Here is a 57,201-nt window from a genome sequence, read left to right as displayed (position 1 = left end):
GGGAGGAGGCGGAGCAGGAGACGATCAGCCTGCCGGTCTTCGAGCAGGAGGACGGGACGAAGCTGGTCCCGGTCTTCACCTCGGAGGTGCGCCTGGCGCACGCCCTGCCGAACGCGCGGGGCTACCGCATCCTGCCCCTCGCGGCGCTGAGCAGCGGCTGGCCGTCGGACGAGCTCACGCTCGCGATAGACGCGGGATCGCCGGACACCCTCACCATCAAGGGCGAGGGCGTCCGTGCGCTGGCGGGCCTGTCGGGCTGACCGACGGCGGTCCGCCCACCCGCGCGTGCCACGCGGGCCGCGCCCCCCGGGAGCGCGGCCCGCGTCGTGCTGCCGGGGTCAGAGCGGCCGGTAGACGGTCAGGGCCTCGTTGGCCTTGTCGATGACCAGGTCGCGCGGCGCGGGCGCGACCTCGCCGTCGAAGGCCAGGCGGGTGCCGGGGTCGACGTCGCCGATCCGCAGCCGCCGCAGCAGGGCCGTGGTGGAGCCGGTGAGGGCGGCCGCGAGCAGGCGGGTGCGGGCGTAGGGGCTGCCGGGGACGATGCGGACGTCGAGCTGCCCGTCGGACAGGGCACGGCGGCGCAGCGGCGCCGGGCCGATGCTGCGGTAGGCGCCGTTGCCGGCGAAGAGCATCCACACCGAGTGCCGCCGCCCGTTGATCTCCAGGTCGATCGGGGCGGAGGTGCGCAGCACGTGCAGCGCGGCCAGCACCCCCGCGGGCCAGCTGCCCACGCGCCGCGACCAGCGTTCGCGGTAGCGGACCAGGTCGGGGTAGACGCCGATGCTGAAGGTGTTGAGGAAGACCGTGGACCGCGCGGACCCGTCCTCCTCGCCCGCGGCGTCGCCGGTCGGGGAGACCCGCGCGACGTCGACGGCGATCGCGGTGCCCTCCCGGGCCGCCCGTGCGGCGTCCTCGATGCTCTCGATCGACAGGTCGAACGCGAAGTGGTTGTACGTGCCGCCGGGGGAGACGAGCAACGGCACACCGTGCCGCAGCGCGACCGACGCGGCGAGGCTGACGCTGCCGTCCCCGCCGTGGATGCCGAGCGCGCCGCCGGCCTCCGCGGCCTGCTGGGCGGCCTTCTCCAGCATCTCGGCGAGGTCGTCGTCCTCGGAGCACTCCTCCACCACGGCCTCGGGCAGCGCGCCGCGCAGCCGTTCGGCCGGCGGGCCGAGCAGCGGCGGAGGGCCCGAGACCTCGTTGACCACCGCGTACAGCCCGCGGCCGTCGGGCAGGGCCGGGGCGTCGGCCCGGGGAGTGGGGGGCACCGCCAGCTGCCGCCCGGTGGGGACCAGGCCGCGTACGGCGAGGGCCGCGCCCGCGCCGAGGGCCATCCCGGCGGCGACGTCGCTGGGGTAGTGCACACCGGTGTAGATCCGGGAGAACGCCACCGACCAGGCGACCGGCAGCACCGCGGCGCCCCAGCGGGGCGATTCCAGGGCGACGCCCGCGGCGAACGCGGCGGCCGACGCGGCGTGGCCGGACGGGAAGGACGTGGTGCCGGGCTGCCGCGACAGCCGGCGTATCACCGGCACGGCGTCGAGGACCGGGCGGTTGCGGCGCACCGCGCCCTTGCCGGCGGTGTTGACCACCGCCGACGCCACGGCCAGCGACGCGGCGCCGCGCAGGGCGGCGCGCCGGCCGGTGCGGCCGCCGACGGCCGCGATGCCGGCCGCGACCCCGAACCACAGCAGCCCGTGGTTGGCGGCCCTGCTGAGCCGCGGCAGCACCGGCTCGGCGGCCGGCCACGAACGGGTCGCCACGTTCAGGAACAGCTCCTTGTCCCATGCGCTCAGGATCCGGCGCACAACGGCTACCTCCACGATCGATCGATTCCCGGGCGGTGCGGTCGGTGCGGGCGCGCGGCGCGCGGGGCCGGTGGACCGGCCCCGCGGCCCGCGTCGCGGTCGTGCGGCCCGTCAGGCCTCCGGGCGCATGCCCAGCGTCCGGACGACTTCCTGGACGTTGGCGTACCGCCGGTTGTCGCCGGGGAGTCCGTCCACCAGGTCGGTCAGGGGGTCCGGCGCGTGCCGGTCACGCAGGGCCCGCAGCAGGTCGCCGCGCCGGGCGGGGAACGGCTCCCGGGTCAGATGCCTGCCGAGCTCGAACCGCACCGCCGTGCCCTCGGGGGCTCCCGCCCAGGCCGGCCCGGTGCCGACCTCGGGGTCGTCGTCGGCGGCGGGTTCGGGGTCGTGCCACTCCTCGACCCGGGTGGAGTGCCCGGAGCGCAGCAGCTCGCGCAGCTCGTGCTTCATCTCGTCGTCACGGTGGACGCTCAGACGGTCGCTTCCTCGTTGCACGGTGGCTCCTTTCCTCAGGGGTCAGGTCTCTCCATCGTCTACCCGGACCAGGGATCCGATGCCTGTTGAATGCCCACAGAAGCGGATGAATCCCCGCACCGGGGGTACCAAACGGGCGAGGTGACAGGAGGCGAAAGGAAGGTGCGCGACCCATGAGCCGCTACCCCGGCGGGGTCGACCCCGCAGACCTGGACGAACGACAACTGGTGCAGGAACTGGAGTCGGTCCACCGGACCCGCCACGAGACGCTGCTCTACGGCTCCGGGGCGGCCCTCGACGCCCACAACTCGCGGATGGCGGCCCTGGAGGGCGAGTACCTGCGCCGTCATCCCCAGCGGATGGTCTCCGCCGGCCGTACGCGGGCCGGGGCGAGGGCCCGCACCCTGCGCATGCCGGTCCAGGCGCAGCCATAGCGGACCGGGGGAGGAAACCTCGCGAATCCGGGGCGCGCGGCCCTCCGACGGCCGCCGCACGCCTCTCGTTCCGCCCGCGGTCGCGTCCATTACCACGGGTAGCGGCGCGAGCCGCCGGAACGGCTCCGTGCCACGAATCCGAGCAGCCACAGCACCAGGACGACCAGGGCGGCCCACCACAGGACGTCGACCGCGAAAGCCGCGCCGAACAGGACGAGGGCCAGCAGCAGGACGACGAGCAGCGGGACCATGGGAACACCTCCTGGATTCCGGTTGCCCTGGATTCCCGGTGGCACGCAGCGGGATTCGCGCGCCCCGGCGGCGGGAGCGCAGAGCGCGTGCGAGGGTGGCGGCGGGGGCCGGGCCGTGGGCCCGGTCGCCGGATCCCGCCGGTCACCCGATCCCACCGGAGGTACGGATGCAGCGGACCTCACCGCCGGCCCCCGCCGGGCGCCTCGCGCGGGCCGGTCTGCGCCCCGACCCGGGGCTGCCGGTGCCGCCGTACTGGGCGGAGCGGCTGTCCGCAGGTCTGCCGGGCGGTGCCGTGCCGGAGCCGCCCGGGGGCGGCGAGGCGGTGCGCGCGGCCGCGGCGGCCCACTGGGAGCGGCGCGGGCTCGTTACGACCGCGGCCGACACCGTCGCCGCGCCGGGCGCGGAGCCCCTGCTGCTGGCGCTGCTCGCCGCGGTGGACGGCGACGTCGTGCTCGCCAGGCCCGCCGCCGCCTGGCAGGCGCCGCTGGTGCGGACCCTGGGCCTGCGCGCCACGACCGTGCAGACCCCCGCGGTGGGCGGCGGCGCACCCGACCCCTTCGCCCTGCTGGAAGCGGTACGCCGGGCCCGCGCGGAGGGCACCGACCCGCGCGTGCTGCTCATGTCGGCGGCCGACGACCCCAGCGGGACGGTGACGCCCCCGGAACTGCTGCACGAGGTGTGCGAGGCCGCCGAGCAGTGCGGGCTGCTGCTGGTCTCCGACGAGACGTACGCCGACACGGTGCACCATCCGCACGACACCGTGCTGCTCACCCCCGCCGAGATGCTGCCCGGCCGGACGATCGTCGTCGTGGACCTGTGCGCCGCCCTGGCCCCGCCGTCCTGGCCCGTGGCGATCGCCCGCTTCCCGGCCACCGCCGAGGGCGCGCGCCTGCGCGCCGCCGTGGCGGACCGCTGCGCCGGGCTGCGCGCGGTGCTTCCGGAGCCGGTGGCCGCCGCGGCCGCCCACGCGCTCGCCGAGGGCGCCGACGTCCGGGCCCATCTCGCCGCCGCCACCCGCCTGCACGCCGCCCTCGGCGCGGCCTCGCACGTGGCGGTCGCCCGAGCGGGCGCCCTGTGCCGCCCACCCGAAGCGGGCTTCCACCTCTATGCCGACCTCGGCCCCCTGCGGCACGCCCTGGCAGCCGCCGGCGTCACGGACGCGCCCACCCTGGAGGCCGCCCTGTCCGCCCGCCTCGGCCGCCCCGTCCCCGGCGGCCACCGCTTCGGCGACGACCCGTCCGCCCTCCACGTCCGCATCGACACCGGCCCCCTCCACGGCACCGACGACCCCCAGCGCCACGCCGCCCTCACCTCCCCGGCCCCCCTCGAACTCCCCCACGTCGCCGCCGCGTTGTCCGACCTCGAGTCCGCGATCGCCGGCCTGGCCAAGGGCGCCGCCTGGTGACGGTGACGGCGTGGAGATCGCTCCGCGCCGACGCCCTGCCGAGGTCGTCTGGCCGGGCACGAACGCGGGGCCGTCCGGGGCGAGTTCCGCGAAGCGGCTGTCCCTCGGGGGCGCAGTGTGAGTGCGGGCGGGTTCGGCACGGAGCCGCTGCGGGCGCGGTGAGGCCGGCGCAGGGCGCGCGTGGCTGCTGCGGCAGGGGCCATCAGCGCCGTCAAATGCTCGAGGGGCAACCAGGCTGGTCGTGGGACTGGCGCGAGTATCGGTGGGACCTTTTCATCACAGCTCTGACCAGCTTCGCTGGCCGTGAGGGACATCTCCAGGTCCCGCAGGGCCACCATGAGGGGGACTATCCACTCGGAGCGAAGGTCGCGCATACGCGGGGCGTCCATCGCAGTGGAAGGCTGTCCCCTCAGCGTCAGGCCGAACTTCTGGCACTGCCCGGATGGACATGGGGAGCCCAACCGTCGAGGTCGCCACGCCGACGGTCCCACGCAACTGGCGGCCTTCTGAGATCCCGCAGGCGGTCCGATACGGATGGCAGGCAACCAGCGGCCGCCGTGCTGCGCACCGTAGCGGGCGGCCGCGGTTGCTTGAGGATGGGGTGAAGCGGTTGTCTGTCGCGCCGAGTACGGCGGGACCGCATGGCTGCCCTCGGGGTCGTGCCAGGCCGACTATGTCACCTGCTGGCGGCAAGTTGCTCTTGAAGCCGCGCGTGCCGGAACTGATACACGGCCCCCGCTTGGCGGAGGACGCCCCGACGGTGCGCCTCGTCGAGAAAGGTCATGAGCCGCCAGGGCAGTCGGCCGGTGCCGCAAAGCCACAGTCGGGTGGTGAACAGCCAGCCCCAGGCACTCAGACTGATGGCAAAGCCGCCGAGGAGCAGCATCATGGCGGTAACGGACTGCAATTCCGCCGGATCCTGGAATAGGGCAGATGCTGGCGCTACGACGACGAGTAGGGTGACGCATACGACGATACCGGAGGTAATGGCTGTCCCCCGGTCGGCTCGGAAACTGGAATGTGGGCTCGACGAGCGTGTGGTATCGGAAGAAGCGACGAGCCAGTAGTGCAGTCCGGCCGCAGTACAGCTGACCAAAGCAAGGACGATGCCAAGTCGCAGACCGAAAGCGACTGCCTCTCTGAATAGTCTCTGGGGGGGATCTGCCGCCAACCACTCCAGAATGGGCTGCGGGAGGTTGGCCCCTACCTCCACGTTGGCGTGGGTAAAGGTGCCAATGGGAAGTCTAATCCAATCCACTCCGGCACCCGCGATCCCGACCTCTCCTGAGGTCGCAGCCCACGGTCGGGCGCCAGCGTCGGAAAAGTGCATTTCAATCGGCCCGTAGAATGTGCGGCAAACCGCTTCCGCAATATCACACCGAGGCACCTTGGTCTCGCTGAAGTACACGATGCTTCCCGGTCCGGGATCATCGATGACCGACCCCCGGATCGAACCGGGGGGTGCCACAAATTTACCGCCCTCTGGGAGCCAGCCGACCCGCCAGCCGTCAATGACGGCATACCGGGCACCTCCAGCCCCCTGGTGTATCACCGCACCCGTCGGGAACCGTTGAAGATCGGCCCGGATCGTGAGCGTGACGGCAACAGCGAGGCCGAACGTGCCACTCAGGCACAGGCTCGCCAGTGCGCTGACCGCCAATCCCCGTATCAGGGCTCTGCCCGGCGGGCGCTGCGGCCGTGCTGCCTGCCCAGACCACACAAGGCGCGCGACCGCGAGCCCGGCTAACCCGGCGATTCCAACACAGGTCCAGAAGGAAAGAGCCAAGCTTGCCGCCACAAACAGAGTCGCAACGGCCACCAGTACAGGTGCTACAACGCGCATTGCGCGCCCGGTGCCCCGTCGCGCAACCGTGGACGGATGGGGTCTGCCAGTGACGCCAAGCGCGGCCAACACGAGAGTGAAGGCCAGACCGGCTACCGTCGCAACCACCACGGCCCCTATAGGCGACGCCACCGCGGCGCTGCGAAGGCTGAACTCCCCCCAGAAATCACCATATCCATGCCCGTTAATCCAGCCGCTTTGAAGGTCGAGCGTACTCGTTGCCCCCGCAGCAATGCCCACCGGAAGCGCTAGCGCAGCGAGCGCAAGCGGCCGAGGTACCTGCACCGCAGGGCGCCTGAGAATCCGCGCTGTGGGTCCGAGGGACAGGAAGACATAGGCGATGCAAACGCCGGCTACGAAGCCGCCCGCCACTGACCACCACGCTGACGCCTCGTACCCCGCCAATGCGGCTCCTGCCACAGCGATTGGGCCCCCAAGGAGGAGGAGCGGGCCGAGAACGTGCAGAGGCTTCGGTAACATCCGGCGCATTTGCCACCAGGCGAGGTCCCGGGTTTGGTGCCGTTGGAGGTGGTGAGCGAGGAAGCTGAGCCACCTTCGGGCGTCGTCACCGGTTACGGATGGTGCGTTGTGGAAAGCGGCTGGGACAAACGCCTCAAGAAGGTGTTGTTCCAATGCGGCGGTGCTGTGGAAGCGCGGCGTCAGGAGTTCAGCAGGGTCGGAGCTGGTGTCCTCGTAGACGGTCCGGGCCATAGCTACCATGAGCGGGCTAGCGAGTACCTCACCCAGCGCACGGGCAGCGGGTGCGTCCGGGGTGGAACGGATTTCGTCAAGAATGGGTCGCCAGTGAGTAGTGCGCTGTCCATCAGGTGCCCGCATGGGGCGAGCAGTACGCTGCAGGTACTCGCTGGCGTCCTCGAAGGGGACGGGCTGCAGCTCGACCACGGCGGCCGCAGTAAAGACGTCTCCCTGGGCAACGACGCTGGCATACTCCTGGGTACGGCAGGTGAGCAGGGCTGGGGAATCGGCGTCAAGTTCGGCATTCAGCCGCAGTACCGCCTTGGCCTGCATGGGTGACGGGATTTCGTCGAGGCCATCGAGAACTGGTAGGACTCGGCCGGCGGACAGCAGTTCGCGCCCCCAGGTCGCCCCAGGGTAGGTGGCCGCAAGTGAGGCAGCCATCCATTCCTGCAGGCCTTGGCGGTCGGGCTGCCAGTTGGCCAGGGAGAACACCACAGGAATGGGGTCCTCGGGGCTCCGGCGCTCGAGCAGGTCCAGGGTGAAACGAAGCGTTAGGACGGTCTTACCGCTTCCCGGTGAGCCCAGGATGACGAGCCTCCGGGACGGCACCTGTGCGAAGACGTCGGTGATTTGCTCAAGCCGAGCCCTTAGATCGTCTGGGCCGCCGATATTTTCCTGGTGGTCCGAGAGCCAAGGGTCTGCAGACGCCCAGCCAACTTGCAGCGGCGCGGGGTCCTGCAGCCTTCGCAGCCGCCATTCCGCCTGCCATTGCTCTTGAACTGCGTCGGCCAACTGCGTTGCGAGCCGGTCGATCCTCTCCCGCGACGACGGCCTGGTCGAATCCGACGTTCCTTCGCGCCGGAGGCTCACGGCGAGGCCCACGACGGACAGCACCAGCCCCAGCACCGCGGTCAACGAACCCGTCTCGAAGAGATCCCCATTGTGCCTAGCCACCAGGACGACCGTGCCGGTGACGAACACCGCCGCCGCCCAGATGCCATGCCGCCAGTACCGGCTCACGCGGCCCCCGTCCCCTGAGTTCACCGACTCAGGCCATATGGTCAACCACCGGACACTCTCCTGCAAAGGCATAGGGACCGCATCGGCGGTGGCATGTTGCTGCGTCCACGCCGCCCGAACCTTCGGTTCCCTCCGCCCCGTCTGCCATGGTTGTCGGCTGCGGACGCGATCCGGCGACGGCCTGCTGTGCCCGTTGGCGTTCCGGGCGGATCAGCGCACCGCGGTGATCCGCCCCTCTGAGCCCACCAACTTTCCCTGGCCGAATAGGTCTGCGATGTCGCCCTCTAGGCTGGTGCGGATGTCCCGCCCTGCCCGCCGCCAGCCGATGTGCACGGCCTTGCGCGGCGCTTGCTCGGGGTCGGGGTAGCGGGCTTGGAGGTGCTCGCGGCCTGTGAGGTTCAGGATGCCGGCCCGGACGGAGATCCTGCCTGTGCGTGCCAGGCCGCGGACGACTTCGCGGACGTTGTCTCGGATGCGGTTTCCGGCAACGACATCACCCAGTTGATCCCGCTGCTGGAGAAGGTCCCCGCGCTGGCCAGCCTGGTCGGCAGGCCACGAAGACGGCCCGACATCCTCTACGCCGACCGCAGCTACGACCACGACAAGTACCGGCGCCTGCTCTGGGAACGCGGTATCAAACCGGTCATTGCTCGCCGCGGCGTCCCGCGCTGGTCCGGCCTCGGCATCCACCGCTGGGTCGTCGAACGCACCATCGCCTGGCTCCACGGCTTTCGCCGCCTGCGCATCCGATAAGAACGGCGCGACGACGTCCACGAGGCCTTCCTCGGCCTCGCCACCTGCCTGATCACCCACCGACACGTCGAACGCCTTTGTTAGGGACCTCTAGGCGGGGCCTGTGTCCCGACGATCTTTTACGAAACTAGATCGTTTCGTCACAATACTTCACGGAAGGTCTGTTTCCTGAAACGATGCGGGCCGGGACAGGTGGTGTGGGAACTACCAGGTCCGGCTGGGACACCATGGGCAGAGGGGTGCCTGTTGGAAGCACGGATTAGCGTGTCGGGCAGCGACGAAGTCGGCGAATTCATCAGGCTTCGGAACTGGCTGAGCGGGGAGCGGACGCTGACCGGTGCAGTCCGCGTGGTAGTGCGACCTCCTGGCGACGGCGAGCTGGGCGGGGCGTTCGACCTTTTGGCAGTGACCCTCGGATCGGGTGGGGTCGGAGTCTCACTGGCCCGATCCCTGACCGTATGGCTCCAAACCCGCCGTACAGACGTGACCATCACAGTCACGTCGCCGTCGGGCACCGTGAAGGTCGATGCACAGCGGATCAAGGATTCCGCCGTCGTGGAACTGCTGGAACGCGCTCTACAGGACCATGATGAGCGTTGAAGTACCTGACTATTCACGGTCGCGGGCTGTGCTCGTCGGTGTCTCGGTGTACTCGGACCCATGGTTCCCGCCGCTACCGGCCGTGACCAACAACCTTGCTGGTTTCCAAGAGGTTCTGACAGACCCCCAATTGTGCGGCTGGCCCCGCGACCGACTCACCGTACTACTTGACCCCGTCGACGTCCGGCTTATTCTGCCAGACCTGCGCCGCCTCGCGATGGAGACCGAGGACACTCTCCTGTTCTATTTCGCCGGACATGGGACGATATCGACAAGAGGCGACCTCTGCCTGATCCTGACCGACACCCGAGCAGAGCACGAGGACATCACCGGCCTGGATTTCAATTGGATTCGAGAGATCTTCCGCAATAGCGGCGCCAGCACAAAGATTGCAATCCTGGACTGCTGCTACTCCGGTCGAGTCATCGAAGCACTTGCCGCGGCGCCGGTCGCCGACGCCACGGACATTCGCGGCGCCTACATCATGACGGCCAGCGACGGCCCCGCGCACGTCGTTCCCCTCGCCGAGCAGAAGAACACCTACACCTCCTTCACCGCCGAGTTCCTCCAGCTGATACGACGGGGAATCGCCGGCGGCTCCCCCAGGCTGACGCTCGCGGAGATCTATCTCCACCTGCGGCAGAACCTCAGATCGGTCGGGCTGCCTGCCCCCAACCAGCGCGGCACGGACACCGCCGACCGGTTCGTCTTCACCCGCAACGCTGCTGCAAGCATTCGGCCGAACGGTCCCACCGCGTCGTCCGCCAACGACATGACAGCCGTTGCGGAGGCTGATGGCTCGCCGTCTCAGGGATCACCGATATCGACTCCGGATGAGCCCCGGCCACCCGGAAACGACGCGGTGGATCCCGGCACCGTCACGCCCGGGCCGTCCCCCGATCCTAAAAAACGGAAACGCTCCAGGAAACCCACGACATGGCCGCTCGTCGCGTCCGCCGCTGTAGCGATCACCGCCATCGGCGTGCTCGCCTCATTTTATCCGTGGTGGGCCGCAGGCAACAGCCCGAGTAATCCCACCAGAACAACCCCATCCCTTTCGTCCGGCCCTTCCACTTACGCGCCGTCTTCTCGGCCGACCAACCAACTACTCGCGGGCGAAATACTCTACGCCGGAGACGATATCTCCTCGAACAACGGCCGATACAGATTGCTGCTCCGTATAAGTGACGGCAATCTCATGCTGTTGGCGGACGGGGACGCCGTCTGGGAATCCGGCCCCCAGCACGCGGCCGTGCTTTGGAATCAGAATGACGGCAACCTCGTCCTGAAAAACAGCGCCGGCGACCCTGTCTGGGATTCGGCAACTGCCGGCGACACGGACTGCACCTTGACTGTCACCGACGATGGACACGTCGTGCTTCGCCGCGACGTCGACGGCGCCCTGCGTTGGAGCCGTCCCAAGTGATGCCCCGAGGGGCGAGCGAGGACCCTGACCGTACTGCCGTCGGCGCTACTTGCGCTACATCCGCGAGGCCGCCCAGTTGTGGCTGGAGGTCATAGCTTGCGAGTCGCTCCTTGGCCCTACCGAGGGCCACGTCTGACCCGGCTGGCGCTCATCGCCCTATTGGGGTGAGGCCGATGAGGGGCTGGTGCGGCCCGTGGGCGCTTCGCGGGGCGGAGCCGGCGCGGGCGCCCGGTGCCGGCCCCCGGGCGGCCGCCGGCCCGGGGCGCGACCTCCGCCGGGAGGCGGTCAGTGGCCGGGGTGTTCGGCCGGGGTGTCGTCGGGGGCGGCGGGGGTGGTCGTGAGGCCGCGCAGGCGGCGCCAGAGCTGGGGGGCCGTGGCGATGAGGAGGGTGAGCGCGACGGCGAGCAGGACGCCCTGCCACGGCTCGGGGAAGAGGGTGCCGCCGAGGATGCCGATGAGCTGGTAGGCCGCCGCCCAGGCCAGGCAGGCGGGGACGTCTCCGCGGGCGAAGCGGCGGACGGGCATCTCGGCGAGCAGGCAGGCGACCATCACCGGGATGCGTCCGGCGGGTATCAGGCGGGACAGGACGAGGACGGCGACGCCGTGGTCGTCGAGCCGGCGTTGCGCGTCGGCGAGGTGTGCGGGGTCGGCGCGTCGCTGGAGCTGCCGCAGCCAGCGCGAGCCGTTGCGGGAGCGTACGCCGCGGTGGCCGAGCAGGTAGAGGCCCATGTCGCCGAGGAAGGCGGCGCCCGCGGCGACGACGAAGACCAGCGCGAGGGAGAAGGGGGCGGTCTGGTGGAAGGCGACGACGGCGGCGCTGCTGACGAGCGCGCCGGTGGGCACGACCGGCACGAGCGAGCCGAGCACGACCAGCAGGAAGAGCGAGGGGTAGCCGACCACCTGGCCGGTGGACTGGGAGGAGGTCTGCTCCGCGAGCAAGGTGAGTCCGCTCACCTGGCGGCCTCCAGCAGCATGCTCTCGCCGTGCTCCAGGCGGTGCACCGCCACCGCCGGTGCCAGCTGCCCGGCGAGCCGGACGAACTCCTCGCCGGGGGAGTGGAATTCGTGCGGGCGGACGGCGTCCATGCCGATCGGCCAGTACGTCCCGTAGTGGATGGGGACGGCGGCGCGCGGGGCGAGCCGCGCCAGGGCCCGGGCGGCGCGCCCCGCGTCGAGGTGGCCGGTGCCGAGGAAAGGTCCCCAGCCGCCGACGGGCAGCAGGGCGGCGTCGCAGGGGCCGACCTCGTCCGCCATCCCGTCGAACAGCCCGGTGTCCCCGGCGAAGTAGGTCCGTTCCTCGCCCACCAGCACGTAGCCCAGCGCGGGGGAGCGGCGCGGCCCGTACGGCAGGCGCCGTCCGTCGTGCGCGGCGCTCACCACGCGTACCGTCAGCGCGTCCACCTTCACCTCGTCACCGGGGGCCACCTCGGTCAGCTCCAGTCGCCGGTCCGCGGCGAGCCGTCGCAGCCGGGGCACCGCGGCGGGGGCCCCGCGCGGCACCAGTACCCGGGTACCCCGGGAGAGCCGGGCCAGTGAGCCGGTGTGCAGGTGGTCGGCGTGCAGGTGGGAGATGACGGCGACGTCCGCCAGGGCCGCGCCCGGCGGCGGGACCGCGCCGCGCCGCCTGCGCAGGTGGGCCAGGCGCGGGGCGAACAGCGGATCGGTGAGCACGCGCACCCCCGAGTCCCGCACGGTCACCGTCGCGTGTCCCCACCAGGTGATCTCGACCGCCACTCGCGCCTCCTCGTCTCGCTCCGAGCCTATGCTCCGGCGCGCCCGCCGTGTGCCCCCGGTGCGCCGCGGGGCCCAGGGGGGACTGTGACAGTCTGGGGGTATTCGTGTTCGGGGACGCGCGGGGACGTGCGCAGACGTGAGGGGACGAGGAGAGGGTGGGCGTGCTGCGTCGGTGGCGGGCCGCCGGGGGCGCGATCGTCCGCGTGCTGGTCGTGTGGGCGGTGGTGACGGCGACGATGGCCGTGCTCGCCGGGATCCTGCCCGACTTCCGCATCCAGTCGCCCGGCGGCGACAGCCCCACCCGCATCGCGGTGACGGCGGCCGCGGCCGCCGGTGCCTTCGGTCTGCTGAGCGCGCTGGTCTGGCCGGTGCTGGTCCGGGCCGTGCTGCTGGTGCCCGCGCTGGTGCTGGGCCTGCTGGTGTTCTTCCTCAACGGCTCGCTGCTGCTGCTCGCGTTCCGCTTCACCCCCGACTGGCAGGGCGACATCGCGCCGGTCACGGCCGTGGTGATCGCCGCCGTGATGTCGGCGGCGTCGTCCGCGACGAGCACGACGCTCGCCATGCGCGACGACGCGGCGTACGGCCGGCGCCTGGCGCGCCTGGCCGGCCGGCGTCGCGGGGGCGCGGGCCACGACACCGCCGGCGCGGACGGCACGCGGGAGCCGGGCTTCGTCTTCGTCCAGCTGGACGGCGTCGGACACGACGTGCTGCGCGAGGCCGTGCGCCCGGTGACGCGCAAGGGGCGGCTGCGCCCCCCGGCGATGGAGACCGTCGCCGACTGGCTCGACGGCAGCCACCGCCTGGTGCCGTGGACCACCGACTGGAGCAGCCAGACCGGCGCCAGCCAGCTGGCCATCCTGCACGGCAGCAACGAGGACGTGCCGGCCTTCCGCTGGTACGAGAAGGAGACCGGGCAGGTCATGGTCTGCAACCGGCCCTCCTGCGCGGCCGAGCTGGAGCGCCGCGCGGTCGCCCGCACCGGGCGGCCGGGCCTGCTGGCGCCCGACGGCGCCAGCCGGGGCAACCTGTTCAGCGGCGGCGCCGAGCAGCTGGCGCTGGTGATGTCGGTGTCGACCCGCCGCCGGCGCTTCTCCGCCGACCGGCTCGCGATGGCACGGCTGCGGTCCCGGGCGGTCGGCGCCCCGGAGGGCGGCGATCCCGCGGCCGTCCTCGCCCGGGTCGGCGCCACCCGTTCCCGGACCGGCTACTTCGCGTACTTCTCCGACCCGGCCAACGCCGTGCGCACCGCCGCGTCCTTCTTCGCGGAGGTCGTCCGCGAGATCACCGAGTCCACCTCGGCGCGGCTGCGTCACGAGCGTCCCCGGGTGCGGCGCGGCGGCCTCTACCCCTTCCTGCGGGCCTTCGCCACCGTCGTCGAGCGCGACGTGGCGGTGGCGGCCGTCGTCGGCGACATGCTCGCCGGGCGCGGTGCCGTCTACGCCGACCTCGTCGCGTACGACGAGGTCGCGCACCACTCGGGGCCGCGCAGCCGGGACGCGATGCGGGTGCTGCGGCGTCTGGACCGCGCCATCCGCCTGATCGCCGACGCTTCCCGGTACGCGCCGCGCCCCTACCGGATCGTGCTGCTGTCCGACCACGGCCAGAGCGAGGGCGAGACCTTCGAGTCCGCGTACGGGCTGACCCTGAGGGACCTGGTCCGGGCGGGGTGCGGGCTGCCGGTGCGCCGCCGCGTGCGGGGCACGGCCAGCGGCGCCGAGGCGCGCGCGGCGGCCCGTGCGGCGCTGCACCGCCCGGAGCACGGGGGCCGCGCGGGCGAGGAGCAGGAGACGGCCGGGCCGTCCTCGGACCCGGTGGTGCTGGCCTCGGGGAACCTGGCGCTGATCTCCTTCCCCGACCTCCCGGGGCGGGTGGACCGGCAGGGCGTCGAGGCCCGCCACCCGGCCCTGCTGCCGACGCTGGCCGAGCACCCGGGGGTCGGCTTCGTGCTGGTCCTTGACCGGGAGCGCGGGCCACTGGTGCTGGGCGGGGACGGCGGCGAGCACGAGCTGGAGACGGGCCGGGTCACCGGCCGCGATCCGCTGGCGCCGTTCGGGCCGGGCGCGGCGGCCGCGGTGCTGCGCACCGCCCGCTTCCCGCACGCCGCCGACCTCATGGTCAACTCGGCGTACGACCCGGTCACCCGGACCGTGCACGCCTTCGAGGAGCAGGTGGGCTCGCACGGCGGCCTGGGCGGCGACCAGAGCCGCGCTTTCCTGCTGCACCCGTTCGACCTGGACGGTCCCGATCCGCTGGAACGCCTGGTGGGCGCCGGGGCCGTGCACGAGCTGCTGGGCGGCTGGCTCGGCCGCAAGCCCCTGGCGCAGGCGCCCCCGGTCGAGGACGGCAAGGACGAGCAACCGGTCGTCGGCTGACGCGCCGCGCACGGGACTGGTGTCCGGCGCGGGTCTCCTTCGGGTGGAGCACACGGCCGCCGGGGGCGCGCCGGCGGAGGCCCGCCACGTACGGGTGATTGACCTACGGGCGCCGCTGCTGGACGCTTGCCCGCGATCGATCGGACGGTGCGCGCGGGCGGGGGCCCGCGGGTGGGAGAGGCTGCGATGCCGTACTACGAGGACCTGAGCCCGTACGCCTACTTCACAGAAACGATTCCGCCGGACGTTTCAGCCCGCGCCGTCGGCTGGCTGGACCCCGCCCGCCCCTACCCGCAGGCGGAGCCCTCCGAGGAGTTCGCCGACCGCCTCTTCGACCTGTGCCGCGACCACCTGTGCGCCATCACCCACGGCTGGTACGGCTGCACCCTGTGCCGCCGCAGGCTGATCGGGGGCGGTCGCTTCAACCCGGTGAGCGTGTCCCGCGGCGGCGAGCGGATCCTCGTGGGGCACGGCGAGGTACGGGTGGAGGGCGGCGCCGGCACCTGGCTGATCGCGCCCGACCTGGTCGTCCACTACGTCCTGGCCCACCGCTACGCCCCGCCCGGGCCCTTCGTCGAGGCCGTGCTGGCCGGCCGCGTCGTCGCCGGCTGCCGGTAGGCCCCGCCCGTTCACGGGCTGATCGCGAGGACCACGTACGCCGCCAGCAGGGCCAGGTGCACCGCGCCCTGCAGCGGCGTGGCGCGTCCCGGTATCACCGTGAGGGTGCCCACGGCGACGGTGATCGCCAGCAGCACCATGTGCGTGGCGCCCAGCCCCAGCAGCAGCGGGCCGGACATCCACACCGAGGCCACCGCGACCGCCGGGATGGTCAGCCCGATGCTCGCCATCGCCGAGCCGAGCGCCAGGTTGAGGCTGGTCTGCACACGGTCGCGGGCGGCCGCGCGCACCGCGGCGATGGTCTCGGGCAGCAGCACCAGCAGGGCGATGACGACGCCGACGAAGGAGGACGGCAGGCCGGCGTACTGCACGCCCTGCTCGATCGTCGGCGACTCCACCTTGGCCAGCCCCACGACCGCGACCAGCGCCACCACCAGCAGCGCCAGGCTGAACATCGCGGCGCGGACGGTGGGCGGGACGGAGTCGTCCTCCGAGACGTCGATCACCTCGCCGCCCGGCTTCACCGGCAGGAAGTACGCGCGGTGCCGCACCGTCTGCGTCGCGACGAACAGGCCGTACAGCACCAGCGACGCCATCGCGGCGAAGGTGAGCTGGGCGGTGGAGAAGCGCGGGCCCGGGGTGCTGGTGGTGAACGTCGGCAGCACGAGGCTGAGGGTGGCGAGCGTCGCCACCGTCGCCAGGGAGGCGCCCGTGCCCTCCGGATTGAAGACCGCCACCCGCCGGCGCAGCGCCCCCACCAGCAGGCAGAGCCCCATGATGCCGTTGCACGTGATCATGACCGCGGCGAAGACGGTGTCGCGGGCCAGACCCGCGCTCTTCGGGCCGCCGTCGGCCGTCAGGGTGAGGATCAGGGCCACCTCGATGACGGTCACCGCCACCGCCAGCACGAGCGCGCCGTAGGGTTCGCCCACCCGGTGCGCCACCACCTCCGCGTGGTGGACGGCGGCGAGCACCGCGACGGCCAGGAAGACCGCGACGACCACGACCGCGGCCACCGGCAGCGCCCGTCCCCACGTCAGGGCCAGCAGGACCACCGAGAGCACCGGGACGAGGACCGTCCAGTGCAGGGCGGACACGGGGAAGCGAGCGGTCATGCCTCCGAGACTGACAGCTCGTCAGGGTCGGCGCGACGCGGGGAACCCGGACGTGCCGCCGCTCATCGCCCGGCCGGGGGAAACGCCTGTTCGGCCCAGATGGTCTTGCCGGCGGAGGTCTGCCGGGTACCCCAGGCCTGGCTCAACTGCGCCACCAGCAGCAGGCCGCGGCCGCCCTCGTCGTCGGACAGGGCACGCCGCAGATGCGGGGCGGTGCTGCTGCCGTCGGACACCTCGCAGATCAGCGTCCGGTCGCGGATGAGCCGCAACTGGATCGGCGGCGCGCCGTACCGGATGGCGTTGGTGACCAGCTCGCTCACCACCAGTTCGGTGACGAACACCGCGTCCTCCAGGCCCCAGGCGACCAGCCGCTCCGCCACCGCCTGCCGGGCGTCCGCGACGTGCGCGGGGTCGCCGGGCAGGTCCCACACCGCGACCTGGCCGTCGTCGAGCGCCCGGGTACGGACGAGCAGCAGCGCGACGTCGTCGACCGGACGGTCCGACGGGAGGGTCTTCAGGACGGTGTCGCAGGCCGCCTCCATCGTCGGGGCCGGGGCGGCCAGCGCGGCGCGCAGCCGTGCCAGGCCGGCGTCCAGGTCGAAGTCCCGGCTCTTGACCAGGCCGTCGGTGTAGAGCGCGAGCATGCTGCCCGCCGGCAGCTCCAGCTCGACCGCCTCGAACGGCAGCCCCCCGACGCCCAGCGGCGGGCCCGCGGACATCGGGACCATCTCGACCCCGCCGTCGGGGAAGCGCACGGCGGGCGGCGGGTGCCCGGCGCTGGCGAGGGAGCAGCGGCGCGCGATCGGGTCGTACACGGCGACCAGGCAGGTCGCGCCCAGCTCGCCGCTGGTCTCGGCGGGCGACACCTCCCGGCCGTGGCCGTCCTCGGGATCCAGGTGCGAGACGAGGTCGTCGAGGTGGGTCAGCAGCTCGTCCGGCGCCAGGTCCACGTCCGCGAGGGTGCGCACCGCCGTCCGCAGCCGGCCCATCGTCGCCGAGGCGTGGATGCCGTGGCCCACGACGTCGCCGACGACCAGGCCCACCCGCGTGCCGGACAGCGGGATGACGTCGAACCAGTCGCCGCCGACCCCCGCCCGGGCCCCGGCCGGCAGGTAGCGCGAGGCGACCTCCACCGCGGCCTGCTCGCGCAGCCGCAGCGGCAGCAGACTGCGCTGGAGGGTCAGTGCCGTGGCGTGCTCCCGCGTGAAGCGGCGGGCGTTGTCGACGCACACCGCGGCCCGCCCCGCGAGCTCCTCGGTCAGCGTCAGGTCGTCCTCGGTGAACAACTCCGGACGCGCCCAGCGGATGAAGACCGCCACCCCGAGGGTGATGCCGCGCGCCCGCAACGGCACCGCCAGCACCGAATGGATGCCGTACTCCTGGACCTTGGCGTCCCGCAGGCTGTTCTGCGCCAGCCACAGCGTGAAGTCCGGGTGCCCCAGCCGGCTGAGCACGGGCCGGCCGGTCGCCAGGGCCCGGGACGGCGGGGAGAACTCCGGGTAGACGTCGAGCTCGCCGAGGTCGACGGCCGCGTCCGGGGCGCGGCCCGACGCGGTGCGGTGGGCGACCCGGCGCAGCTCCACGCCGAGGCCGGGCGGTCCCGGCGGGGGCTCCTCGCCGTGCAGCACCGAGTCCAGCAGGTCCACGCTGGCGAAGTCGGCGAAGCGCGGCACGGCCAGCTCCGCCAGCTCGTCGGCGGTGTGCACCACGTCCAGGGTGGTGCCGAGCCGCGCGCCGGCCTCGTTCAGCAGGGCCAGCCGCCGGCGCCCCCGGAACTGCTCGGTACTGTCGAACGACGCGCTCGCCACGCCCCGGATCCGGCCCTGCGGGTCCCGCACCGGCCACATCTCCGTGCTCCACGCCCGCTCGCCGACCGCGGCCGCGGCGGCGGCCGGGCTCTCGTAGTGCGCCGGCCGGCCGGTCTCCGCGACCTGGCGCAGGTGGTCGTTGAACCCGCGGCGCCCCTCGTCGTCCAGGAGCGGTCCGGAGAAGGGCCGGCCGCGCAGCTCGGCCGCCGGGACGCCGTTCATGTCCGCCGCGGTGTCGTTGACCCGGTGGTAGCGCAGCCCGGTGTCGTACGTGGCCATGGCGACGGACGACTGCTGGAAGGCCCACAGCAGGAGCGCGGTGTCCGGGTCGGTGCAGGAGGCGGTCACGACACAGCCGCCGGGCCGGTCGTCGGCGTCCAGCGCGGGGGAGACCCGTACGTCGAGGTCGAGTTCCCGCCCGTCCCGCCGGTGCGCCCGCACCCGGCCGCGCCACTCCCGGTCGAGCGCGATCGCCTGCGCCTGCGCACCGAACACCTCGGCGACGGGCCGTCCCACCGCTTCCGCCGCCGCGTGTCCGAGCAGCCGTCGTGCCCCCGCGCTCCATCCCGTGACCACCCCCCGCGCGCTGACGGTGACCACGGCCGTGGCGGCCGGGTCCCCGGGGTCACTCGTGTTCATCGTCGGCGATCACACACCCGTCGCAGTCCCTACCTCCCCAGGGTGCGCGCTCCGCAGGACACCATCAAATCGGCCGGGGCCGTGCACGCGGCCCATGTGAAGGTGTCCTGCGGCCACTGTCGGTGGCGGCGGCGATACTGCCGCCATGCGCGCGAGCCGGCTGGTCTCCCTCCTCCTGCTCCTCCAGTCGCGGGGGCGGATGACCGCCGCGGAGCTGGCGGAGGAGCTGGAGGTGTCCGTACGGACGATCTACCGCGACGTGCAGTCGCTGCACGAGGCGGGCATCCCGCTGTACGGCGACGCCGGGCACGAGGGCGGCTACCGGCTGCTCGACGGCTACCGCACCCGGCTGACGGGCCTGACCGCCGACGAGACGCAGGCGTGGTTCCTGGCCGCCCTGCCCGATCCGGCCGCCCAGCTGGGGCTCGGGGAGGCCGCGGCGGCGGCCCGGCTGAAGTTCAGCGCCGCGCTGCCGCCGGCGCTGCGGGAGCGGGCGGAGCGTGTGCGGGGGCGGTTCCTGCTGGACGCGCCCGGCTGGTACAGCTCCGAGGAGCAGGTGCCGCACCTGCCCGTGGTGGCCGACGCCGTGTGGAACCGGCAGGTCGTACGGGTGCGGTACCGCCGCTGGCGCGAGCCCGCCGAGACCGACCGCAGGCTCGAACCGTACGGTCTGGTGCTCAAGGCGGGCCGCTGGTACGTGGTCGCCCACGACGGGAGCGACCCGCGCACCTACCGGGTCGACCAGATCCTCGAGGTGCGCGCCCTCGACGAGACGTTCGCGACCCCGCCCGGCTTCGACCTCGCCGCGTACTGGCGGGAGTACCTCGCCGGGTTCCACGCGCGGCTCCACCGGGACGAGGCCCTGATCCGGGTGTCACCGCGCGGCGCCGAGCGGCTGCCCGCGCTGCTGCCGCGCCCCGTGGCCCGGGCGGTGGCCGAGGACGGCGAGCGGGAGCCGGACGGCTGGGTCCGCGCCCGCGTGCCCATCGAGTCGGTCCCGCACGCGCACGGCGAGTTCCTCAGGCTCGGCGCGGACCTCGAAGTCCTTGCGCCGGCTCCGCTGCGGGAGATGCTGGCGGAGTCGGCGCGGGCGCTGGCCGCCCTCTACGGGCCGCCGCGATCCACACCGCCGCCCCCGCGGCCGCCAGCGCGCTGAGACCGGCGACCGCCGCGAAGCCGTTCAGGAGCCCGGCGCGGGCGGTGACCGCCGAGGTCCCGAGCATCACGGCCACGGTCGCGGCGAGCCCGTACGCGTTCGCCGCCCCGAAGGCCCGCCCCACGCGGCCCTCGTCGACCGCGGCCATCAACAGCGTCCGCGAGGCGATGCGCGCCTGCCCGAAGACGAAGGCCCCGGCTGGCACGAGCAGCAGCAGCCCCGTCACCCCGAACCGGGGCTGCAGCACGAACAGCACGGCGCAGAGCGCGAAGCCGGTGAGCGCGAGCCGCAGGTCCCCCAGCCGGGCACCCGTGCGCCGGTACGCGGCCGCCGCGAGCAGGAAGCCCGCACCGCCGAGCGCGTCCACCGCACCGACGACGGCGGCGCCCCGGTGCAGCTCCGCGATGACCAGCACCGGCATCAGGGCGTTGAAGACGGTCACCACCACGCTGCCCTGGGCGTACAGCAGGACCAGCGGGCCGAGCGGCGCCCGCGAGGTGACCGGCCGTACCGTGGCCGAGGCGGCGGTGCCCGAAGTGACGGGCCTGCCCGCCCCGCGGCCGGTCGCCAGGACGAGGACCGCGGAGGCCACGAAGGTCGCCGCGTTGAACACGAACAGCGGGGCGGGGCCGGCGAACTGCAGCGCGAGACCGCCCACCGCCGCCGACAGCAGCATCCCGCTCTGCAACGCCATCTCGTAGTGGGCGTTGAACCGCCGCAGCCGCCCCGCGGGCACCCGCTCCTTGATCAACGCCGCGCTCACCGGCACGAAGAGCGCGGCCGTCACGGCCAGCGCGAAGTTGCTGCCGTAGACGACCGCCCCCCGCGGCCAGCCCAGGACCGTACCCAGCGCGGGCACCAGGGCCACGGCGGCGCCGAGCAGGTCGCAGCCCGCCCACAGCGCCCGCCGGTCGAAGCGGTCGGCGACCCGGCCGAACAACGGGGACAGCACGGCCTGGGGGACGGCGACGGCGATGAAGAGCCAGCCCACGTCGAGGAGCGAGCCCTGGGCGCGCACCATCAGCAGGGCCGCGGCGATGAGCTGGATGTTGTTGCCCAGGGAGGTGATGAACACGGCGGGCAGCAGGAGACGTTGCGTTCGTTCGGTGGTGGTCACGGGGAACGATGGTCCGGCTCTCCGCTGACGTCTGCTGTCAGGGGGTGCGACGGGGCGGCCCCGGTTAATCGGTGGACGGGTCGCCGTCGTTCCCGACAGCATTCCGCCGATGACACGAACAGACACGCCCACCGCATGGGACGAGCGCTCCGCGCTGACGACCCTCCTCGACTACGCCCGCGACACCGCCCGCGCCAAGTGCGAGGGCGTCACGCCCGAGCACGCCCGCAGCGCCCCGCTCCCGGGTTCGCCGCTGATGACGCTCAGCGGACTGATCAACCACCTCCGCTGGGTCGAGTACTACTGGTTCGAGGTGGTGTTCCTCGGCGGCGAGGACGAGGGCCCGTGGACGGAGGACGACCCCGACCGCGAGATGCGGATCGCCGTGGACCTCCCCCTCGCCGACCTGCTGGCGGACTACGAGGCGCACACCGCCCGCTACCGCGAGCTCGTCGCCGGGCTCGACCTGGACGCCGTCGCCAAGCGCCCCATCCGCGACGGCCGCCACCCCAACCTGCGCTGGATCCTGCTGCACCTCGTCGAGGAGACCTCCCGCCACAACGGCCACCTCGACCTCCTGCGGGAACTGGTCGACGGCACCACGGGCGTGTAGCGGTGTCAGTCCTCCGCGATACGGTCCACAGCGAACACACAAGATCGACCACGAACGACCCAGGGGTGGGCAGCATGAGCGAGACCAAGGACACGAGGGAGAAGCGGCGGATACGCGTCGCCGCCACGGTGGGGGCCGCCGCCGTCGCGCTGACCGCGACGGCGGGCTGCAGCGCCGCGCGTGACACGGCGGACGCGGTGGGCAAGACGGACTCGATCGCCCAGATCCTCGCCCGTGTCACCAGCCACACGGAGAAGACCGGTTCGGCCAAGGTCGACATGTCGACCGACCTGGGTCAGGGCAGCCCCATCACCATGAAGGGGACCTACTCCTGGGGCAAGGGCGTCGCGTACGACGTCATGATGGACACCTCGGCGGCGCAGATGCAGCCGCTGCAGGACGACCCGGAGCTGCGGGCGCTGATGGTGGACGGCGCCTACTACTACAACGTCGACCCGCAGCCCGCCGGCCTGCTGAAGGGCAAGCACTGGCTGCGCGTCGACGTCTCCGCGGTCCTCGGCAAGGAGGGCGCGGCCGCGGTCGCGAAGGGCGGGGACCCGACAGCGGGGCTGCGCTACATCGAGCTGACCGAGGACGTCGAGGACCTCGGGGAGCAGACGATCCGCGGCCACGAGGCCCGTCACTACCGGGCGACCCTCGACAAGAGCCGACTGGGCAACCTGGGGAAGTCCCTCTCGCCCTCCGAGGAGAAGAGCATCTTCAACTCCGCCACCGGGCCGGTGGACGAGATCACGATCGATGTCTGGGTGGACGGCAAGGACCTGCCGGTCCGCATGGTCCAGGTCATGGGCAAGGCGAAGGTGACCATCGACTTCCTCAAGTTCGGCGGAACCAAGGCCGTCACCGCGCCCCCGGCTGCCGACACGGCCGATTTCAGCTCGCAGTTCCCCTCGCAGCAGCAGGGCTGAGGAACCCGACGACCGCCGAAGTCCCCGCCCACCGGCCCGGGTTGCGCCATCATGCAGGAGGATCCGGGGCGGGCTGCGGCCGCGCGGGCGGCGACGGGAGGCAGGGCATGGACGAGCGGTTCGCGGTGCTGGCGAGCGCGGGATCGTTCTTGGAGGAGGACGGCGACGACGTCCGGCTCCCGCACCGCTGGACGCCCGGCGGCGTCGGGGTGCGGTCGGCGTTCACCGGCGGCCACGTGCTGAACCTCGCGGTGGCGGCCTGCGTGCTCAACGACCTCTACCGCGAGGCCGCGGCCGGCGGGCTGGAACTGCGGGGCGTCCGGGTGCGCGCGGAGGGCGGGTTCGACACCGGCCGATGGCGTTCGACCGGCATCTCCTACACCGTCGAGATCGACAGCGACGCGCCCCGGGAACAGGTCGCGGCACTGATCGCGACCGTCGACGAGGTCGCCGAGATCCCGCGTGCCCTGCGCCAGGGCGCCTCAGTCAGCCGCTCGGCGGGCTGAGCGGCGCGGCGCGCCTCAGGGCCGCCGCGCCGCGGCGAGCCCGGCCAGTCGGGCGGCCGCCGCGTCCCAGGCCCGGCCGTCGGCGGCCGGCTCGTACGTCCGCAGCGGCTGGGTGGTCGCGACCAGCGCCCGCATCGCCGCCAGGCCGTCGGGACCGTCGCCGAACGAGCCGGCGGCGCGGGCCTGGACGAGGATGTTGCCCAGGGCCGTGGCCTCGGTGGGACCGGCGACGACCGGGAGCCCGGTGGCGTCGGCGGTGAACCGGCACAGCAGTTCGTTGCGGGAGCCGCCGCCGACCAGGTGGACGCGGTGGATCTCGCGGCCGGCGAGTTCGGCGGCCTCGCGGAGGGTGCGGCGGTGGGCGAGGGCGAGGCTCTCCAGGATGCAGCGGACGACCGCGCCGTGCGACGCCGGGGGCTTCTGGCCGGTCCCGGCGCAGAAGGCGCGGATCCGGGCGGGCATGTCACCGGGCGCCAGGAAGAGCGGGTCGTCCGGGTCGATGAGGGCGGCGAAGGGCTCCGCGGCGGCGGCCGCGGCGAGAAGTTCCTGCAGGGGCAGGCCCTCCTGCCGCTGCTCCCAGGTGCGGCGGCACTCCTCCAGCGGCCACATGCCCATGATGTTGCGCAGGTAGCGGATGGTGCCGTCGACGCCGCGCTCATTGGTGAAGTTGGCGAGCCGCGAGGCCTCCGTGAGCACCGGGGCGTCCAGCTCCAGGCCTGCCAGCGACCAGGTGCCGCACGAGATGTACGCGAAGTGCGGCCCGGTGGCCGGGACCGCGGCCACCGCCGAGGCGGTGTCGTGCGAGGCCACGGTGACGACGGCGGTGTCCGCCGGCAGCCCCGTGTACGCGGCCACGTGGGGCAGGAGCGTGCCGGCGTGGGTGCCCGGGCGGCGCAGCGGCGGCAGCAGGCGCGGCTCGATGCCGAGCCGGCCGGGGAGTTCCTCCGCCCAGGCCGCGGTGCGCGCGTCGAAGAGGCCGGTGGTGGAGGCGTTGGTCTCCTCGGCGCCGATGCCGCCGGTGAGCCAGTGGGTGAGCAGGTCGGGGATCATCAGCAGCGTCCTCGCGGCCGCGAACTGCGCGCCGTCACGGGCCGCCGCCAGCTGGAAGACCGTGTTGAAGGGCAGGTGCTGCAGCCCGGTCACCGCGTACAGCTCCTGCGGGCCGATGTCGTCCCTGACCCGGTCGGCGACGTGCTCCGTCCGGCTGTCGCGGTAGTGGTGGGGGATCCCCAGCAGGGCGCCGTCCGCGTCGAGCAGTCCGTAGTCCACCGCCCAGCTGTCGATGCCGACCGACGTGACGCCGTCCCCGGCCCGGGCCGCCAGGCGCAGACCGTCCAGGCTCTCCCGGAACAGGGCGAGGACGTCCCAGTGGAGTCCGGTGGGCAGCCGTACGGGGGTGTTGGCGAAGCGGTGCACCTCGTCGAGGACGAGGTGGTCCGGGCCCACCCGGCCGAGGATGACGCGGCCGCTGGTGGCGCCGAGGTCGATGGCGGCGAATGGCACGTGGGCCCCTCGTGTTCTGGTCGTTCGGGTCGGAGCGACGGGTGCGGTCGGTGCGGCGCGGCGCGCCGCGGGGGTCGGTGGGTCGTACGGGTGCGGGGGAGCCGGCCGGCCGGCTCCCCCGCGCGGTGCGGTCGGCGTCAGCGCAGGAACGCCGCGGCCACGCCGGCGTCGACCGGGACGTGCAGACCCGTGGTGTGCGTCAGTTCCCCGCCGGTCAGGGCGAAGACCGCGTTCGCGACGTGCTCGGGGAGCACCTCGCGCTTGAGGATGGTGCGCTGGGCGTAGAACTCGCCCAGCTTCTCCTCCGGCACCCCGTACGTCGCGGCGCGCCGGGCGCCCCAGCCGGAGGAGAAGATGCCCGAGCCGCGGACGACCCCGTCGGGGTTGACGCCGTTGACGCGGATGCCGTGCTCGCCGAGCTCGGCCGCCAGCAACCGGACCTGGTGCGCCTGGTCCGCCTTGGTGGCGGAGTAGGCGATGTTGTTGGGCCCGGCGAAGACCGCGTTCTTGGAGGCGATGTAGACGATGTCGCCGCCGAGCTTCTGCGCGATGAGCACCCGGGCCGCCTCGCGGGAGACGAGGAAGGAGCCGCGCGCCATGATGTCGTGCTGGAGGTCCCAGTCGCGTGCGGTGGTCTCCAGCAGCGGCTTGGAGACGGAGATGCCCGCGTTGTTGACCACCAGGTCCACCCCGCCGAAGGCCAGCAGGGCCTCGTCGAAGCCGGCCCGGATGGCCTCCTCGCTGGTCACGTCCACGGTGATCGCGACCGCCCGGTCGGGACCGCCGAGTTCCTCCGCGACGGCCCGCGCGCCCTCGGTGTTGACGTCGGCGACGACCACGCAGGCGCCCTCCGCCGCCAGGCGGTGCGCGATGGCCCTGCCGATGCCCGAACCGGCCCCGGTGACCAGGGCGATGCGGGTGGCCAGCGGCTTGGGCTTCGGCATCCGCTGGAGCTTGGCCTCCTCCAGCGCCCAGTACTCGATGCGGAACTTCTCCGCCTCGTCGATGGGGGCGTACGCGGAGACCGCCTCGGCGCCGCGCATCACGTTGATCGCGTTGACGTAGAACTCGCCCGCCACGCGCGCGGTCTGCTTGTCCTTGCCGTAGCTGAACATGCCGACGCCAGGGACGAGGACGATCGCCGGGTCGGCGCCGCGGATGGCGGGGGAGTCCTCGGTGGCGTGCCGGTCGTAGTACGCCTGGTAGTCGGCGCGGTAGGCGGCGTGCAACTCCTCCAGGCGGGCCACGGCGTCCTCGAGCGGCACGGTGGGGGGCAGGTCGAGGACGAGCGGGCGGACCTTGGTGCGCAGGAAGTGGTCGGGGCAGGAGGTGCCGAGCGCGGCCAGCCGGGGGTGCTCCGCGTGCGCGAGGAAGTCCAGGACGGGCGCGGAGTCGGTGAAGTGGCCGACCTGCGGGCGGTCCTGGGAGGCGATCGCCCGCAGGACCGGGGCGAGGGCGGCGGCCCGGGCCCGGCGCCCGGCCTCCGGCAGCGGCTCCCAGCCCGGCAGCGGGGCGCCGAACGGGTCCTGCTTGCCGTGGCGTTCCAGGAACTCCTCGGCGGTGCGGATGATCCACAGGGCGTTGCGCTCGCACTCCTCGGAGGTCTCGCCCCAGGCGGTGATGCCGTGACCGCCGAGGATCACGCCGACGGCCTGCGGGTTGGCCTCCTTGATGGCGGCGATGTCCAGGCCGAGCTGGAAGCCGGGGCGGCGCCACGGCACCCAGGCGACCTTGTCGCCGAAGCACTCCTGGGTGAGCTTCTCGCCGTCGGCGGCGCAGGCCAGCGCGATGCCCGAGTCGGGGTGCAGGTGGTCGACGTGGGCGGCGTCGACGAGGCCGTGCATGGCCGTGTCGATGGAGGGAGCCGCGCCGCCCTTGCCGTGCAGGCAGTAGTCGAACGCCGCGACCATCTCGTCCTCGCGCTCGGGGCCGGGGTAGACGGCGGTCAGGGCGCGCAGCCGGTCCAGGCGCAGGACGGCGAGGCCGGCCTCGGTGAGCGTGCCCAGGTCGCCGCCCGAGCCCTTGACCCACATCAGGTCCACGGCTCCGCCGGTGACGGGGTCGGTGGCGGTGGCCTTTGCGGAGGCGTTGCCGCCGGCGTAGTTGGTGTTGCGCGGGTCGGCGCCCAGGCGGTGGGCGCGCTCCAGCAGCGCGGCGACTTCCGGATGGGTGGCGGGTGCCATGGGGTGTCCTTCGGGAGGGGAGGAACGAGGAGGGGCGCGGAGGACGGGCGTCGGGCCGGAACGGCCTACGCTCCCCAGCCGGCCTGGGTGCCGCCGACGCGGTCGGCCACGATGTGCTCCTGCCAGCCGGAGGCGCGGTACGCGGCGACGGGGTCGGGGGCCAGGCCGCTCTCCTCGCGCACCTCGCGCAGCAGCGGGCGCACGTCGGTGTTGTACGCGTCCATGAGCACGGCGTTGGCGGCGAGGACGTCACCGGAGCGCTGTGCCTCGCCCAGGGCGTCGACGTCCACCAGGAGGGCCTTGGCGGTGGCCTCCTGGACGTTCATCACGGAGCGGATGACCGCGGGGATCTTGGCCTCGATGTTGTGGCACTGGTCGAGCATGAAGGCCACGCCGGTCGCCGCGTCGAAGCCGCCGTTCTTGGCGACCTCGTGCAGGATCCGGAAGAGCTGGAAGGGGTCGGCGGCGCCGACCATCAGGTCGTCGTCGGCGTAGAAGCGGGAGTTGAAGTCGAATCCGCCGAGCTTCCCCTGGCTGAGCAGGAAGGCGACGATGAACTCGATGTTGGTGCCCGGCGCGTGGTGGCCGGTGTCGACGACGACCTGCGCCTTGGGGCCGAGCTTGAGGCAGTGCGCGTAGGCGGTGCCCCAGTCCGGGACGTCGGTGGTGTAGAACGCCGGCTCGAAGAGCTTGTACTCCAGCAGCATCCGCTGGTCGTCGCCGAGCCGCTCGTAGACCTCGGTGAGGGCCTCGGCGAGACGCTCCTGGCGGCCCACGATGTCGTCCTGGCCGGGGTAGTTGGTGCCGTCGGAGAACCAGAGCTTGAGGTCGGCGGAGCCGGTGGCGTCCATGATGTCGACGCACTCCAGCAGGTGGTCCGTGGCCTTGCGGCGGACCCGGGGGTCGGGGTGGCACACGCTGCCGAGCTTGTAGTCGTCGTCCTGGAAGACGTTGGAGTTGATCGCGCCCAACTCCAGGCCGCGCTCCTTGGCGTGGGCGCCGAGCGCGGTGTAGTCGTCCACCCGGTCCCAGGGGATGTGCAGGGCCACCTTGGGGGCGACGCCGGTGAACTCGTGCACCTTCGCAGCGTCGTCGAGCTTCTCGTACGGGTCACGGGGCACCCCGGCCTGGGCGAAGACCTTGAAACGGGTGCCGGAATTGCCGTAACCCCAGGACGGCGTCTCGATCCGCTGGGCTGTGAGTGCGGCCTTGACGGCTGCGATGTCAGGCATGTCCACCTCGGATGGCTCGGTGAATCGGCTCAGTGAACCGGCTTCAGTGAATCGATTCATTCGCCTGTGAAGCTATCCACGTCCACCGGTGGCCGTCAAGAGGTCTACCGGCCTCGATCCCCGTTATTGAATCGTGTCATCCCCGCCGTAAAAGCGAGTTGTTGCTGTTCGTGCGGCATCGTCAGGCCTGTTACCTGCGGGTTTCGCGAGGGTGCAGGTCAGGAGCGGGAGGCGGCGGCTCTTGACGCCTTCGCAGGGCGGGGCTAGCTTCCCGGCAACTCCGTTGAAACATTTCATAGCAGGAGGGCGCAATGACGCACCCCGAACCGGAGACCACTCCGGTGCTCGCGCTCGAGGGGGTGAGCAAGTCCTTCGGTGCCGTTCGCGCTCTGCGCGGTGTATCGCTCCGGCTGCACGCCGGCGAGGCCCATGCCCTGGCGGGCGAGAACGGCGCCGGCAAGTCGACACTGATCAAGACCCTCGCGGGTGTGCACCGCCCGGACACCGGCACGGTGCTGCTCGACGGCCGGCCCGTGGAGTTCCACGGCCCGGGGGACGCCCGTGACGCGGGGGTCGCCGTCATCTACCAGGAGCCGACGCTCTTCCCCGACCTGTCGGTGGCCGAGAACATCTTCGTCGGCCGCCAGCCCCGCCGTTCGCTGGGCAGGGTCGACCACAAGGCCGTGCGCGAGGCCGCGGCCGATCTCTTCCGCCGCCTCGGCGTGGACCTCGACCCGGAACAGCCGGCGCGCGGACTGTCCATCGCCGACCAGCAGTTGGTGGAGATCGCCAAGGCGCTCTCCTTCGACGCCCGCGTCCTGATCATGGACGAGCCGACCGCCGCGCTCACCGGCAGTGAGGTCGCCCGCCTCTTCGGCGTCGTCAAGTCCCTGCGCGAGCAGGGCGCCGCGGTGCTCTTCATCTCCCACCGCCTCGAGGAGATCTTCGCCCTCTGCCAGCGGGTCACCACCCTGCGGGACGGAGCGTGGATCGCCAGCGAGCCCCTCGACGGGCTCTCCGAGGACGACCTGGTGCGCCGCATGGTCGGCCGCGACCTGGACGAGCTCTACCCCAAGCAGGACGCCGAGATCGGCGAGGTCGCCCTCAGCGTGCGCCGGCTCACCCGCGAAGGCGTCTTCACCGACGTCTCCTTCGAGGTGCGCCGCGGCGAGATCGTGGGCCTGGCGGGCCTCGTCGGCGCCGGGCGCAGCGAGGTCGCCCGGGCGATCTTCGGCGTGGACCGCAGGGACGCCGGCGAGGTCGTCGTCGACGGCAAGCCGCTGCGCGGCGGCGCACCGAGCCTGGCCATGGCCGCGGGGATCGCGCTGGTCCCCGAGGACCGCCGGGCCCAGGGCCTGGTGATGGACATGTCCATCGAGCGCAACATCGGCCTCACCGGCTTCGCCGCCACCACCAAGGGCGGTCTGATGAGCCGTGGCGCCGAGCGCAGCCGAGCGCTGGACTGGGCCGTCCGGCTCCAAGTCAAGTACGCCCGGCTGGGCGACGTCGTCGGCACCCTCTCGGGCGGCAACCAGCAGAAGGTCGTCCTCGCCAAGTGGCTCGCCACCGCGCCCGGGGTGCTGATCGTCGACGAGCCCACGCGCGGCATCGACGTCGGCACCAAGGCCGAGGTGCACCGGCTGCTGTCGCGGCTCGCGTCCGAGGGCGTGGCCGTACTGATGATCTCCTCCGACCTGCCGGAGATCCTCGGCATGGCGGACCGCGTCCTGGTGATGCACGAGGGACGACTGACGGCCGAGATCCCCCGGTCGGAGGCGACCGAGGAATCCGTGATGGCGGCGGCCACCGGCCGCGTGAGGAGGGCGGCGTGACCGTGACCGCCGACACCCCGCAGCAGATCGCCGCGGACGAACCGACCGCGTCCCGCCGCTTCCTGGACCGGGTGCTGAAACTGCGGGCGCTCGCCGTGCTCGCCGTGCTCGTGGTCATGCTGGCCGCGACCCAGATCTACAACAGCGAGTTCCTGTCCCAGCAGGGCGTCAAGGACCTCCTGCTGAACGCCACCATCCTGGTGCTGGTCGCCGTCGGCCAGGCCATGGTCGTCATCACCCGCAACGTCGACCTGTCGGTCGGCTCGGTGCTCGGCATCTCGGCCTTCGCAGCCGGCACCTACCTGCACGGCGGCGGCAACCCGCTGGTCGCCGTGCTCATCGCGGTCGCGCTCGGCGTGCTGTTCGGCCTGCTCAACGGCCTGCTGGTGAGCCTGGGTCAGGTCCCCGCGCTCGTGGTGACGCTGGGCACGCTCTACATCATCCGCGGCATCGACTCCATCTGGGTCGGCTCCCGTCAGATCACCGCGGGCGACCTGCCGGCGAGCTTCGTCGACTTCGGTCACGACGGCCTGTCGGTGATCCCCTACCTCGCGCTCCTGACGCTCGCGGTGCTGGTCGCGGCCGGGTACTACCTGCGCAGCTACCGCGGCGGCCGCGACCTGTACGCGCTGGGCTCCAGCCCGGAGGCCGCCCGGCTGGCCGGCGTGCCGGTCCGCAAGCGGATCCTGACCGCGTACGTGGTGTGCGGGGCGCTCGCCGGACTCGCCGGCGCGCTCTACCTCGCCCGGTTCGGCAACGTCGACTCCGGCACCGGCAACGGCTACGAACTGACCGTCGTCAGCGCCGTGGTGGTCGGCGGCGTCGCCTTCACCGGCGGCTCCGGCACCGTGTACGGCGCCGCGCTCGGCGCCCTGCTGCTGACCTCGATCAACAGCGTCCTGCCCTCCATCGGCGTCAGCTCGGTGTGGGTGCTGGCCATCGACGGCGTCCTGCTCCTGCTCGCCATCGCCGTCGACCGGATCGTGGCGCTGCGGGTGGCCGGCGTCCTCCGCAAGCGGGCCGCACAGATGAGGAGTGCCCACCATGCCTGAGACCACCAAGGCCCCCGCCCCGCTCGCCCGCCTCGGCGGCGCGGTGCGCTGGGACACCGCGGTCGGCGCGCTGCTCGTCGTCCTGCTGATCTGCTCCTTCTCCTTCGTGGACAACTTCGGCAACGCCCTGAACGTGTCCTTCCTGATCGGCAACACCCTGCCGATCGCGCTCATCGCGCTGCCGATGACCATGCTCGTGGTCTCCGGTGAGATCGACCTGTCCGTCGGCTCCACCGCCGGCCTGTCCGGGGCCGTGATGGGCGCGCTGTGGAACGGCGGCATGGCGATCGAGACGATCATCCCGCTCTGCCTGCTCCTCGGCGCCCTGTGCGGCCTGGTCAACGGCCTGCTCGTGACCCGGCTCGGCCTGCCCTCGCTCGCCGTCACCATCGGCACGCTGGCCGCCTACCGCGGCATCGCGCAGATCGTGCTCGGCGCCGACTCCGTCACCGACTTCCCGCAGCAGTACCTCGACTTCGGCGCCGGCCGGATCGACGGCACCTTCATCCCGTACGCCGCGATCCCCTTCGCCGTGCTGCTGCTGATCGCCGTCCTCGTGCTGCACGCGACCCCCGTCGGGCGTTCCCTGTTCGCCGTCGGCGCCTCGGAGGAGGCGGCCCGGTTCGCGGGTGTGCGCGTGCGGCGGCTGAAGCTGGCGATGTTCGTGACGACCGGCCTGGTCTCCTCCCTCACCGGAGTCTTCTGGGCCCTGCACTACGCCAGCGCGCGCTACGACAACGCCACCGGTCTGGAGCTGTCCGTCATCGCCGGCGTGCTGCTCGGCGGCATCGACTTCGACGGCGGCAAGGGCACCCTGGGCGGCGCGATCGCCGGGGTGTTCCTGCTGGGCGCGGGCCAGAACGTCATGAGCCTGCTCAACGTCTCGGCCCAGTCCCAGATCGTCGTCACCGGCGTGCTCCTGGTGATCTCCGTCCTCGCCCCGAGGATCGGCCGTCAGGTCGCGCAGGCCAGGGCGCGCAGGAGGTCGGCCGACCAGGCCCCGGCCGCGCTCGCCGCCTCGTGAACCCCCACCTCCCCCCGCACACGTCACACGGCACCACCAACCGCACCACCACCCGCACCCCGTCCCGTCCTCACTCCGGCACCCGCTCCGGAGGCGAAAGGATCACCATGTCCAGCAGAACCCTCACCCGTCGTGCCACCGTCGTCGTCGCCGTGACCGCGGCCGTCGCGCTCGGCGCCACGGCCTGCGGCGGCACCACCAAGAACTCCTCCAAGGACAGCGGCGGCGGAGCCAAGGCGACCGCGTCGGCCGACCCCAACGCGGCGACCAAGAAGGGCCTGACCGTCGCCTTCCTGCCCAAGCAGGTCAACAACCCGTACTTCACCATCGCCGACGGCGGCGGCAAGCAGGCCCTGGACACGCTGGGCTCCACCTACAAGGAGGTCGGCACCAGCAGCGGCACCGACACCGCCGGCCAGGTGAGCTACGTCAACACCCTGACCCAGCAGCAGGTCGACGCGATCGCCGTCTCCGCGCAGGACCCGGGCGCGCTGTGCACCTCGCTGAACCAGGCCCGCAAGAACGGCATCAAGGTCGTCACCTACGACTCGGACACCAAGCCGGAGTGCCGCGACCTGTTCGTGTCGCAGGCCAGCTCCGAGGACCTGGGCCGCACCGAGGTGCAGCTGCTGGCCGAGCAGATCGGCTACAAGGGCGAGATCGCGATCCTCTCGGCGGCGCAGACCGCCACGAACCAGAACACCTGGATCGACTTCATGAAGGACGAGCTCAAGGACCCCAAGTACAAGGACGTCAAGCTGGTCAAGGTCGCCTACGGCAACGACGACGCCCAGCAGTCCTTCCAGCAGACCCAGGGCCTGCTCCAGCAGTACCCCAACCTGAAGGGCATCATCTCCCCGACCACGGTGGGCATCAAGGCGGCCGCCCAGTACCTGGCGGGGTCCAAGTACAAGGGCAAGGTCAAGCTGACCGGCCTCGGCACGCCCAACGACATGCGCGCCTACGTCAAGAACGGCACCGTCGAGGCCTTCGAGCTGTGGGACCCGGCCAAGCTGGGCTCGCTCGCCTCGTACGCCGCGGTCGCCCTGTCCTCCGGCCAGATCTCCGGTGCGGAGGGCCAGACCTTCAAGGCCGGTGACATGGGCAGCTACACCATCGGCAAGGACGGCGTGGTGGTGCTCGGCAAGCCGACCGTGTTCACCAAGGACAACATCGACCAGTTCAAGTTCTGAGAGCCGGGGCGTGGCGGAGAAGGGCCGCACGGTGGGGATCAAGGACGTCGCCCGTGAGGCGGGGGTGTCCGTGGGCACGGTCTCCAATGTGATCAACCGGCCGGACGCGGTCCCCGAGGCCACCCGGGTCCGTGTGCAGCGCGCCATCGCCCGGCTGGGGTACGTACGCAGCGAGTCCGCCCGGCAGTTGCGGGCGGGCCGCAGCAGGATCATGGCCCTGCTCGTGCTCGACATGGGCAACCCGTTCTTCGTCGACGTGGCACGCGGCGCGGAACGGGCGGCCCGGGCGGCGGGGCTCGGCGTGATGGTCTGCAACAGCGCGGAGAACCCGCAGGAGGAGGCCGCGTACCTGTCGCTCTTCGCGGAGCAGCGGGTGCGCGGGGTGCTGGTGACGCCGGCCGACGCCGACGGCGGCAACCTCGCCGCGTTCCGGCGGCACCGCATCCCCTTCGTCCTCGTCGACCGGGTCGCGGCGGGCACCGCCGAGTGCTCGGTGTCGGTGGACGACGTGGCCGGCGGCCGGATGGCCGTCGGCCACCTGGCGGCCGCCGGGCACCGGAGGATCGCGTACGTCTCCGGCCCCGGGCACCTGCAGCAGGTCCGGGACCGGCGCGCGGGGGCGCTCGCCGCCCTGGCGGAGGCCGGACTGCCACCGGAGACCCTGCGCGAACTGCCCACCGAGCGGCTGGACGTCGCGGCCGGACGGGACGCCGGCCACCGGCTGCTCGGCCTCCCGGAGCGGCCGACCGCCGTGTTCTGCGCCAACGACCTGCTCGCCCTCGGGGTGCTGCAGGCGCTGTACGCGGCGGGGGTGGACGTCCCCGGCGAGATGGCCATCGTCGGCTACGACGACATCGAGTTCGCGGCCGCGGCGGCCGTGCCGCTCACCTCCGTGCGGCAGCCCGCCACGAACATGGGCGCGCTGGCCGCCGGGATGCTGCTGGAGGAGACCGGGCCGCAGGCCCGGGAGCACCAGCATCGCCGGGTCGTGCTCCAGCCGGAGCTGGTGGTCAGGGACTCCAGCCTGATCAGGCGCTGAGCCGGCCCGGCCGGGGGCCGGCCCGGGCCGGGTTGCGGTGCGGCGCTGGTTTCGGCTGCCCGGCCGCTGATCCGCGCGCAGATGCGCGGGGACGGGACCGGGCCCGGGCTCGGGAGCAGCGGCGCCGACGGGTCGTGCTCCAGCCCGGGTTGGGGTCCGCGACTTCAGCCTGATCAGGCGCTGAGCCCGTCCGGGCGGCCGGTGGCGGCGCGGGTCTCCGCGTCGCCGGGCCACCGGCCTGATCAGGTGCTGGGTCAACCCGGCCGGTCCGGGGCTCCGGTCGCGGTGCGGCCGGTGAGGTGCTGGTTTCGGCTGCCCGGCCGCTGATCCGCGCGCACGTGCGTACGGGGACGGGACCGGTCCCTGGCCCGGGAGCACCGGCGCTGGCGCGGGTCTCCGCGTCGCCGGGCCACCGGCCTGATCAGGCGTTGGGCCGGTCCGGGCGTCCGGCCGCGGTGCGGCCCATGGTCAGCGCGAGCTTGCGCAGCCGCCGCCAGTCCGTGCGCACGCCCGTGGCCGGCACCCCCGGGCGGCCGCGGGGCACCCGGACCCGCAGCGCGCCGGGGCGGATGCGGCAGCGCACGGGGGTGGGCAGCACGAGGGCCTCGCCGTCCACGCCCGCATCGATCTCGTCGGCGTCGGCCGTGGTCACCACCTCCCGCGCCGTCGCCACGGTGAGCCCGGCGGCGACCCGCGGGCCCATCAGCAGCCCCGCGGCCTGGGCCGCGTTGTCGACCTTGACGCCGAGCACCCCCAGCAGACCGGTGTCGAGACGGTCCCGCCGGCCGAGCCCGGCCGGGTCGTCGGTCCGGTACGGGTTGTTGCTCACCAGCACGGCCTGCGGCTCGTCGATGACGGTGTCCCCGGCCGTGGCCGTCAGCCGGGGCCCGGCGCGATGGGTGAGCAGGTCGGGCAGGAGCTCCAGGATGGTGCCGACCTTGTCGTCCCGGTACGCGGGACTCTGCACGACGGCCGCGTAGGCGCCGAACGACACGTTGTTGACGAAGGGCCGGTCGCCCACGTAGCCGAGGTCGACCCGCAGCTCCACGCCGTCCCTGAGCGCGTCCAGGCAGGCCGCGGGGTCGGCGCGGTCCAGACCCAGGTCCATGGCGAAGTGGTTGCGGGTGCCCGCGCAGATCACCAGGAACGGCAGTCCCCGTTCGGCGGCCACCCCGGCCACCAGCGCCTGCGTGCCGTCCCCGCCGGCCACGCCGAGCAGGTCGGCGCCCTCGTCGGCCGCCCGCCGGGCCAGCTCCGCGACGTCCTGCGGGTGGTCGGGGTCGAGCAGCACGACCCGGGCACCGAGCGCCTCCGCCTTCTCCTTCAGCCCGAAGGCTCCGACCTTGCCGCCGCCGGAGCGCGGGTTCATGATCAGGAACGGTCGCCGCGGCCGGGCCGCGATCCGCTCCCGCAGCCGTGCCTCATGGGCCCGGGTGGCGCGTACCGCGTTGCGCCCGGCGGCGACGGCCAGCGCCCACAGCGCCAGCGAGGTGACCACGACCCACAGCAGATTGGCCCGGTCGTAGAAGGCGAGGACGGCCAGCGGGGTCACCACGGTCAGCACCACGGCCAGCGCCCGCACCACACCGCGGCGGGTCAGCACCCACCACGCCCCCGCCGCCGTCACCGCGGTGCCGCCCAGCGCGGCTCCCACCAGCGCGATGCTGCGCAGCCCCGCGACCACCAGCGGCAGCGCCACGGCCGCCCCCGCCGCGGCCAGGGCCAGACGGGCGAGCCAGCGCTGTGCGACGTGCCTGCGGGAGAGGTGCTCCATGTTCCGACAGTGCCACCCCACGGCCCCGGCCCGCCATCCCGGCCGTTCCCCCGGGTGGCGATCCGGCCCCGTCCCCGGGTGCTACGGTCCCCGGACATCCGGCGGCGGACCTCACGTACCGTCACCGTTCCCCTCTCGAAGGAGTCCGGGCCCGTGACCGAAGGTGACGCCGCCGTTTGGGACTTCAACCGTAGCGACGGCTTCTGGAAGCCCACGCGTACACCGCCGGCGGACGAGAACCTGCTGTCGGCGGTGGAGACGCCGGCGATCTCGTTCGGCAAGCGGGCCCACAGCGTCCGGCTGTTCCTGGAGGCGGTGGAGCGGGTGGTGTCCGGGGACTCTCCCGGCTCGCCGGTGAACACCACGACGGCGTTCGTGCGCAGACGCGACGACGGCGCGTTCGAGCTCTGCGACAAGTACGGCCAGTTCGAGAACACCGTGGTATCCGCTCGGGAGCTGACCTCGATGCTCTCCGCGCCGGCGGCGCGGATCGAGGCCGGCTGACCTGCGGCCCGGGCCCGGCGCCGCGGCGTCAGGTCGTGCAGCGCAGCACGCCCGCGGCCTGCTTGGCGGTGAGCACGCGGCGCACGCTGTTCGCGACCAGCGTCCGCACCTTCGGGTCGTGGCGCATGGCGTAGCGGATGCCCTCGGCCATCGTGGGGATGCCCTTGGGGGAGACGGTGAGGGTGAGGTCGCCGCCGGCGCGGAGGAAGGACAGGGCGCGCTGGCCGAGGGCGACGGACTGGGCGGAGGCGGCCTTGCCGAGGTCGTCGGAGATGATGACGCCCTTGAAGCCCAGGTCGTGGCGGAGGGTCTGATCGACGATCAGCGAGGAGAACACGGCCTTGTGCTTGGGGTCGATGCGCTTGTACGTCGCCAGGGAGACCATCACCAGCCCCGCGCCCGCGGAGATGCCCGCGCGGAAGGGGGCGATGTTGCTGCCCGTGCGGGTCAGCGTCGTGTCCGTCACCGAGGCGGTCGTGTCCGTGTTGCCCTTGACGCTGCCGAGGCCCGGGAAGTGCTTGGGCGTGGTCAGCACCCCGGCCGTCTTCGAGCCCTGGACGTACGCCGTGACGTGCGGGGACACCACGCCGGACGTCGCGCCGAACTGGCGTCCGTAGCGGCCGATGGGGGCGTTCGCGGTGCCGATCGAGGTCGGGACGATGTCGGCGACGGGGGCCAGGTTGACGTTGACGCCCGCCTTCTTCAGCTCCTTCGCCCAGCCCTCCGCGCGCGAGCGCAGCGTGGCCGTGGACCAGGTGCCCTGCGTCTTCCCGCTGGGGATGGTGGAGAAGCCGGGGCCCTTGAGGACCTGCACCTGGCCGCCCTCCTGGTCCGTGGAGACCAGCAGGCCGACCCGCTGCCCGGCCACCGTCTGCCCGAGCGACTTCTGCAGCCCGTCCACCAGGGTCCGGGTCTTCGTCACGCCGGCCGTGCTGCGGCCCGCGAGGAACACGGACCCGACGGCGTACGACCGCATCGCGTCCTGGTCCGCTTTCGGCGGCGAGGGCAGCTGGGCCGCGCCCATGAAGAGCTGCCCGACGCGCTGGGTGTCGTTCATCGCGGCCAGGACCCGGTCGACGCAGGACGCCTTCGGGGTGGCGGTGGCCGCCGCGCGCCCTGTGGCGACCATGGACTCCGGGGCGGACGGCGCCCCCTCGCAGGCGGCCAGGGCCAGTGTCGTGGCCAGCAGGGCGAGGGACACGCGTCGGAGGGTGAGGGCGTACGAGGTCACACCTGCAGCGAATATCCTGATTGTCTGTCGTGTCAATCGGAGCGGGACGCCGGGGGAGGGGTCATGACGAGCCGTTACGTCGCCGTGGTGGGGCCCGCCGATGCCGGGGAGCCGGAGCGCGAGGTCGCCCGCAGGGTCGGCGAACTCCTTGCCCGGCGCGGCGCCGTCGTCGTCTGCGGCGGCCTCGGCGGGGTGATGGGCGCCGCGTCCGAGGGAGCCCGCGCGTACGGCGGGACCACCGTCGGACTCCTCCCGGGCCGGGACCGCCGGGCGGGTGACCCGTCCCTCTCGGTGGCGATCGCCACCGGCCTCGGCGAGCTCCGCAACGGCCTGGTCGTCGCCGCCGCCGACGCCGTGGTGGCGGTCGGCGGCAGCTGGGGCACCCTGAGCGAGGTGGCGCTCGCCCTGCGGACCGGCAAGCCCGTCGTCGTGGTCGACGGCTGGGACGTGCACGGGCCCCCGGCCGGGGAGACGTTCCTGCGGGCGGCCTCCGCGGAGGAGGCCGTCGAGGCGGTGGAGGGCGCGCTGGCGGAGTCCTCCTCCGGCGGCTGAGTAGCGGGGGAGCCCCGGCGCGGGTCGGACTGCGACGGCCTTCAGGTCGGTGTGGTGGGCCGGCTCCGCCGCGTCCAACTCGCGGCCGGTCCCGCTCGCCTTGAAGCCGCCGAAGGGTGCACGTGGAAGGTGCCGGTGGGGACCCGCCGGTGATGCGGACACCCTCGTCCTCGTCCTCGTCGTCGAAGGGGATCACGACCGGCCCGGCCCCGGCGGCCGTCGTGCCCGGCGCCCGGCGCCCGGCGGTCCCACGGGATCGTCGAGGGCCGTCCGTATCCGGGCCCGGCCACCCCCTCCGGCGCGCCGCGCCCTGCCGGGTACCCGGCCACGGGGCACCGGTGACGGGCGGCCCTTTGGGGCTGGTTCGTACCGTCACCGGGTGGTTCGCCGTGCACTGGCGGGGGTCGTCGCAGGTTGCCCGGACCGTGCCGTGTCGCCGTTGGGACATGTCCCAGCTGTGACAGCTGATACCCGGTGACACCTCCCCGGCATCGGCAGATTCTGTCGGACAGCGCGTGACCCGGAGCTGTACGAAAGGTGTTTGGCTGATGGCATGGTTCCGCCTCACGGCGGCGATATCGACAGTGCTGGTGGTGACGCTCGGAGGCACGATGACCGCCTCCGCAGGGACCACCCCGGACGGCCCGGCGCGATCCGCCGACCGTGACGGGACGTCCTCCACCACCGTCCGGCTGGTGACCGGTGACCGGGTGACGGTGACGTCGCTGCCCGGTGGGCGGAGCACCGCCTCGGTCCAGCCCGGACCTGGCCGCGAACGCATCCCCTTCCGCACGCTGGAAGCCGACGACAAGTCGTTGACCGTCGTGCCGTTCGACGCCGAGGCGCTGGTGTCCGCGGGCACCCTTGACCGCCGGCTGTTCAACGTGACGGCACTGATCGCCGCCGGATACGACGAGGCGCACACCTCCACGCTCCCGCTGATCGTCTCCTCACGGCCCGAGCCGTCACGGGACGGGGCCCGCGTGGCGTCGCAGGCGGCGAAGACCGCCGGGGCCACCGCCGACCGGCTGGTGGCGTTCCGCGCGGACAAGACGTCCGCGCGCACCCTGGAGAGCATCGACGCCCGCTCCCTCCGGGTGGACGGCGACGAACTCGGCGCCTTCTGGAAGACGCTGAACCCCGGTGGGACCTCGGACGCCGCCCGGGCCGCGGTGACCCCGCGGGTCTCGCTGGACGGCAAGGTCAAGGCGGTGCTGGACCGCAGCACCGCGCAGATCAACGCGCCCGTCGCGTGGAAGGCCGGGTACGAGGGCCAGGGTGTGAAGGTCGCGGTGCTGGACACCGGTGTCGACGCGAACCACCCCGACCTGGCGGGGCGCATCGCCGAGGCCGAGGACTTCTCCGGCAGCGGCAACACGGTCGACCACTTCGGGCACGGCACGCACGTCGCCTCCATCGTCGGCGGCACCGGCGCGGCGTCGTCGGGAACCCGGCGGGGTGTGGCGCCCAAGGCCGACCTGCTGGTCGGCAAGGTGCTCGGCGACGACGGCTCGGGCTCGGAGTCGCAGGTCATCGACGGTATGGAGTGGGCGGCGGGCGAGCACGCCAAGGTCGTCAACATGAGCCTCGGTGCGGACATCCAGACCGACGGCACCGACCCGATGAGCCAGGCCGTCAACACCCTGACCGCGTCGACGGACACGCTGTTCGTCATCGCCGCGGGCAACGCCGGCCCGGGGCCGTCCACCGTCGGATCGCCGGGCGCGGCCGACGCGGCGCTGACCGTCGGCGCCGTCGACCGGGACGACTCCCTCGCCTCCTTCTCCAGCCGCGGCCCGCGCTTCGGCGACGGCGCCGTCAAGCCCGACGTGACCGCCCCGGGCGTGGGTATCGTGGCCGCCCGTGCCGCGGGCACCACCATGGGCGACCCGGTCGACGCGAACTACGTCGCCGCCTCGGGCACGTCGATGGCGACTCCGCACGTCGCGGGCGCCGCGGCGCTGCTGGCGCAGCAGCACTCGGGCTGGGGCGCGCAGCAGATCAAGGACGCGCTGATCAGCACTTCGCGCACGGTGCCCGGCACCAAGGTGACCGAGCAGGGCGGCGGTCGCATCGACCTGGCCACCGCCACCGGCCCGATCACCGCGACCGGCACGGTCGCGCTGCCCCCGGTCGAGAACGGCGGAACGGCGGGACGGCAGCAGGCGGCCACCGTGCGCTACACCAACACCGGTGACAAGACGGTCGATCTGAAGCTGGCCGTCAAGCTGTCCACCGGAACCGGGCGCGCGCTGCCCGACGGGGTCGTCACCCTCGGCTCCGGCACCGTGAGCCTCGCTCCCGGCGCCACCGCCGACGTCCCGCTGAGCACCGACGCGGCCCACGCCGCGCGCGGGAAGTACTACGGCTACGTCACCGCCGCGGCGGCCGACGGCACCGTTGTCGCCCACACCACCGTCGGCCTCAACGTGCACGCCCCCAAGCACAAGTTGACCGTGGTCGCCCGCGACCGCGACGGCAAGGTCATCGAGGGCGCGGCGCCGACGATCTGGGGCGCCGACGGGTTCGTGCAGTACAGCGGCGTCGAGCCCGCCGTCGCCGAGGTCGAGGAGGGCACCTACCAGCTCAGCTTCGGGACGCTGGACAGGGCCGCCGACGGCCAGGAGCTCCGCGAGGTGGTCAACCCGGAGGTGAAGGTCACCAAGGACACCACGGTGACGCTCGACGCCTCCAAGGTCACCGAGGTGAAGATCCGCACGCCCCGGCCCGCCGAGCAGCGCGGCATCCTGAGCTACCAGACGTACCGGAAGATCGACGGCAACGGCCTGATCCAGGGCGTGATGTTCTTCGACATCGCCAAGCGGATCTACGTCAGCCCCACCGCGCGCGTCACCGACGGCGACTTCGAGTTCGCCTCGCGCTGGCAGCTGGTCGCCCCGCAACTGCGGGCGAAGGTCTCCGGCGGCTCGTCGGCCTTCACCCCGTACTACGTGCCCGCGTCCCCGGCCTTCGACGACAAGGGCGCCAAGCTGACCGCCGTCGACGCCGGCACCGGCACCGCGGCCGAGCTGAAGAAGGCCGGTGTGCGCGGCAAGCTGGCCGTGGTCCGCTGGGACTTCTCCGACGACCGGGAGCTCGCCAAGGCGGCCAAGGAGGCCGGGGCCAAGGCGCTGATGCTGGTCGTGGAGGAAGGCTTCTACCCCTGGACCCGGTGGAGCCCGACCGGTGACCGGATGGCCCTGCCCACCATGCGCGCCGGCACGGCGGAGGGCACCGCGATCCTCAAGAGCATCAAGAAGCGCACCACCACGGTGGAGTTCTCCGGCACGGTGCGCAGCCCGTACCTGTACGACGTGATGCAGGTGTCCAAGGGCTTCGTTCCGAAGAACCTGGTGCACACCGTCTCCGAGCGCGAGAGCGCCGTGGTCCGCAGCACCTACACCCGTACCGGCGCCTCGCAGTGGGCGAGTGAGCAGCGCTTCGGGTGGCGTCCGTACCAGGACACCGCCTGGAACCAGTACAGCCGTGAGGTGCCGACGGGCCAGGAGCGCGTGGAGTACGTGACCGGCGGGGACACCCTGTGGCGCCACACCGTGCACCACAACGTCGTCTTCGGCATGGACACCCCGCTGGGGGCCGGCATGCAGAACGTGCCGCGCACCTACCGGCCCGGTCAGAAGGCCACGGAGCGCTGGTTCGGGGCCGTGGTCCGGCCGTCGATTCCGCGCGGCGCGGCCTGGCCGTCGGTGCGCAACGGCAACACACTGTCCGTCTTCGTTCCGGAGTTCAACGACTCCGGCACCGGCCACTATTCGTTCTACGAGCGCAACGGCTTCGGTGGCGGCATCGGAACCGGCGCGGCCCGCGCCGGCGACGCAGTCCCGGTGGACGACACCGCCACCGCGGTGCTCTACCGCGACGGGAAGCGGATCGCCGAGTCCGACCAGGGCGCGTGGGGCGACATCGAGGTGCCGGCCGGCGACGCAAAGTACCGGCTGGACCTGGCGACCACCCGGGTATCGGACGACTGGCGCTTCGGCGCCGGCACCCGCACCTCGTGGTCCTTCCGCTCCGGTTCCGCCGCCGACACGACGCTGCTGCCCCTGCTGCAGGTCGACTACGCGGTGCCGGTCGACGCCCGCAACGCGGTGGGCCCCGCCCGCCGGTACCAGCTGGGCCTGAACGTGCGGATGCAGGACGGCATGGCCGCGCCGCGCGGGGTGACCCTGCGGGTCGAGACGTCCTACGACGACGGGCGGACGTGGACCCGGGCCGGCACGGCCCGCAAGGGTGGCGGCTTCACCGCCACCGTGGAGCGTCCGTCGCGGGTGCGCGGCGACGCCTACGTGACGCTGCGCGTGACCGCGACCGACGCGGCCGGCAACAGCGTCCGGCAGACGGTGGACCGCGCGTATCTGCACAGCGGCGCACGGGCTTCCGGAGGACGGTGACGGTGGGGCGTCACCGTTGACACAGCGGCGGGTGCAGGGGAGTGTGGGCCCCTGCACCCGCCGCGCCATTGGCACGAAACATTTCCCGGGTATAGTCCGGCCTTTAACGAAATGTACGGCTTGTGCCCACCCTGTGCGCATGCTGTGCGGACCCGTTCGGACCCGGAGGAACGCGGCATGCTCGAGGCGGCTGGCCTCACCGCGGTCGAGGAGACCGTCTACCGGCTTCTGGTGACCACCGCGACCGCCTCGGCGGACGACGTCGCGGTGCAGACGGGCCTCCCGCCCGGGCAGACGGAGGGCGTCCTCGCCTCCCTCGCCACCAAGGGGCTCGCCAGCCCCACCGACAACCGCCCCCGGCACTACGCCGCCACCCCGCCCGACGTGGCCCTGCTGCCGCGTCTGCAACGCCAGGCCGACGCCCTCGACAAGGCCCGCACGGCGGTCACCGACCTGCTGGACAGCTACCGCAGCACGGCGCGCCGCCAGGACGCCGGCCAGCTCATCGAGGTCATCACCGGCAGCCAGGCGCTGCGCCAGCACCTGCGGCAGATGCAGGAGAACGCGCGCCACGAGATGCTCTGGTTCTGCAAGGCGCAGTACGTCGCCATGCCCTCGGGGAGCAACCGCGCCGAGTACGACGCCCTCGCCCGCGGTGTGCGGTACCGCGTCCTGTACGAGCGGGCGTTCTTCGACGACGACGGGGCCATTGACAACGTTGTTGAGGGCGTCCAGGCCGGGGAGATAGCCCGCTCCGTGCCTCATCTGCCGCTGCGGCTCGCGGTCGCCGACCGCACCATCGCCATCTGCCCCCTGGTCCCCGGCGGCCCGCACGGCAGCCCGAACGAGCCGACCGCGGCGCTGCTGCGCGACAGCAGCCTCCTGGAGGCGCTGACCGCGCTGTTCGAACGCTACTGGGAGGACGCGGTACCGCTGCACGTCAGCGCGTCCGGCGCGATGAGCGGCGCCGACGACGCGGACGGCTCCGACCCGCTGAGCGAGACCGACCGCCGGCTGCTGTCGCTGCTCGTCGCGGGCGTCGCGGACAAGGCCATCGCCAGCCAGATGGGCCTGAGCCGGCGCACCGTCCAGCGCCACATCCAGCACATGATGACACTGGCCGGCGCCGCGACCCGCATGCAGCTCGCATGGCAGGCGGCCCGCCGCGGCTGGCTCTGACCAGGGGTGCGGGAGGGGCCGCGGGCGTAGGGTGAGAAGTGGCGCGAGTGCCCAAGGCCCCGGAGCGTTGGTGCCATGTCCCGACGTCACACCGCTCCCTCCAGCAGCAGCGCCGAGGAGCTGTTGAACACACTCGGACAGCTCACCGGCCGCATCCTGGAGCGGATCAAGATGCAGCAGGCTCGGGTGGAGCTGGCGGCCGCTCTCCAGCGGCACACCCTCCGCGCCGCGCTCCCGGCCGTCCCAGGGCTGCGCGTGGCGGGCCGGTACGCCCCCGCGCGTGACGGGCTCGACATCGGCGGCGACTGGTACGACGTGTTCCCCATGCCGGACGGCAGCGTCGGCTGCGCGATCGGCGACGTGCAGGGCCACGACGTCGAGGCCGCCGCCTACATGGGCCAGGTGCGCACCTGCCTGCGCGCCGTCGCCGTCGCGACCACGGAGCCGGCGGAGGTGCTCGCCCGCACCAACGACCTGCTGATCTCCATGGGCTCCGGGCTCTTCGTGACGTGCAGCTTCCTCCGCTTCGACCCCGCGACCTGCGAACTGGTCGACGCCCGCGCCGGGCACGTCCCGGCGGTGTGGGCCACCGACGACGGCCGCTGCGAGGTCGTGCTCGACGAGGGCGGCCTGCCGCTGGGCATCCTCGACGGCGAGAAGTACCCGTCGACCCGCCGCGTCCTGGCCGGCACCGGTGCCTTCGTGCTGGTCACCGACGGCGTGGTGGAGGGACCCGGCCATCCCCTCGACGAGGGGCTGGCCCGCGTGGCGGATCTGGCCGCCGCCGGCTGCACCGCCGACCCCGACGAACTGGCCGCCCGGGTGATCGCCGTGGCCGACCTCACCGGGCACAGCGACGACGCCGCCGTGCTCGTCCTCGGACACGGCGGCCCCTGCGGGACGGCACCGCGATGACCGCCGACGGCCACGGCGAGGGGCTCCGGCGGCACCGGGCCACGGCCCTGTGGATCCTGGTGATGGCCGCCGCCTACTACGGCGGGGCCCGCATCGGCCTGGAGCAGCAACTGGTGCGCGGTCAGGTCACCCCGATGTGGCCACCGACCGGGATCGCCCTGGTCGGCCTGCTGCTCGGCGGGATCCGGCTGTGGCCGGGCATCGCGATCGGCGCGTTCGCCGTGAACATCGCGATCGGGCCGTCGTTCCTGCCCGTGCTGGGGATCGTGGCGGGCAACACCCTGGCTCCGGTGTGCGCCTGCCTGCTGCTGCGCAGGGTCGGGTTCCGCGTCGAACTCGACCGGCTGCAGGACGCGCTCGCCCTGGTGTTCCTCGGCGCGCTCGGCGGGATGCTGATCAGCGCGACGATCGGCAGCGGCGTGCTGGTGGCCTCCGGTGCCGTGCCGGCCGGCGCCTTCTGGTCCACCTGGTCGGTCTGGTGGACCGGCGACGCGATGGGCGTGCTGGTGATCGCGCCGCTGCTGCTCGTCCTGCGCACCGTCCGGGCGCCGCGCGGGGTCCCGCCGTACCGCTGGGCGGAGGCGGCGGCGCTCGTGGCGGGCACCGCGCTCGTCACGTTGGTGGCCACCCACAGCACGCCGGGGCTGCTCTTCCTCGTCTCCCCGCTGCTGATCTGGGCCGCGTTCCGCTTCCAGCTGACCGGCGCCGCGCCCTGCGCCCTGATCACCTCGCTCATCGCGATCGAGGCCGCGGCGGACGGGTCCGGCCCGTTCGCCGGACTCGACCTGTTCGCCAAGATGGTGACCCTCCAGGCCTTCAACGGGTCCGCCGCACTGACCGCCCTGCTGCTGTCGGCGACCGTCACCGAACGGGAGCACACCCGCCGCGAGATCGAGCAGGTCTGCCGCAGGCTCGGCGAGGCGCTGACCCGGCTCGCGCCCGACGAGAAGATCGAGCACTGGGCGGCCGTGCCGCCCGGCGAGCGCGGACACGAGTAGCGACGCCGTTCCGCGCGTCCTCCCGCCGGGGTGGCGCTACTTTGAGAGGGGGCCCCAAGAGGGCCGCCACAGCGGACGGAGGTGCCGGTGGGGACTGACGGCGGCAAGGACGCCGAGGGCCTGCCACGGCTGCAGCTGGACGAGTTGCTGGACGAGCTGCAATCGCGCATCGACGCGGTGCGGGGGACGCGGGACCGTGTGCACAGCCTGCTGGAGGCGGTGCTGTCGGTCGGCCGGGAGCTGGACCTGCCGCAGGTGCTGCGGCGGATCGTGGAGGCCGCGGTCCTGCTGGTGGACGCCGAGTACGGGGCGCTGGGCGTGATCGGCGACGACGCGCGGCTGGCCCAGTTCCTGACGGTGGGCGTCAGCGACGAGCAGACCAAGGCGATCGGGCCGCTGCCCTCGGGCCACGGCATCCTGGGCGAGCTGATCCGCCACCCGCAGCCGCTGCGCCTGGAGGAGATCGCGCAGCACCCGGCCTCCCACGGCTTCCCGGCGAACCACCCGCCGATGCACTCCTTCCTGGGGGTGCCGATCCGGATCCGCGACGAGGTGTTCGGCAACCTGTACCTGACGGAGAAACGGGGCGGCAAGGAGTTCGACGGCGAGGACGAGACGGTGCTGTCCACCCTGGCGGTGGCGGCCGGGGTGGCGATCGACAACGCCCGGCTGTACGAGGAGGCCAGGTCGCGGCAGCGGTGGCTGGAGGCGAACGCGGAGATCACCGGCGGTCTGCTGTCGGGCATGGAGGAGAACGCGGTGCTGGAGCTCATCGTGGAGCACGCCCGGAGCATCCTCGGAGCGGACCTGGGCGTGCTGGCCCTGCCGGCCGCGAGCGGCGACGGGATCACGATGGCGCTCGCCACCGGCATCGACGCCGACGCCCACCGGGGGCTGACGCTGCCCCGCGAGGGGTCGTTCACCGGGGCGGCCATGGCCGCGAACGAGCCGCTGACCAGCGTCGACATCCAGCGCGATCCACGGGTGGTGGCGGGCCCGCCGCGGTTCGGCGGTCTGGGACCCGCGGTGGCCGTGCCGATGGCGACCCCGCAGGGGGTGCGCGGGGCGCTGCTGCTGGCCCGGGCCGAGGGGGAGCCGCCCTTCACCGAGGCGGAGACCGCGCCGCTGCTGGGCTTCGCCGGCTCGGCGGCCCTGGCGATGGAGCTGGCCGAGCGCCGGCGGGCGGACGAGCAGCTGATCCTGCTGGAGGACCACGACAGGATCGCCCGCGACCTGCACGACCTGGCGATCCAGCGGCTGTTCGCGACCGGGATGACGCTGCAGAGCGCGGTGCGGTTCGTGGACCACCCGCAGGCGAGCGAGCGGCTGCTGCGGGCGGTGGACGACCTGGACGAGACGATCAAGATCATCCGCTCGACGATCTTCGGACTGCGCAGCCACGACATCGGCCCCGGCCGCCAGGGGCTGCGGGTGCGGACGGCGAAGGCCGTGGAGGAGGCGGTGCCCGCCCTGGGCTTCACCCCGTCGCTGCGCATGGAGGGGCTGATCGACACCGATGTGCCCGCCGCGGTCGCCGAGCACGTGGTGGCGGTGCTCGCCGAGGCCCTGTCGAACGTGGCCCGCCACGCCAGGGCCGGTGCCGCGGAGGTCTCCCTGGTCGTCGGCTCGGGCACGCTGACCCTCACGGTCAGCGACGACGGCGTGGGCGTCCCCGAGGACGGGCGCCGCAGCGGACTGGCCAACCTCGAGCGGCGCGCGAAGGAGCTGGGCGGCACGATGACGCTCGAGACGCCTGACCCTGGCGGCACCCGCCTGGTGTGGCGGGTGCCGTCCGACGGTGGCCGTACGCGCTGATCAGCCCCGCTCCGCGGCCTCGTGGGCCGGCACCCGCGACGCACCGGCCCCGAACGCCGTGGCGCCGAACCGGATGAGCATCTGCACCAGGCCCGGACCGCAGTCCGTGGTCCGCATCGCCGCGCGCAGGTCAGGCCACTCCATCGCCTCGTGCAGCAGCGTCGCGTGGACGGTGTGCGCCGTGGCCAGGAGCACCACGTGCTCCATCGCCTGCCCCGCCCGCAGCCAGTCCGCGCACGAGTCGTCGGGCGTGCACAGCGCCGCGACCAGGGGCCGCCGTTCGGGATCGACGGAGGCGGCCGCTCCGGCCCCCTCGTCCTCGTGGACCCGGCCCCCGGAACCCACGGCGCGGCCCGTGCCCGTCGTGCCGCGCTGCTCCGCCTCCGCGGTCAGCCGCAGCAGCCGCAGGGCCTCCTCGGTGCGCGGCAGGGTCAGTGACGCGCCCTCCGCGTGCGCGGCGTCGATCAGCTCCAGCACGACCGCCCCGGTCGGGCAGTGCGCGAAGTACGGCGTACGGCAGCTGTGCCGGCGCCAGATCGCGTCGTACAGGTCCCGGTACGGGCGGTCGCCGACGCGGAGCGGGCCGATCGGGCGCACGGCGGCGAGCAGGTCGGTGTCGCCGGGTACGGGCAGCAACTGCACGGTCGGCTCCCAGCCGAAGTGGGCCAGCGCGACCCGCAGGTTGAACACCGCGGCGCCGACGGACACGTGCAGGGCGCGCGCCGCCGCCTCCGACTCCGGCACCCCCGGCTCGGGGACCGCGCGGACCTGGAACGTGCCGGTCTCCGGATCGAGGCGGTACCGCCAGGGCCGGCTCCCGCGGAACGAAGGGGCCGCCACGGCGGCGGAGATCAGCTTCTCCAGGGTCGCCCCGTTGAGTGTGGTGGGATTCATGGCGCGCTCCCTCCGGACGACGGCGTCTCCCACCCTGCACGTCGCGACCCCCCATGGGGAGGGCCGACCGGCCCTACCGCCTGGGCCCGCCGGGGCATCCCCGCGGGGCCCCGCGTCCCCGGCCGACCGCACAGCCGGCCGCACACGAGAGCGCGGCCGCCAGGAGAACGGGGGCGCCCGCGCGGTGGGGGCCGCCGCTCACGGGCGCGCGGAGTCCCGGCGGCTCAGGGGGCGGAACCCTGTGGGCCGCGGGACGGCTGGTGCTGGGTGGCGAGCACGGCCCGCGGCGGTCACGTCTGCCCCGCCTCGGTACGCGCCAACGCCGTGAGGCGGCGGCCACGGGCGCTGCCCAGCAGGACCGGTGCTTGGCGACGGTGGCCACTCGGTGCGGGGAAACGGCGGTGCCCACGCCGAGCGGTCGCTGCTCACGGGCGCGCGGAGTCCCGGCGGCTCAGGGGGCGGAACCCTGTGGGCCGCCGGGCGGCTGGTGCTGGGTGGCGAGCACGGCGGCCTGGATGCGGCGCTCGACGCCGAGCTTGCCCAGCATCCGGGAGATGTGGTTCTTGACCGTCTTCTCGGACAGGAACAGCCGCTGCCCGATCTGCCGGTTCGTCAGTCCCTCGCCGATCAGCTCCAGGATCTCCCGCTCGCGCGGGGTCAGCCCGGCCAGTGCCTCGTCCTGCGGCTCCGGCGGCTGCTCCTGCTCGCGCAGGCTGTTCATCAGGCGGGCGGTGGTCGCGGGGTCGAGCATCGACTGGCCCGACGCCACCGTGCGGACGGCGGAGACCAGGTCGGAGCCCTTGATCTGCTTCAGCACGTAGCCGGCGGCACCGGCCATGATCGCGTCCAGCAGGGCGTCGTCGTCGTCGAAGGACGTCAGCATCAGGCAGGCCAGCCCCGGCATGCGCGAGCGCAGCTCCCGGCAGACGCCGATGCCGTCGCCGTCCGGCAGGCGCACGTCGAGGATCGCCACGTCCGGCCGCAGTGCCGGGGCGCGCGCCAGGGCGTGGTCGACCGTGCCGGCCTCCCCGGCGACCTCGATGTCCGGCTCGGCGTCGAGCAGATCATGCAAGCCGCGCCGTACCACCTCGTGGTCGTCGACCAGGAACACCCTGATCGGCGCCCGCTCCGTGAACTCCCGTGCCTCACTCATCCCGGCCCCCAGGGCGTCTCTTCCCGATCCCGCGGCCTCGCGCCGCCCGGCCCGCGCACCCGCCGCGCCGGCGTTCCTCCGTCCACAGGGATCAAGAAGACACGCCCGCGCGCTCCGCCGCCACCGCTGCCGCCCGATCCCCCGGTCACTCCCGGATCATCCCCCGGGCGGCCCCGCGACGACAGGGCCGAACGGGCCACGCGACCGTCAGCGCACCGTGCTGCCGCTGCCCTGCGGACCGTACAGGTCGAGGAGCCGGGTGCGGGCCCCCTGCAGCCGGTGCGCGACGATCTGCGCGACCCGGCGCGCGACGGCGCGACCGAACACCGCGTCGGCCTCGCACAGCGCCCGTATGACCGTGGCGTCGAACTCGTCGGCCCGCACCGGGCTCTGGGCCCGCGCGCCGAGGTGCCAGGAGTAGGGCGGGAAGAGCCACGACCAGCCGAGCAGGTCACCCGGGCCGAGGGTCTCGACCACGGCGGGCTGCCGGCCGGGCACGTGCAGGTCGAGGGCGACCGAGCCGGTGCGGATGATCCAGAAGCGGTCGGCCCTGTGCCCCTCCTCGAAGATCCGGGCCCGGGCCGGGAAGGACACGTCGCGCGCGAGTTCCAGCAGTCGTCCGCGGGTCTCCGGGGGCAGTGCGTCGAGCAGGCCCGTCGTGGTGGTGGTCATCGCCGTCCTCCCTCTCGTCCGGTACGACGTCACCTCCAGGGTCCTCCGCCACCCGGGAGCGCGAGGAGGGGCCGACCGGCCCCAACACGGGGTCGTCGGGGAGGATGGGCCCATGCCGTCCGCCGTCTCCACGCCCGCCCCGCCGCCCGTGAGGTCCGCCGCGAAGCGCGGTTGGCGCGGACTGCTGCCGGGCCTCGCCACCCTCGCCGGCTACCGCAGGGCATGGCTGCGCGGCGACCTGCTCGCCGGCGTCACAGTGGCGGCGTACCTGGTGCCGCAGGTCATGGCGTACGCCGAACTGGCCGGGCTGCCGCCGGTGGCCGGGCTGTGGGCCGCCCTCGCCCCGCTCGCGCTGTACGCCCTGCTGGGGTCGTCCCGGCAGCTGTCGGTCGGCCCGGAGTCCACCACCGCGCTGATGACGGCGACCGCGGTCGCGCCCCTGGCCGCGGGGGACCCCGGCCGCTACGCCGTGCTCGCCGCGGCGCTCGCCGTCGTGGTCGGCCTGCTGGCCGTGGTGGCGTGGGCGGTACGGGCGGGCTTCGTCGCCGACCTGCTGTCGCGCCCGGTGCTCGTCGGCTACCTGGCCGGGGTGGCCTGCATCATGATCGTCGACCAGCTGCCCAAGCTGACCGGGGTGCCGGTCACGGGAGAGGAGTTCTTCCCCCAGCTGGTCTCCTTCGTGACGCACCTGCCGCAGGCGCACGCGGGGACGGTGGCCTTCGCCGCGTCCGCGCTGCTCTTCCTCTTCCTCGTCCAGCGGTACGCCCCCCGCGCGCCCGGTCCGCTGCTCGCCGTGGTCGCCGGCACGGTCGTCGTCGGCGTCTTCGGGCTGGAGGGGCACGGCATCGCGGTCATCGGCGAGGTCCCCTCCGGACTGCCCCGGCCGGCCCTGCCCACCCCCGGCGACCTGGCCCACCTGCTGCTGCCCGCGGTGGGCGTGCTGCTGGTGGGCTACACCGACTTCGTGCTCACCGCACGGGCCTTCGCCGGCCAGGACGCCGACCGGCTCGACAGCAACCAGGAGTTGCTCGCCCTGGGCGCCGCCAACCTCGGGTCGGGCATCCTGCACGGCTTCCCGGTCAGCAGCAGCGCCAGCCGTACCGCGCTCGGCGTCTCCGCCGGCAGCCGGACCCAGCTGTACTCCCTGGTGACGCTGGTGGCGGTGGTCTGCGTCCTGCTGTTCCTCAACCCGGCGCTGTCCGCGATGCCCTCCACCGTCCTCGGCGCCATCGTGGTCTTCGCCGCCTGCCGGCTGATCGACCTCGCCGGTTTCCGCCGCCTGGCGTCGTTCCGCCGCCGCGAGCTGCTGCTGGCCCTCGCGTGCCTGGTGGGCGTGCTCGCCCTGGACATCCTGTACGGCGTCATGGTCGCCGTCGCCCTGTCGGTGGCGGAGATGCTGGTCCGGGTGGCCCGCCCGCACGACGCCGTCGAAGGCCTGGTGCCGGGCCTGGCCGGCATGCACGACGTGGACGACTACCCGGAGGCCCGCACGATCCCCGGTCTGCTCGTCTACCGCTACGATTCGCCGCTCTTCTTCGCCAACGCCGAGGACTTCCGCCGCCGGGCCCTCGCCTCCGTCGACCGGCAGCACGACCCGGTGCGGTGGTTCGTCCTCAACACCGAGGCCAACGTCGAGGTCGACATCACCGCCCTGGACGCCCTGGACGCCCTGCGCCGCGAACTCGCCGCCCGCGGCATCGTCCTCGCGCTCGCCCGCGTCAAGAAGGACCTGCTGGACGACCTGGACGCGTACGGCCTGACCGGGTCGGTGGGCCGGGAGCGCGTCTTCCCCACCCTGCCGACGGCGGTCGAGGCCTACCGCGCCTGGGCGGAAGGCGGCGCCGACGGGGGCGGGAACGGGGCCGCCGGGAGCGGGGACGGGGCGCACTGACGGGAGCGGGCCACACGGCGCCGCCGTGAGGAGCACCCTGTGGGAAGGCCGCCACGGCACGGCGCCGCGGCCGCCGCCGAGGGGGACGCTCATGACCAGGCGGAAGCGGCAGGAAGCCCCGGGAAACCCGGACGTCCTCGCGCCGGAAGAGGTGTCGGAGTCCGAACGGCTGCTGTTCGGCGGGCCGCTGCGGTACGACATGGGCTGGAACAAGCACGACGGCTCCTTCCTGGAACTGGGGCTGCGGGCGATGCTCCGGCGGCTCCCGCAGCTCGTCGCGACCACCGTGCGTCTGGCCCACCGGGCCGATCCGCGGGCCCTGCGCGTCGTGGCGCTGGCCGAGGCGGGCCGCGGCGTCGCCCAGGCGGTGGGCCTGGTCGCCGTCAACTGGGTGCTCGCCCGGCTGCTCGTGCCCGGCGGGACCGCCGAGCGGCTCACGGGCGCCGCCCCGGCGCTGGTGCTCGTGGCCGCGGCCGCACTGACCGGCGCGGTGCTGCGCTCGGCCTCCACGGCCGGCACCGGCAAGCTGGAGCCGACCGTGGAACGGGCGGCCACCGAGATGTACCTGGAGCGCGTCGCCCGCGTGGAGCTCGCGGCCGTGGAGGACGACGAGTTCCACAAGCTGCTCGACTCGGCGTCCTGGGGCGCCGCGTCGGCCCGGCGGATGATCAACTTTTGCTCGTCGGTGGTCAACGCGCTGATCTCGCTGGTCGCGGCGGCCGGCGTGCTCACCGTCCTGCACCCCGGGCTGCTCCCGCTGCTGGCGGTGATGACCCTGCCCAGCGCCTGGAGCGCGCTCACCATCGCCCGCCGCCGGTACATCTCCTTCCACAACTGGGTGCAGCACGCCCGCGCCGGGCAGCTGCTGGGACGCCTGCTGATCGAGACGCAGGCGGCGCCCGAGGTCCGCGTCCACGACCTCGGGCCGTTCCTGCTGGGGCACTTCAGGGCGATGGCCGAGAACGGCGAGCGGGAGCAGACCCGGCTCGCGCGGCTCGCGGCGCGCACCGGACTGGTCGCCTCGGCGTGGACCGGGGTGGCGACGGCGGCCACGTACGGCGCACTGGGCGCGCTGCTGTGGAGCGGGGCGATGGGGCTGTCCGTGGCCGGCACGGCGGTGATCGCCATCCGCACCGGGTCCTCCGCCCTGGACCGGCTCGTCGTCCAACTCGGCTACCTGCACGAGGAGGCGCTGTTCGTCGCCGACCTGGAGCGGCTGTGCGCCGAGGCGGACCGCCGGGTGATCCCGCGCGGCGGGCTCGACCTGCCGGAGCGGGTCGAGGCCGTCCGCTTCGAGAAGGTGACCTTCAGCTACCCGGTCACCGCCGCCGCGGCGCCCGGCACCCCGCTCGTGCGGCCGCCGGCCTTGTGCGAGGTCGACGTCACCATCCCCATCGGCCAGGTCGTCGCCCTCGTCGGACGCAACGGCAGCGGCAAGACCACCCTGGCCAAGCTGCTGTGCGGGCTCTACACGCCGGACTCCGGACGGATCCGCTGGGACGGCGTCGACGCGGCCGACGCCGACCGGCGGCAGATCACCGACCGGATCGCCCTGGTCTCGCAGGACGCCTACCGCTGGCCGTTCACCGCGCGGGTCAACGTCGGGATCGGCCGCCCCGACGCCCTCCTGACGGACGAGCGCCTGGACGCCGCCGCCCGTTACTCCGGCGCCGACGAGGTCGTCGCGGGCCTGCCCCGCGGCTGGGACACCCTGCTGGGCCGCGGGTACAAGGGCGGTCACGAGATATCCGGCGGCCAGTGGCAGCGGCTCCAGCTCAGCCGGGCGCAGTACCGCGACGCCCGGATCCTCATCGTCGACGAGCCGACCAGCGCCCTGGACGCCCAGGCCGAGCAGCGGGTCTTCGACCTCATCCGGGAGCTCGCCGCCGACGGGCAGACCGTCGTCCTGATCACGCACCGCCTGCACAGCGTCCGCCACGCCGACGTGATCTACGTCCTGGACGGGGGACGCGTCGTCGAGCACGGCGCCTTCGCCGACCTGATGCGGCCGGGCGCGGGCACGGGCGACTTCCGCGAGATGTACCTGCTCCAGTCCCGGCAGTACCAGCACCCCGAGCACAACTGACCCACGGGACCGGCCCGTCGGGGGCCCGGCCGGTGGCGCGTCGCGGGGCCGGGGCGACTACCAGGTGTAGGGGGACACCGGCGGCTCGCAGAGTTCGAAGACGAGCTCGCCCGCATCGGCGCGCTCCGTCCGGGCCACCCGCACGCGCGCGCCGCTGCGCACCTGCATCGGCAAGGCACCGACGATCCGGCCCCGTACCGAGAACCCCTCGGAGAGGTCGACGAGGGAGGCGTCCCGCATCGAGCGGACGATCACCCCCGTGCCGTCGCTGCGCACCTCGTCGAGCTCCGTGGAGGCGCAGGTGGGGCAGAGGAGGCGCTGGAAGGCGGTGTTGCCGCACCAACGGCAGCGCTGGACCAGCAGCCCGCCGTCAACCGATTCGTCGTGCGCGTCGAGAGTCCGGTCATTCATGGCGCACACGATATGGCACTGAGTGCACTTTGAAAAGGCACTGAGTGCCTTACGTGGGGGAGCCCTCCTCCGTCAGACCCGCCTCGATCTCCCGGACGACCCGCCACATGGGCGTCCGCCGCTTGGTGATCACGATCACCACGTCGTCCTCCGCCTCCGGGGTGCCCTGCCGGGCGGCGCCGTCCCCGTTCCAGGCGGCGCGGACGAACTCCATCGCGTGGTCCACGGCCGCGCCGGCGTCGCCCTCCGCGCCGGAACGCAGCCATGTGCGCAGGCCGTTGTTGTGGGCGGCGACCACGGCCGCTGCGATCACGTCGGCCCGGAGCTTGCCGTCGGGGCGGTCCGCGTAGCGGGCCCCGAGGTAGTCGGCGATCGCGCGCTCGTAGCGCCACACGACCGAGAGTTCGTACGCCCGCAGCCCGGGCACCTGCTTGGTGAGGCGGTAGCGCTGCACGGAGAAGGTCGGGTTCTCGGCGTACATGGTGAGCACCAGGCGCGCCGCGTCGCAGACCCGCGTCACGGGGTCGTCCGTGTCGGCGCTGGCCTCCAGGAAACGGGTCATGTCGGCGAGCGCGCCCTCGTGGTCGGGGAAGACCACGTCCTCCTTGGAGGGGAAGTAGCGGAAGAACGACCGGCGCCCGACGCCGGCGAGGGCGACGATGTCGTCGATCGTCGTCGCCTCGTAGCCGCGTTCGAGGAAGAGTTGGAAGGCCGCTGCGACGAGGGCGTCCCGCATCGGGGGCTTCGTGGTCATGGAGGCGAACCTAACACCGGGGGTCAGTCGATCGATGGCACTGAGTGTGCATAATTGAGGGTACTCGATGCCATGGAAGCTGACGCGGACTGGAGTAACGGACGTGAGTGACAATTTCGACCTCTTCCGGACGTCGGAGGAGCACGACATGCTCCGGGACGCGGTGCGTTCGCTGGCCGAGGCGAAGATCGCGCCGTTCGCGGCCGAGGTGGACGAGCTCGGGCGGTTCCCCCAGGAGGCGCGGGACGCGCTGGAGGCGAACGACCTGCACGCGGTGCACGTGCCGGAGGCCTTCGGTGGCGCGGGTGCGGACGCCCTGTCGACGGTGATCGTCATCGAGGAGGTGGCGCGGGTGTGCGCCTCCTCCTCCCTGATCCCGGCGGTGAACAAGCTGGGCTCGCTGCCGGTGCAGCTGTCGGGCTCGCAGGAGCTGAAGGCCAAGTACCTCGGGGCGCTGGCGCGTGGCGAGGGGATGTTCTCGTACTGCCTGTCGGAGCCGGAGGCCGGCTCCGACGCGGCGGGGATGAAGACGCGCGCGGTGCGCGACGGGGACTTCTGGGTGCTCAACGGCGTCAAGCGGTGGATCACCAACGCGGGCGTGAGCGAGTTCTACACCGTCATGGCCGTGACCGACCCGGAGAAGCGCTCCAAGGGCATATCGGCCTTCGTGGTGGAGAAGGGCGACGAGGGCGTGTCCTTCGGAGCCCCGGAGAAGAAGCTGGGCATCAAGGGGTCGCCCACCCGCGAGGTGTACTTCGACAACGTGCGGATCCCCGCGGACCGGATGATCGGCGCGGAGGGCACGGGCTTCGCCACGGCGATGCGCACCCTGGACCACACGCGGGTGACGATCGCCGCGCAGGCCATCGGCATCGCGCAGGGCGCGCTCGACTACGCCAAGGGCTACGTCAAGGAGCGCAAGCAGTTCGGCAAGGCGATCGCCGAGTTCCAGGGCATCCAGTTCATGCTGGCGGACATGGCGATGAAGCTGGAGGCGGCGCGGCAGCTCACCTACGCGGCGGCGGCGAAGTCGGAGCGTTCGGACGCGGACCTGACGTTCTTCGGTGCGGCGGCCAAGTGCTACGCGTCGGACGCGGCGATGGAGATCACCACGGACGCGGTGCAGCTGCTCGGTGGTTACGGGTACACGCGGGACTACCCGGTGGAGCGGATGATGCGCGACGCCAAGATCACCCAGATCTACGAGGGCACCAACCAGGTCCAGCGCATCGTCATGGCCCGCAACCTGCCGTAATCAGCAAACCGAGAGTGTGGAGGGACATCAAGTGAGCTTGAGGATCGTTGTCGCAGTGAAGTACGTGCCCGATGCGACGGGTGATCGTCACTTTGCGGGGGATCTGACCACGGATCGGGATGCGGTGGATGGTCTGCTGTCGGAGTTGGACGAGTATGCGGTGGAGCAGGCGCTGCAGATCGCGGAGGCGGCGGGTGACGCCGAGGTGACCGTGGTGACGGTGGGTCCGGAGGATGCGAAGGACGCGTTGCGCAAGGCGTTGTCGATGGGTGCGGACAGGGCGGTCCATGTCGAGGACGACGGGTTGCATGGCAGTGATGTGATGGGGAC

Annotated in this window: 46 protein-coding genes and 2 pseudogenes (1 of these 48 only partly in view); 29 read left to right on the top strand and 19 right to left on the bottom strand. The window is 73.1% G+C overall.

The window, feature by feature from the left end:
- Positions 1-260: the 3' portion of an SseB family protein gene (locus ACFV3E_RS14910; protein WP_500365045.1), read on the top strand. 154 nt of this gene lie to the left of the window's left edge; 260 of the gene's 414 nt are visible here — the last part of the coding sequence; its start codon lies off the left edge, out of view; the stop codon is at positions 258-260.
- A 78-nt stretch (positions 261-338) separates the two neighbouring features.
- On the opposite strand, the gene ACFV3E_RS14905 is transcribed toward ACFV3E_RS14910, so the two are convergent.
- Positions 339-1,808: a bifunctional phosphatase PAP2/diacylglycerol kinase family protein gene (locus tag ACFV3E_RS14905; RefSeq protein ID WP_500535175.1), complete on the bottom strand. Its 1,470-nt coding sequence runs from the start codon at positions 1,806-1,808 to the stop codon at positions 339-341.
- 111 nt (positions 1,809-1,919) lie between these two features.
- Positions 1,920-2,300, bottom strand: coding sequence for a DUF2795 domain-containing protein (locus ACFV3E_RS14900; protein ID WP_499514844.1), 381 nt, complete (start codon positions 2,298-2,300; stop codon positions 1,920-1,922).
- 152 nt (positions 2,301-2,452) lie between these two features.
- Here ACFV3E_RS14900 and ACFV3E_RS14895 point away from each other — a divergent pair, with 152 nt between their 5' ends.
- Complete coding sequence (locus ACFV3E_RS14895; RefSeq protein ID WP_500535063.1) at positions 2,453-2,713, top strand: DUF6158 family protein; 261 nt, start codon at positions 2,453-2,455, stop codon at positions 2,711-2,713.
- Positions 2,714-2,802: 89 nt separating this feature from the next.
- On the opposite strand, the gene ACFV3E_RS14890 is transcribed toward ACFV3E_RS14895, so the two are convergent.
- A complete protein-coding gene (locus ACFV3E_RS14890; RefSeq protein ID WP_500535062.1) occupies positions 2,803-2,964 on the bottom strand; it encodes a hydrophobic protein in 162 nt (53 codons plus the stop codon).
- A gap of 167 nt (positions 2,965-3,131) precedes the next feature.
- Here ACFV3E_RS14890 and ACFV3E_RS14885 point away from each other — a divergent pair, with 167 nt between their 5' ends.
- Together ACFV3E_RS14885 and ACFV3E_RS14880 are read left to right on the top strand one after the other, a co-directional pair.
- The gene (locus ACFV3E_RS14885; protein ID WP_500535061.1) at positions 3,132-4,370 is read left to right on the top strand and encodes an aminotransferase class I/II-fold pyridoxal phosphate-dependent enzyme; all 1,239 of its coding nucleotides are present in this window, start codon (positions 3,132-3,134) and stop codon (positions 4,368-4,370) included.
- A 215-nt stretch (positions 4,371-4,585) separates the two neighbouring features.
- On the top strand, positions 4,586-4,975 hold the full coding sequence (locus ACFV3E_RS14880) for a helicase associated domain-containing protein (protein WP_500535060.1): 390 nt from the start codon (positions 4,586-4,588) through the stop codon (positions 4,973-4,975).
- Between the two features lie 71 nt (positions 4,976-5,046).
- Here the strand turns inward: ACFV3E_RS14880 and ACFV3E_RS14875 are convergent, their stop codons facing one another.
- Positions 5,047-7,932 (bottom strand): NACHT domain-containing protein, encoded by a 2,886-nt coding sequence (locus ACFV3E_RS14875; protein ID WP_500535059.1) that lies wholly within the window; start codon positions 7,930-7,932, stop codon positions 5,047-5,049.
- Positions 7,933-8,418: 486 nt separating this feature from the next.
- Between ACFV3E_RS14875 and ACFV3E_RS14870 the strand changes: the two are divergent.
- The 3 genes and pseudogenes from ACFV3E_RS14870 to ACFV3E_RS14860 all read left to right on the top strand — a co-directional run.
- Positions 8,419-8,769 (top strand): annotated as a pseudogene (locus tag ACFV3E_RS14870) (transposase); the annotation flags it as partial.
- A 180-nt stretch (positions 8,770-8,949) separates the two neighbouring features.
- Entirely contained in the window at positions 8,950-9,285 is a 336-nt protein-coding gene (locus tag ACFV3E_RS14865) for an effector-associated constant component EACC1 (RefSeq protein WP_500535058.1), read from the top strand.
- Entirely contained in the window at positions 9,212-10,711 is a 1,500-nt protein-coding gene (locus ACFV3E_RS14860) for a caspase, EACC1-associated type (RefSeq protein WP_500535057.1), read from the top strand. The genes ACFV3E_RS14865 and ACFV3E_RS14860 overlap by 74 nt, the downstream gene beginning before the upstream one ends.
- A gap of 285 nt (positions 10,712-10,996) precedes the next feature.
- Here the strand turns inward: ACFV3E_RS14860 and ACFV3E_RS14855 are convergent, their stop codons facing one another.
- Together ACFV3E_RS14855 and ACFV3E_RS14850 are read right to left on the bottom strand one after the other, a co-directional pair.
- Complete coding sequence (locus ACFV3E_RS14855; RefSeq protein ID WP_500535056.1) at positions 10,997-11,665, bottom strand: DedA family protein; 669 nt, start codon at positions 11,663-11,665, stop codon at positions 10,997-10,999.
- On the bottom strand, positions 11,662-12,444 hold the full coding sequence (locus ACFV3E_RS14850) for an MBL fold metallo-hydrolase (RefSeq protein WP_499514849.1): 783 nt from the start codon (positions 12,442-12,444) through the stop codon (positions 11,662-11,664). The genes ACFV3E_RS14855 and ACFV3E_RS14850 overlap by 4 nt, the downstream gene beginning before the upstream one ends.
- A gap of 155 nt (positions 12,445-12,599) precedes the next feature.
- Between ACFV3E_RS14850 and ACFV3E_RS14845 the strand changes: the two genes are divergently transcribed.
- Positions 12,600-14,816: a phage holin family protein gene (locus tag ACFV3E_RS14845; RefSeq protein ID WP_500535055.1), complete on the top strand. Its 2,217-nt coding sequence runs from the start codon at positions 12,600-12,602 to the stop codon at positions 14,814-14,816.
- Between the two features lie 186 nt (positions 14,817-15,002).
- Complete coding sequence (locus tag ACFV3E_RS14840) at positions 15,003-15,434, top strand: DUF7919 family protein (RefSeq protein WP_500535054.1); 432 nt, start codon at positions 15,003-15,005, stop codon at positions 15,432-15,434.
- A gap of 11 nt (positions 15,435-15,445) precedes the next feature.
- Here the strand turns inward: ACFV3E_RS14840 and ACFV3E_RS14835 are convergent, their stop codons facing one another.
- Both ACFV3E_RS14835 and ACFV3E_RS14830 read right to left on the bottom strand, forming a co-directional pair.
- Positions 15,446-16,549 carry a calcium:cation antiporter gene (locus tag ACFV3E_RS14835; RefSeq protein WP_500535053.1) on the bottom strand — a complete coding sequence of 368 codons (1,104 nt, stop codon included), beginning with the start codon at positions 16,547-16,549 and terminating at the stop codon, positions 15,446-15,448.
- A 62-nt stretch (positions 16,550-16,611) separates the two neighbouring features.
- Positions 16,612-18,996: a SpoIIE family protein phosphatase gene (locus ACFV3E_RS14830; protein WP_500535052.1), complete on the bottom strand. Its 2,385-nt coding sequence runs from the start codon at positions 18,994-18,996 to the stop codon at positions 16,612-16,614.
- Between the two features lie 145 nt (positions 18,997-19,141).
- Here ACFV3E_RS14830 and ACFV3E_RS14825 point away from each other — a divergent pair, with 145 nt between their 5' ends.
- Complete coding sequence (locus ACFV3E_RS14825; RefSeq protein ID WP_500535051.1) at positions 19,142-20,152, top strand: helix-turn-helix transcriptional regulator; 1,011 nt, start codon at positions 19,142-19,144, stop codon at positions 20,150-20,152.
- A 172-nt stretch (positions 20,153-20,324) separates the two neighbouring features.
- Here ACFV3E_RS14825 and ACFV3E_RS14820 read toward each other — a convergent pair.
- Positions 20,325-21,371: pseudogene (locus ACFV3E_RS14820) on the bottom strand (MFS transporter); the annotation flags it as partial.
- A 7-nt stretch (positions 21,372-21,378) separates the two neighbouring features.
- On the opposite strand from ACFV3E_RS14820, the gene ACFV3E_RS14815 reads away from it, so the two are divergent.
- From ACFV3E_RS14815 to ACFV3E_RS14805, 3 genes are all read left to right on the top strand, one after another.
- Positions 21,379-21,882 (top strand): DinB family protein, encoded by a 504-nt coding sequence (locus ACFV3E_RS14815; protein ID WP_500535050.1) that lies wholly within the window; start codon positions 21,379-21,381, stop codon positions 21,880-21,882.
- Positions 21,883-21,956: 74 nt separating this feature from the next.
- Positions 21,957-22,811, top strand: a complete 855-nt coding sequence (locus tag ACFV3E_RS14810) for an SCO4651 family lipoprotein (RefSeq protein WP_500535049.1) — start codon at positions 21,957-21,959, stop codon at positions 22,809-22,811.
- A gap of 107 nt (positions 22,812-22,918) precedes the next feature.
- A complete protein-coding gene (locus ACFV3E_RS14805; RefSeq protein ID WP_500365028.1) occupies positions 22,919-23,317 on the top strand; it encodes an OsmC family protein in 399 nt (132 codons plus the stop codon).
- 15 nt (positions 23,318-23,332) lie between these two features.
- Here the strand turns inward: ACFV3E_RS14805 and ACFV3E_RS14800 are convergent, their stop codons facing one another.
- The 3 genes from ACFV3E_RS14800 to rhaI all read right to left on the bottom strand — a co-directional run bounded on the left by ACFV3E_RS14800 (position 23,333) and on the right by rhaI (position 28,235).
- Positions 23,333-24,820: a rhamnulokinase gene (locus ACFV3E_RS14800; RefSeq protein ID WP_500535048.1), complete on the bottom strand. Its 1,488-nt coding sequence runs from the start codon at positions 24,818-24,820 to the stop codon at positions 23,333-23,335.
- Between the two features lie 137 nt (positions 24,821-24,957).
- Positions 24,958-27,003 (bottom strand): bifunctional aldolase/short-chain dehydrogenase, encoded by a 2,046-nt coding sequence (locus tag ACFV3E_RS14795; protein ID WP_500535047.1) that lies wholly within the window; start codon positions 27,001-27,003, stop codon positions 24,958-24,960.
- A 65-nt stretch (positions 27,004-27,068) separates the two neighbouring features.
- The gene (rhaI, locus tag ACFV3E_RS14790; protein WP_500535046.1) at positions 27,069-28,235 is read right to left on the bottom strand and encodes an L-rhamnose isomerase; all 1,167 of its coding nucleotides are present in this window, start codon (positions 28,233-28,235) and stop codon (positions 27,069-27,071) included.
- A 311-nt stretch (positions 28,236-28,546) separates the two neighbouring features.
- On the opposite strand from rhaI, the gene ACFV3E_RS14785 reads away from it, so the two are divergent.
- The 5 genes from ACFV3E_RS14785 (at position 28,547) to ACFV3E_RS14765 (ending at position 34,375) form a co-directional block, all read left to right on the top strand.
- Positions 28,547-30,067, top strand: a complete 1,521-nt coding sequence (locus tag ACFV3E_RS14785; RefSeq protein ID WP_500365023.1) for a sugar ABC transporter ATP-binding protein — start codon at positions 28,547-28,549, stop codon at positions 30,065-30,067.
- On the top strand, positions 30,064-31,119 hold the full coding sequence (locus ACFV3E_RS14780) for an ABC transporter permease (protein WP_500365021.1): 1,056 nt from the start codon (positions 30,064-30,066) through the stop codon (positions 31,117-31,119). The genes ACFV3E_RS14785 and ACFV3E_RS14780 overlap by 4 nt, the downstream gene beginning before the upstream one ends.
- Positions 31,112-32,143: an ABC transporter permease gene (locus ACFV3E_RS14775; protein WP_500365019.1), complete on the top strand. Its 1,032-nt coding sequence runs from the start codon at positions 31,112-31,114 to the stop codon at positions 32,141-32,143. Before ACFV3E_RS14780 ends, ACFV3E_RS14775 begins: the two co-directional genes overlap by 8 nt.
- 107 nt (positions 32,144-32,250) lie before the next feature.
- On the top strand, positions 32,251-33,336 hold the full coding sequence (gene rhaS / locus ACFV3E_RS14770) for a rhamnose ABC transporter substrate-binding protein (protein WP_500365017.1): 1,086 nt from the start codon (positions 32,251-32,253) through the stop codon (positions 33,334-33,336).
- Positions 33,337-33,346: 10 nt separating this feature from the next.
- Positions 33,347-34,375 (top strand): LacI family DNA-binding transcriptional regulator, encoded by a 1,029-nt coding sequence (locus ACFV3E_RS14765; RefSeq protein WP_500365015.1) that lies wholly within the window; start codon positions 33,347-33,349, stop codon positions 34,373-34,375.
- Positions 34,376-34,796: 421 nt separating this feature from the next.
- Here the strand turns inward: ACFV3E_RS14765 and ACFV3E_RS14760 are convergent, their stop codons facing one another.
- A complete protein-coding gene (locus tag ACFV3E_RS14760; protein ID WP_500535045.1) occupies positions 34,797-36,149 on the bottom strand; it encodes a diacylglycerol/lipid kinase family protein in 1,353 nt (450 codons plus the stop codon).
- Positions 36,150-36,302: 153 nt separating this feature from the next.
- Between ACFV3E_RS14760 and ACFV3E_RS14755 the strand changes: the two genes are divergently transcribed.
- Positions 36,303-36,653 (top strand): hypothetical protein, encoded by a 351-nt coding sequence (locus ACFV3E_RS14755; protein ID WP_500535044.1) that lies wholly within the window; start codon positions 36,303-36,305, stop codon positions 36,651-36,653.
- Between the two features lie 28 nt (positions 36,654-36,681).
- Here the strand turns inward: ACFV3E_RS14755 and ACFV3E_RS14750 are convergent, their stop codons facing one another.
- A complete protein-coding gene (locus ACFV3E_RS14750; protein ID WP_500535043.1) occupies positions 36,682-37,884 on the bottom strand; it encodes a glycoside hydrolase family 3 N-terminal domain-containing protein in 1,203 nt (400 codons plus the stop codon).
- Positions 37,885-37,947: 63 nt separating this feature from the next.
- Here ACFV3E_RS14750 and ACFV3E_RS14745 point away from each other — a divergent pair, with 63 nt between their 5' ends.
- The 6 genes from ACFV3E_RS14745 to ACFV3E_RS14720 all read left to right on the top strand — a co-directional run bounded on the left by ACFV3E_RS14745 (position 37,948) and on the right by ACFV3E_RS14720 (position 47,755).
- Positions 37,948-38,436: a TIGR00725 family protein gene (locus tag ACFV3E_RS14745; RefSeq protein ID WP_500535042.1), complete on the top strand. Its 489-nt coding sequence runs from the start codon at positions 37,948-37,950 to the stop codon at positions 38,434-38,436.
- 548 nt (positions 38,437-38,984) lie between these two features.
- Positions 38,985-42,848 (top strand): S8 family serine peptidase, encoded by a 3,864-nt coding sequence (locus ACFV3E_RS14740; protein ID WP_500535041.1) that lies wholly within the window; start codon positions 38,985-38,987, stop codon positions 42,846-42,848.
- A gap of 177 nt (positions 42,849-43,025) precedes the next feature.
- Entirely contained in the window at positions 43,026-44,027 is a 1,002-nt protein-coding gene (locus ACFV3E_RS14735) for a helix-turn-helix domain-containing protein (protein ID WP_499514870.1), read from the top strand.
- A 75-nt stretch (positions 44,028-44,102) separates the two neighbouring features.
- Positions 44,103-44,942, top strand: a complete 840-nt coding sequence (locus tag ACFV3E_RS14730; RefSeq protein ID WP_500535040.1) for a PP2C family protein-serine/threonine phosphatase — start codon at positions 44,103-44,105, stop codon at positions 44,940-44,942.
- Positions 44,939-45,940: an MASE1 domain-containing protein gene (locus ACFV3E_RS14725; protein WP_500535039.1), complete on the top strand. Its 1,002-nt coding sequence runs from the start codon at positions 44,939-44,941 to the stop codon at positions 45,938-45,940. The genes ACFV3E_RS14730 and ACFV3E_RS14725 overlap by 4 nt, the downstream gene beginning before the upstream one ends.
- Positions 45,941-46,027: 87 nt before the next feature.
- Entirely contained in the window at positions 46,028-47,755 is a 1,728-nt protein-coding gene (locus tag ACFV3E_RS14720; RefSeq protein ID WP_500535038.1) for a sensor histidine kinase, read from the top strand.
- Here the strand turns inward: ACFV3E_RS14720 and ACFV3E_RS14715 are convergent, their stop codons facing one another.
- The 3 genes from ACFV3E_RS14715 to ACFV3E_RS14705 form a co-directional block, all read right to left on the bottom strand.
- On the bottom strand, positions 47,756-48,649 hold the full coding sequence (locus ACFV3E_RS14715; protein ID WP_500535037.1) for a hypothetical protein: 894 nt from the start codon (positions 48,647-48,649) through the stop codon (positions 47,756-47,758).
- A gap of 451 nt (positions 48,650-49,100) precedes the next feature.
- Complete coding sequence (locus ACFV3E_RS14710; RefSeq protein ID WP_500535036.1) at positions 49,101-49,802, bottom strand: response regulator; 702 nt, start codon at positions 49,800-49,802, stop codon at positions 49,101-49,103.
- Between the two features lie 207 nt (positions 49,803-50,009).
- Positions 50,010-50,474 (bottom strand): cyclic nucleotide-binding domain-containing protein, encoded by a 465-nt coding sequence (locus tag ACFV3E_RS14705; protein WP_500535035.1) that lies wholly within the window; start codon positions 50,472-50,474, stop codon positions 50,010-50,012.
- A 112-nt stretch (positions 50,475-50,586) separates the two neighbouring features.
- Between ACFV3E_RS14705 and ACFV3E_RS14700 the strand changes: the two genes are divergently transcribed.
- Positions 50,587-52,365, top strand: coding sequence for a SulP family inorganic anion transporter (locus tag ACFV3E_RS14700; protein ID WP_500535034.1), 1,779 nt, complete (start codon positions 50,587-50,589; stop codon positions 52,363-52,365).
- 91 nt (positions 52,366-52,456) lie between these two features.
- Complete coding sequence (locus ACFV3E_RS14695) at positions 52,457-54,451, top strand: ABC transporter ATP-binding protein (protein ID WP_500535032.1); 1,995 nt, start codon at positions 52,457-52,459, stop codon at positions 54,449-54,451.
- Positions 54,452-54,508: 57 nt separating this feature from the next.
- Here the strand turns inward: ACFV3E_RS14695 and ACFV3E_RS14690 are convergent, their stop codons facing one another.
- The gene (locus tag ACFV3E_RS14690) at positions 54,509-54,862 is read right to left on the bottom strand and encodes a Zn-ribbon domain-containing OB-fold protein (RefSeq protein ID WP_500321518.1); all 354 of its coding nucleotides are present in this window, start codon (positions 54,860-54,862) and stop codon (positions 54,509-54,511) included.
- Positions 54,863-54,911: 49 nt separating this feature from the next.
- On the bottom strand, positions 54,912-55,616 hold the full coding sequence (locus ACFV3E_RS14685) for a TetR family transcriptional regulator (protein ID WP_500364980.1): 705 nt from the start codon (positions 55,614-55,616) through the stop codon (positions 54,912-54,914).
- Between the two features lie 103 nt (positions 55,617-55,719).
- Here ACFV3E_RS14685 and ACFV3E_RS14680 point away from each other — a divergent pair, with 103 nt between their 5' ends.
- Both ACFV3E_RS14680 and ACFV3E_RS14675 read left to right on the top strand, forming a co-directional pair.
- A complete protein-coding gene (locus ACFV3E_RS14680) occupies positions 55,720-56,871 on the top strand; it encodes an acyl-CoA dehydrogenase family protein (RefSeq protein WP_500338950.1) in 1,152 nt (383 codons plus the stop codon).
- A 31-nt stretch (positions 56,872-56,902) separates the two neighbouring features.
- Positions 56,903-57,201, top strand: a 299-nt coding sequence (locus tag ACFV3E_RS14675; protein ID WP_500535031.1) for an electron transfer flavoprotein subunit beta/FixA family protein, incomplete at its 3' end; no start/stop codon positions are given.

It is taken from the genome of Streptomyces sp. NPDC059718 (assembly GCF_042733315.1).
In the GTDB taxonomy this organism is placed as follows: Bacteria; Actinomycetota; Actinomycetes; order Streptomycetales; family Streptomycetaceae; genus Actinacidiphila.
Note: the sequence above shows the minus strand (reverse complement) of the source record. Positions and strands in the feature narration are given on the sequence as shown.

Bases quoted from the DNA above. Each gene is read 5' to 3' on its own strand.
- ACFV3E_RS14885 (WP_500535061.1), top strand. From the start codon at position 3,132: ATGCAGCGGACCTCACCGCCGGCCCCCGCCGGGCGCCTCGCGCGGGCC.
- ACFV3E_RS14815 (WP_500535050.1), top strand. From the start codon at position 21,379: ATGACACGAACAGACACGCCCACCGCATGGGACGAGCGCTCCGCGCTG.
- ACFV3E_RS14685 (WP_500364980.1), bottom strand. From the start codon at position 55,616: ATGACCACGAAGCCCCCGATGCGGGACGCCCTCGTCGCAGCGGCCTTC.
- ACFV3E_RS14690 (WP_500321518.1), bottom strand. From the start codon at position 54,862: ATGAATGACCGGACTCTCGACGCGCACGACGAATCGGTTGACGGCGGG.
- ACFV3E_RS14810 (WP_500535049.1), top strand. From the start codon at position 21,957: ATGAGCGAGACCAAGGACACGAGGGAGAAGCGGCGGATACGCGTCGCC.
- ACFV3E_RS14880 (WP_500535060.1), top strand. From the start codon at position 4,586: ATGCTCGAGGGGCAACCAGGCTGGTCGTGGGACTGGCGCGAGTATCGG.
- ACFV3E_RS14700 (WP_500535034.1), top strand. From the start codon at position 50,587: ATGCCGTCCGCCGTCTCCACGCCCGCCCCGCCGCCCGTGAGGTCCGCC.
- ACFV3E_RS14725 (WP_500535039.1), top strand. From the start codon at position 44,939: ATGACCGCCGACGGCCACGGCGAGGGGCTCCGGCGGCACCGGGCCACG.
- ACFV3E_RS14895 (WP_500535063.1), top strand. From the start codon at position 2,453: ATGAGCCGCTACCCCGGCGGGGTCGACCCCGCAGACCTGGACGAACGA.
- ACFV3E_RS14840 (WP_500535054.1), top strand. From the start codon at position 15,003: ATGCCGTACTACGAGGACCTGAGCCCGTACGCCTACTTCACAGAAACG.
- ACFV3E_RS14835 (WP_500535053.1), bottom strand. From the start codon at position 16,549: ATGACCGCTCGCTTCCCCGTGTCCGCCCTGCACTGGACGGTCCTCGTC.
- ACFV3E_RS14805 (WP_500365028.1), top strand. From the start codon at position 22,919: ATGGACGAGCGGTTCGCGGTGCTGGCGAGCGCGGGATCGTTCTTGGAG.
- ACFV3E_RS14730 (WP_500535040.1), top strand. From the start codon at position 44,103: ATGTCCCGACGTCACACCGCTCCCTCCAGCAGCAGCGCCGAGGAGCTG.
- ACFV3E_RS14735 (WP_499514870.1), top strand. From the start codon at position 43,026: ATGCTCGAGGCGGCTGGCCTCACCGCGGTCGAGGAGACCGTCTACCGG.
- ACFV3E_RS14695 (WP_500535032.1), top strand. From the start codon at position 52,457: ATGACCAGGCGGAAGCGGCAGGAAGCCCCGGGAAACCCGGACGTCCTC.
- ACFV3E_RS14715 (WP_500535037.1), bottom strand. From the start codon at position 48,649: ATGAATCCCACCACACTCAACGGGGCGACCCTGGAGAAGCTGATCTCC.
- ACFV3E_RS14705 (WP_500535035.1), bottom strand. From the start codon at position 50,474: ATGACCACCACCACGACGGGCCTGCTCGACGCACTGCCCCCGGAGACC.
- ACFV3E_RS14860 (WP_500535057.1), top strand. From the start codon at position 9,212: ATGCACAGCGGATCAAGGATTCCGCCGTCGTGGAACTGCTGGAACGCG.
- ACFV3E_RS14745 (WP_500535042.1), top strand. From the start codon at position 37,948: ATGACGAGCCGTTACGTCGCCGTGGTGGGGCCCGCCGATGCCGGGGAG.
- ACFV3E_RS14740 (WP_500535041.1), top strand. From the start codon at position 38,985: ATGGCATGGTTCCGCCTCACGGCGGCGATATCGACAGTGCTGGTGGTG.
- ACFV3E_RS14795 (WP_500535047.1), bottom strand. From the start codon at position 27,003: ATGGCACCCGCCACCCATCCGGAAGTCGCCGCGCTGCTGGAGCGCGCC.
- rhaI (WP_500535046.1), bottom strand. From the start codon at position 28,235: ATGCCTGACATCGCAGCCGTCAAGGCCGCACTCACAGCCCAGCGGATC.
- ACFV3E_RS14830 (WP_500535052.1), bottom strand. From the start codon at position 18,996: ATGAACACGAGTGACCCCGGGGACCCGGCCGCCACGGCCGTGGTCACC.
- ACFV3E_RS14785 (WP_500365023.1), top strand. From the start codon at position 28,547: ATGACGCACCCCGAACCGGAGACCACTCCGGTGCTCGCGCTCGAGGGG.
- ACFV3E_RS14710 (WP_500535036.1), bottom strand. From the start codon at position 49,802: ATGAGTGAGGCACGGGAGTTCACGGAGCGGGCGCCGATCAGGGTGTTC.
- ACFV3E_RS14760 (WP_500535045.1), bottom strand. From the start codon at position 36,149: ATGGAGCACCTCTCCCGCAGGCACGTCGCACAGCGCTGGCTCGCCCGT.
- rhaS (WP_500365017.1), top strand. From the start codon at position 32,251: ATGTCCAGCAGAACCCTCACCCGTCGTGCCACCGTCGTCGTCGCCGTG.
- ACFV3E_RS14825 (WP_500535051.1), top strand. From the start codon at position 19,142: ATGCGCGCGAGCCGGCTGGTCTCCCTCCTCCTGCTCCTCCAGTCGCGG.
- ACFV3E_RS14775 (WP_500365019.1), top strand. From the start codon at position 31,112: ATGCCTGAGACCACCAAGGCCCCCGCCCCGCTCGCCCGCCTCGGCGGC.
- ACFV3E_RS14890 (WP_500535062.1), bottom strand. From the start codon at position 2,964: ATGGTCCCGCTGCTCGTCGTCCTGCTGCTGGCCCTCGTCCTGTTCGGC.